Genomic DNA, 57,671 nt, shown 5'->3' with positions numbered 1-57,671 from the left:
GAAACGAACCTTTTGGAATTGTTCACCCAAAAGATCATTGTTGGAACTATGCCACCAGGCCGAACAGGTTCTGGGTATACTTGGTAAATCCCAAGGAAAGAAAAGGGAACAAATTGGTGATTTATCAATGGGTGATGAGGATTTTTGTCTGGCGGGAAAGGATCGTTTTCAAATCGCATGTGAAATCATTGGATGTGATTTTTCATCCATCACCCTGCGTCGCTTACTGGAGGTGAAAGAATTTGAAGAAAACAATCCCGATGTTTCCAAAACACTTGGTTTGATGGAAAAATTGGAACATGGAATTATAAAAATCCATCAGGCGTTCAATTACATGGAAATTTATAAAGAGGCAAAACGGGAACAGGGAGAAAACGCACTAACAGAAGCCCTACGGGTGGTAAATGGGGAAAATTATACAATCGTTAACGAAAGTTGTGAAAATTTGGGTGTTGTACCAAACGACAGCATCAATTGTGTTTTAACATCATGTCCATATTATCAAATGAGAACATACCCCGATGGAGTGCGTGATGTTGAACAAATACAGCATGGTCAGGAACAAACCGTGGATGAATATATTCAAAAGGAAGTTGAAATATATTCGGGGGTATACCCCAAATTAAAAGAAACCGGAAGTTTATTTATTGTCATTGGTGACAGTTTCGATGGCAAAGTGGACTGTGCTGTGGTGGAAAAACTGGTAGTGGGTATGCTGGACTATGGATGGTATTTGGTACAAAAAATTATTTGGAAGAAGAAAAATCCAAAACCCGTAGGTGAAAATATGAGAAGACTGTTACCAAATTATGAAACCATCCTATGGTTTTGCAAAAATCCTGACACATATTATTACAGGGAATTTAAAATGTGGAAAGAGGGAAATTATGAAATAAAACCAAGTAATGTAAATGACAGGGTGGTTCCAAAACATTCAAATAAGGTTTTTACCATTAAAAAACCATTGGAGAGGTTTCGTTCATTTTTAAATGAGCAGACAGTTGAAAATGAAATAACATCAAGTGGTTTTAACTGGAGCGAATTAAAGGAAATTAATCCCCATTATCGGCACAAAGCCCCATATAGTTACATTATTCCAATATTACCAATTTTAATGACGACAAAAATTGGAGACACGGTACTGGATATATTTAACGGAACAGGAACCACCTGTGCGGTGGCGTGTGCATTGGGACGGAAATCAATCGGTTATGACACCGACACCTCATCACATCAATTTGCCGCAAAAAGACTTAAAATGGTGGAAGAAAACCGGCCAACGACTGATGAAATCACGGAATTTGAAAACGATTACATGGAAGAAGCGGCGTAACTAATGTCCATTTGAAACAAACGGTATGGGTTTGTCTGGTGGATACCTCCAGACAACCCCAATCCGCCAACAAAATGAAATTATTAACTAAAATTCTATAAATTATGAGTTACAAAACAGAATTAAAACTTATTTACGGGTACACCCGTATGAAAAAGGATGAAGAAATGTACCAAGAACCCAAATTAAAACGAAAGAGAAAGAAACATTGTAAAGGAATCATTAAAATTATACCGCTGTATGATGAGGAATATGAAAATAATGCGGCATAATGATGGTGATAAATGATTTGTGAAAAGTGGATTTAATTGGTGAATGTAAAGACCGGGTCAGCAATATGTTGGTCCGGTCTTTTGTCGTATTAGAGGATATATTATGTCGAAAAATTGAATATGTTTTTTAAATTTACTCCAGGCACTGGCCCAGTTGTCAAACAAGATAATACAAAAATTTTTGGGCAATAAATATTTTTTTCCTAGACCATTGGGGATTATACCTTTTGCGAGATCCAGACCAGATCTTTCCGGATCTGGACCAAAATATGTTTTTGGGCAAAAAAAAATTTATCCCTCAATGTCGGGCTCAAATCAAAAGAGGATAAAATTTGGAATTTATATCATCAAATACAATGGCAAAACACACTAGAAATCAATAATAAGTAAATATTTCAATAAATTTGTTCAAAATGAAACATAAATGAGGTCAACAATAAAACTCATCTGGCCATTCATGTAATCGGTAAATAACAATGGACAATTTTCGGTAAATAAGAATGGACAGGGGCGATGATTTTGCCAGTCCATGCCGTAACAATAGGATTGGCGTAATTTATTTCAACAGGAATGATGGAGAGATTTTTTTAATCGGGAAAGTCCGGTTAGCGAGTACTGGAAATATAGCTAATTCCAAACAAGTATTAATTTTTATTGTATCTTTTAAAATAAGCGTCAATTTCTGGTCTTAATTCAATACCAACTCTTTCAAAAATATTTAACAATTGATCATAGGTTCCTTTTCCCCCAAGAAAATCCCAAAACTCCTGGGCAACTTTTAATTCATTTTGCAAATCTAACATACCACGCATCGTCCATCGATTATACGGTTGAGGTTCATAAGGATTATAAGGAATTGCAATAAATGATTGAACATTTGCAGTCGGATAATCTGCAAGATAAGCTGCAATCCACTCTAAAAGAGTTCGCTTAAATTCTTTAAATCCACCAGCATTAGGCTTAGCTGTTTTAATATCAAAAAAATATACAGTGTCATCATGTCCAACAACTTTAATATCGACTTTTGTTAATTTCACCTCTCTCAAATCTCCAAGTTGACATACTGCGCGTATCATTTTAATTTCAGCGGGTTTATTTGGATTAGTTGTGGCAGTTGTTAAATTGTCCATAATACCCTGAATGACATTGTGTGCTGAAGAACTAATACGAGTACCGGCGACTTGTTGAGATAATGCTGAGTGATAATTTGCTATTGCTATTGCTTTAGCCACAGGTTCAAAAATACTCGTTCCAAAGTTTGTATTTAAAGAATGTATAAAGGAGAACAAAGCCATACGGTCTTTCCCCAATAACCTGGTATGAAATGGCATAGAAGCTGGCTCAGGATTATAGCTTTGAAATTTATTTCTCAAACTATTTCGCAAAACAGCTTCAATATTTTGAACTTGAGTCGCTGTCAAACCCATTATTTATTTTTTAAGTGAAAGATTATTTCAGAATAGGCACCTTTATCTTTTTCAGTCCGATTTAATACTGGACGCTTGAATTGATTGATGATTTTCATTCCAGCATTTTCTGCTATAGTGGGATACATATTGTACTTATCATTTGCAACTAAAAAAATATTAAAATCTGTATCAAGAAAATTTTTACAGTTTTTCAAAACCGAGGAAATACCGTTGATATAACTTTCTTTAGCTTCTTTACCCTTACCCTTATAAAGAGGACCAATTTCAAGTTCATCTTTACGCTCAAAACCAAATAAATCATATGCATAAGCGTGTTGCTCATGATAATCAATCAATCCAACATAAGGAGGCGATGAAAAAATACCTTTAATTTTCTTCCTTTCAGCTAAATCTGCAAAAGCAAAATTTATATTTCTTAGTTCGGAAAATATATCAATTGTTCTGCTATCACCAGTGAGACAAAACTGAAAGGTATCGGTTCTTAATTTCTTAAATTGAACTAAGCGCTTTATGGTATCAGTTGTATAGGATTCCCACCATTTTAAAATTGAATAGAGAGGCTTACAAATTTTTCCATGCTTAGAACAATAATAAGTTGAATAAACTGGTTCGATTAAGGTTGCCAGGTCAGCATGTGTTGTCGCCCTGCAACTTCTGATTGTACGGCTCAATATTACACTGATTATCTTCTTTGTTTCTGGATTCGTAATTTTTTTGATTTTATCAAAAACAAAATGAATTTCTTCTCTTATATGTTGGGAATACCATTTATCAAGGAAGGTATCATCCGTATCTTGCTGTAATTTAATCTTATATTGCTCAACTAGATTGTTAAAAATTGGAAGAAATTCTTTTTCCTTTTCTGCTCCGTACAGATCCTCATCAATTTCACCCTGATGTAAACGATATTTGTATTCAGGAACCGGGAAAAATTTATTATTAAAATCATAAAGAGCTTGTAATAGCTTTTCTTCAAATTCAAGGGTATGAGAGTAGCCCAGAAATTCCTTTAATGCTTTTGTAATTCGATTTATTTCTATTTGAACATCAATTAAATCGTATTTAATGATTTTACAGTTTGCTATCAAAGCATTAAACGCTGAAATATCAATACCAATACAGTGCATACCGAGTTCATTGGCTTGAACCATTGTAGTTCCACTGCCGCAAAAAGGGTCTAAAATAAGATCCCCCTTATTAAAATATGTTTCGGTTTTAAACATATCAGTATGTTCATCAAGAAAATATTCAACAAGTTGAGGGATAAATTTACCTTTATATGGATGTAAGCGATGGACATGTTTTGTTGTTTCGGCTTCAGTATATTGGTCAAATGACAATGCCCAATTTAAGTCATTACCAAGCTGATCTTGCCAATTAGTCTGACGATAACCGTTATAAGATTCATAATACTGCTGTAATTCTTTTTTTGAAACACGAGTTGTATTATTATCACCAGCTTTTTTAATTCTACCATATTGGATAAGGTAGGAAATATTTGATGGGGTTACTTTCTTACCTAAAAAAGACGTTGCCCAATCACTTGCTTCTTTTATAGTTAATAGATCATCCTTTTCGTTCATATTCACAGACATCTGTATTTTAAGGTGATAAATAATCTACTACAAAGGTAGCAGTTATTTAATCTGAAAAAGGTAGAGTTTAGTTGAACAGTGAAGTTCGGTGAATCAAAGAAGAAAGTTGATGGCATCAGGAAGAACCATTAGATGCTTCTTAAATCAGCAGGAATAAACGGATTAACCAATAAAACCCCTATGACAAAAGAGGAAAAACAACTTTGGCATGAAATCGAATTATGGTTTCAGCGGGAGGAGTTCCGGAAGAAGCTGAAAGAAATTAGCCAGAGGATAAAAGATACGCCATCCCCGCCGCCATACAAATGATTAGATGAATGGCGGAAAATAATCCCGCTTAAATCCGCCATTTGTAATACTTTTCCCATTTCGGTGATATTTATATGCATGTGGATTTGCATATCCTTATTTCGGAATTACAATTCTAGCAATTATTGAAAGTGAAGATGAAAACAGGATATCCAATACAATAAACAAATAAATAAATGAAGCAATATGATATATAAACAAAAACGATGGTTTTCTCCAGATGATGAGATCGAAACATATCTTCTAAAAGATATAGAATATGAAGTTGATGATAAAGAAGATGAATTCATCAAATATTATATGGAATGCATGAATTGGAAAATAAAAGAACAAACACGCCTTGAGATCATAGTTGACGAAGCCTCTTTCGTGTGGTTTATTTTACATATAATCAGGATTTATGAGGAATTCAAAGAAATGAAAGCTGGCAAGAATGAGTAAGGTATAGCTCGATTATCTTGCCTGTCTTAAAATTCTATTCGGTATAAGTCTGATGGATAAATCCCGCCGTAATCCATATGTTTGATTGATCCGCCTAAAAAAAATGAGCCAAGAGCCCCGTCTGTATTACTTTTTTCAATTCCGGTGATATTTATGGATATGAAAACAAAAAATTATACAAATCATCTTCGTGTCCGTCTTACGGAAACGCAATTTAAAAGTCTCATCAACAAAGTTATTGAAGAAGAAAAAACAAAGTCCCGACTTGTTCGAGACATAATAAATGATTATACAAAACAGGAAAATGAAAAAAAATAAACAACCACCAATAAATGAAAATATGTATGACGATTTCTTTACGGATGGCACATTTGAGGTGGACCTGGACCAGAAATATGCGAAATTTTTGGCCTATTACATTTTCCACACAGGGCTACTGGCTAATGCGGAAAAGATATTGAAACCGAATGAATTTCATATTTCGTTTGTTTGGCATATCATGCAAATTGCGAAACTCTACGATAGCTGGCAGAAGGAAAATAATGGCGAAATTGAATGAGGTTTCTTAAATATTTTATGAGCATCTGAATTTTATCGTTTTCCTGTTGCAATAACCGCCGGATTTATTCAACCAATCATTACTATATTCCAATATGCGAAGCTTGGATGCATTTCTTAGAATGAATGATGGCGAAATTGAATTAGGTTCATAAAATATTTTATGAGCGTCTGAATTTTATCGTTTTTTTGTTGCAGGAACCGCTGGCTAAATGTCATCCAACTTATACTTTAGTAGTTAGTATAAGTTCCTGTTTTTCTGCATCATCACATTTTCAACGCTTTACAGGTAACCCCAAAAATTTCTTCATTTTTAACTTATATTTTTACTAGAAAATGCAGCAAAATCAAAGTTTTCGCCGTAGCATTGCCGCCCATTTTTAAAACCATAATCTATGTCATTACTGGGTTCAAGAACTACTACAACCGCAATGGATTGGGAAGATTTCCGCTCATTAATATCAAAACTCGAGCGGGATGGAGAATACAAATTTTGCCTGCTCATTACCATTGGGGTATTTACAGGCCTGCGGATAAGTGATCTTCTTCAACTTCGCTACAGCCAGTTCGAAAATACCGATATCCTGACCATACAAGAGAAGAAGACCAAAAAGACCCGCCGTATTAAGATCAATCAGGATCTGCGAACCATTTTTGAGCGGATAAAAATCAAAATGGATGTAACCGACAACAGCCAATACATATTCATCAACAAATACGGCACAAAACCCATCGATAAATCCTACGTGAATGTCAAGCTGAAGGAAATCATTAAACGATATGGGATCGCAGTTGAAGGAAATATCAGCAGCCATTTATTTAGAAAAACATTGGGTAATCGTGTTTTACGGATGAACAATTTTTCAAATGAAGCAGTAATACTGCTGATGGAGTTGTTTTCGCACAGCTCGCCCGCCATCACCAGAAAATATCTTGGTATTCGTGAGCGGGAAATTTTGGATGTGTATGATAGCTTGAGGTTATAGCTAGATTAATCAGTAACCTTTTGATTAACAGCTAAAACGTTTATTTTTTATGATATTTGGTTTTTTCATTTTTATTCGATATATTTTACATAAATAACTTTTAATATGAAAACAGATTTAGTATTTAAGTATTTAAAATGGAGAGCACAGATTGAAGGTGTTCCTTTTGAGCTTGGTCAAAAAGATTTTTTTGAACCTTACTTTAAGCGAGGTGTTAGAAAATTTTTTGGTGTTTTGTTGGACGATAATGGTTTCCCAATTAATGATGAACAAGAACCAAAAGATTATCCTGGATTATTAACAGATTTCATTACTGCCAATAGTAAATAGAAAATGGAAATAATCTAACATTCTTCAAAGCAGGTTCGTCTGATCAATTTTTGTCTCAACCGGTTTGGACAACTGGTTCAAGATCCATTTTATGATAACCATTGATATCGAAACAATAGATGACGCCGCAGACATTGAACGATTTTTTACGCTATTACATCAAGCTGGAATTTTATTTTACCCGAACAAATCTTTTTATGATTATTACGAATGGGGCAATGATGGAGAAATGTTACCATTGTTTTGCGACTACGAAGCTATGCGTCTTGATAGGTTGATGAATTGTTGTTTGTACATGCATGATGAAAAAATTGTTGATATATGGCGGATTGCAGAGAAAACACAATCAAGAATTTTTGGTGATCTTAAACGCAGGAATTGATTTTAAAATGCATGATGAAACACTAAAATTTCATTTTTCGAACCGATGGAACTTCGGTTCATTTAATCTCAAGTTCGGTAAATCACATTTTATGACCTCAGAAAAAGTTAACTTTACATGACCCAAATAAAGAACAATATGAAATCACATAGAGGCCTTCAGGTCAAAAACCAATATGGCGAAACAAGAACCATATTGAATATAGTTGGGAATTCGGTTTTGACATATGAAGAGCCCAACAACTTTTACCACATCACCAAATTGTTCAAGGATGGCCAGTCATTGGCCACATTTTTAAACACCAATCGATGACGACATCAACACATCCGCGCTGGATAGCGGTAATTTGTAGACGCAAAACCAATACCTATAAACGAAATTATCTAATCTTTCGGTTTTCAAATTTGAAACAGGCAAAGGATTTTATTTTGGAGTATGGTTATTCGGACAGAGTTGTAAAAATTTATAAAGAACCATAATAGTATGACATTTCATCGCAGTATAGAATTAACAGGTAAAAAAGTAAAATTGATAAAAATGGTGGATCCATATACAGACTTGAAGGCTGGGGATATGGGCGTTATTGATTTTGTGGATGACGAGAACCAGATTCACGTCAAATGGGATAATGGTTCGAAACTAGCGCTTATACCAGGAGTAGATGAATATGAAATTGAGGGTTGATTCAGTTTAATGAACACCCTCCGCTCGATACTTCCGCTTAAATAATATTAATACTTAATAAACTTTCCAATTTGCATCTTATCATTCCCAAAAACTTTCACCATATAAATTCCGCCTGGCAGATCGACTGTGTTAAAACGCTCATTAGTATCAGTTATTTGACGAGAGAAAAGTTCTGCCCCTTCCAAATTCATAACTGTTAATTTACTTCCAATCATTTCTTTCGATATTTCTATATTTATTTCGTCTGTAACTGGATTTGGGAAAATTAAAATATAAGATGAATTATTTAAATCATTAATTCCGGTACCGCCATATCGAAATTTTGCAACAAATATATCTTTTTCTTCGGCATTTGCATTAGTCAAAGTAGTATTGCCTAGGGTCATTGTAGAGCTTTCAAAATAGCCTGTTACGAAAACATCCCCAATGGAATTTAATCCAACAGAAAGACCTTTATCTGGTAAATAACCTTCAGCACTTTTAGCCCAAAGGACATTACCTCCGGCATCGCATTTAACAAGAAAAATATCAGCGTAACCACTAAATTCGCGTGTATTAGCCAAAGTGACAGGGTTAAATGCGATTGAATCGGTCTCAAAATATCCAGTAAAATAAACATTCCCTGAAGCATCAACTACTAATGATAACGCTTCTGCTCGGTCTCCATGATCACCATAGGATTCACCGACATCTTTTGCCCAAATAACATTTCCATGGGAATTGTACTTAGCAAGAAATATCTTTGGTAAAAAATATCTTGTATAACCCACATAATATTCAGGGCAGGTTAAAGTAATTGTGTCAAAGATCATGGTAGGGCCAAGCATATACCCAGTAATATAAACATTCCCTGAAGCATCAGTATCTAAAGAACTTGCATTACGAGTACACCTTCCTCCAGGACTACTCGCCCATAGAACATTACCATTGGGATCGTATTTAACAAGAAAAATATTAGCATGCTCAAGCCCAATTGAATTAATCAAAGTAGTAGAGCCAAATGTAATTGAATCACTCTCAAAATACCCTGTTACATAAACATTTCCTAAATTATCAACTGATGCAGATAATGCCTCAACATCAACCTCATAATATTCCTCTTGTGGCCTTGTTGTGCTTTTTGCCCAAAGAACGTTCCCATCACAATCGTATTTGGCAAGATACATGTCAAAACTCTTCCAATTACCAATTTGTAAAGTGATAGTGTCAAAAATAATTTGGATATTAAAGGAACCTGCAACATAGGCATTCCCTAAAGCATCAATTACAACAGAAAGACCACGATCCCCCCTTGATCCAACATTTCCACCGGGGTTTTTTGCCCAAAGGACATTCCCATTGGCGCCGTATTTAACAAGAAACATATTGCATTGGGCGCCATAAGATGACAGTTTAATGTTATCGACCCAAATTTCAGAACACTGAAAAAAACCTGTAACATAAACATTTCCTGACGCATCAACAGCAACAGACTTTGCCTCGATATGTCCTTGATTATTAATTGCCATACCAATTGTTTTTGCCCACAACACAACTCCATTGGGATCGTATTTTACAATAAACGCAGTTGAATGACTGTTCCATATAGTAAAGGATCCAAATGTGATGACTGTGCTACAAAATATGCCCGCCGTAATAATATTTCCTGAGCCATCAATCGTTATAGCATTTGCCACATCACCTGATCCTCCACCATGACTTATTGCCCATTGCCATTCTGGAGGTTGAGGGTATACAATCTTGCTTAAAAAGCAAAACGAACTCATTAATATCAAAAGATAAATTGTTTTTTTCATATAGATATTGAAAAATGTAAAACTTCACCTTCGGTTATTCATTTGAAGCGAAAAGATACATGTATAAAATTAATCTTTTAAGCATCGGACAGATATATTTGCCGAATTATTGCTTTCATGCATAGAAACATATTCTTTGTCATAATAGAGATATACAGTCAGACTAAAATTAACCCACATGGTTTTAGTTGACCAAAATCGCGTACTTCCCCCTAAACCAACGAAGTCACCATTTTCATAACCACTTGCAAGAGCAGTAAATCCACTTTCATTTGTTGCTCCTATATTAGGTTCTATCCAATGTGCATTCCCGCTTTCTTTCATCTTACCACCGGCAATATTTTCACCTCCAAGGAAGTTAATAAGGGTTTCCCATTCAATATCTGATGGCAAATGCCATCCAGGAGGGCAAGCTGTTTTTGATGTTTCGCGTCCATAAAGAACCCCGTATACTGTATAATTTGTAGTTGCCATTGCTTCATTAACGTTATTTCCCTCATAGCCATAGACAAAATATTTGCCGTTTAACTCAGGTAAATAGGCTAAATTCTCTGTCATCCATGTTTGAGTACCAATGGCCCTGAAACTATAGATTCTTCCACAATAATCAAAAGTTCCATCTGCTGTAATAAATTGCAGCTGATCACCATAAGATATTCCATAACTATTTTCAGCATAAGCACGATAATAATAACTTGTGCTTTTATTCAGACCAGTTAATTTGCTAGTAAAAATACCTACCCCATTACCATCAATAGTTTTTTCATCAGCAATTGTCGGATTTGGTTCTGTCGACCAACATAAACCACGGATTATAATATTTGCACCACCATCGATCAATACATTACCTCCTGAAGAAGCAGATATGTCTCTTACAGAAGATACTATCGTTGTTGTTAAGACAGGTAAGCCTGGCTTAGTTTTAAGATTAACTTCATTTCCATAACTTGTTCTTATACTATCCACAGCATATGCTCTGACATAATAAGATGTATTTGGTTGCAATCCAATAATATTACTAATAAATGACCCTAGTCCAGACCCATTATTAGTTGTACTGTCAGAAATAGTAGGATTATTAAGGGTAGACCAACTTACTCCTTTCCTTATTATTGCTATTCCACCATTATCCTTTATTTCACCTCCACAGATAGCTGAATTGCTAGTTATATCAGTAGGTATTGAAGTTTCAACTGTAGGAGGATTAGGAGGGATATAAGAAAATTGACCTTCGGAATCGAATTTGAATTCCCCTTTTACCCAAACAGTAGTACCATATTTAGCTGTGAATTTTCCTTCAATTCTTCCGGGGTAATTATATTTTGTAAAGGTAAGCTGCACATAGGTCGCTTCCTGCTCATAATCTGGATCATAAGTATCACGAATGAAATTCAATTCAATATCACTCTGTGTGCTTTTGTAAAATGTTCCGACATTTATTGAATGGTCAGGTTTACTAAATTCTAATTCATAATCATATGTCCAATCAACGGCGGATAAAATCCAGATATATTTGGAATGTTTTGAGCTATAATAAAACTGATAATCAAAATATTGATCTAATGATGATTCGGGATCAAGATAATATATAAGAGTGTTATCCGGATTTCCCTCAAGTTGAAGAATTAAATAATTATTTTTGGATATATCTTCGTTTTCTTTACTGCAAGCGGAGATTAGAACAATTAAAAGAAAAAAGCTTCGAAGTGCTTTCATCATCATGGAATTCAAGAATTACTACTTGTTTAATTCTATTCGATAGCCCACAGAAATTGAAAATACTCTATTTTTTGAAGAAGAATTACCTTCAAACCAATCATCTTCTTCAGCTTTCCTTTGGTCAAATGGTAAGGTGTTAATTAATCCCAAATTGTAGTTAAATAAAACTTGTATTTTGCGCATTTCGCCACCTAATCCAAAAATCAATCCCATATCTGGTCGTTCAAAGTCATCATCTTCAGTCGAGCCCCATAATATATCATCTGTTTCTCCATCCCACTTATATTTACCCGTCAATCCGAATCCAATATACGGACCCAGTAGAGCAAATATTTTATAATCGTTTATCTCATATTCAGCTTTAAGTAATACTGGTATATCTAGATAGTATAGCACTATCTTATCTTCTGCTTTGGTTCCCTTGGAATTAAAATTCAAACCAACTTGGATAGATAATAATATATCTTTTTTTAGGAGTTCTACAGGAAATTCAAAATTTGATCCAATGTTAAATCCAGCAATTGATCTAGTAAATCCTCCTAAATTTAGGCCATATGAAATCATTCTTAGGTCTGAGATGTTTAAACCTCCTTTAATAATAACACTCGGATACATTGTTCGATTTTGTGGCAAAGTGTCAAATCGCTGATTCGTCGTTTGCAATGCTTGATTTGGTGGCTCGGTTTCAAATTCCTCTATAGTTCCATCTATATAAACTATACGAGATATTTCTGATTTATAAATATTTCTAATAGGCCCATCTAATTGATCAAAAGATCTATACTTGATATTATTTTCTTCTATCTCAATAATTTTAGCTTTTATATCTGAACCATCCTTTTTATATATGGTATCTTGAGATAAACAGTTTAAGGCCTGAATTGTGATGCAAATAATAAAGATTACTTTTTTCATAATCGGGTATATTAATAATTCCCTAAAATTAAGAAAACATTCCCGAACGGAATATGATATGATGATAATATCATTCCAAATGGGGGGACTTATTTTATGAAGGGGGTGGTTTTGGGGATGAGATCGAGGATTAATACGGCTAAAAGCCATTTAAACAAAATTCCTCACATTACTGTAGTGGTCTAAAAAAACTGGACAGAAAATTAATACCTTTAAATTTTTTGTCCTATGAAAACATCAAGAAGAACATTTAGCCCCGACTTCAAAGCCAAAGTGGCGATTGAAGCAATCAGAGAGATGAAGACCATTTCGGAACTGGCACAAATTTACCAGGTTCATCCCAATCTGATCAGTCTTTGGAAGAAAGAATTTCTGTCGAAAGCCGGAAAGGTATTCGACAGCGGCAAGGATGAGACCGAGCAAATCAAGAAGCTTAAAAAGGAGAACGATGAGCTGGTACACCAGATCGGGCAATTGACAGTGGATATTGCCTGGTTAAAAAAAAAGGTTCTATGATTCCGTTGGATATGCGCAAGGCATTGATAGACAGAGATGAAGGAGCCAGGAGCATTTGCGATCAATGCGAGTTGTTAGGCGTTGCCCGCAGTACACTTTACTACACTCCATCCACAGCTGACGAAAAAGATCTTCGGATGATGGAAGAGCTGGACCGGCTGTATCTGGAGGATCCGACCCGGGGAACACGCAGGATGACCAAAGAGCTCAGGAAAAAAGGATATAAAGTCGGTCGGTGTCATGTGCGCAGATTGATGCAGATCATGCGGCTGAAAACGGTTTACTGTCGTCCACGCACCACGGTCATTGATCCGGCAAAGTATAAATATCCTTATTTGCTGCGTAATCTGGAGATTGTACGGCCCAACCAGGTATGGTCCCTGGACATAACCTATGTCCCGATGCGCAGGGGATTCATGTACCTGATGGCGATCATGGATGTATACAGCCGGTATATTGTTGGCTGGAGCTTATCCAACACCATGGAGGCAGAATGGGTTGTAAATACCTTAAAAGTCGCTGTCGGTGCCTATGGCAAGCCATTGATCATCAACTCAGACCAGGGAAGCCAGTTCACTTCGGATGAATATGTGGATTATGTCAAAAGCCTTGAGACAGTAAAAATCTCTATGGATGGAAAGGGACGAGCCACCGATAATGCACACATAGAGCGATTCTTCCGGACCATCAAGTACGAAAAGATTTACCTGGAGCATCCGGAAACAGGACATGATCTTCATCAGGTTTGTGCCCGGTTTATTCACTATTACAATGAGAGAAGAGGGCATTCCGCCATCGGGGATAACCCACCAATACTCGTTTACAGAAAGGCGGCGTAAGTTATCAACAAAATAAGCGAGTTATGAGTCTCCCCCCCGGCCCCCCCTCTTTTAACATACACACTGATAATTATTTAAAATATTGTCCAGGGAGATTAGACCATCACATTACCGCCGCAATTATTGAGGCTCAACAAATTTTTCCACTTTCCATTTATATATCGCTTTTGCCATTTCTGTGTAGATTTTATAATCTCGCTCAGTATTATGGGAAGCGAACCACCTTTTAAATTCTTTATATACCAAGTTGATAACATCATCCTCATTTTTGGCATCGCCGAGTTGAACAATAATAGTTGACACCTCCAAATTATATTCGTTTGTAATATAAAGTTCAGGGATGTACAAGCCTATAGGATCATACTGATTCAGGATCGCCATAAGCTCTTGAAATAGATTTCCATATATATCTTGAATCAAATAGTAATCTTCTTTTTCTAAATCATCATTATTATTCAATTTATTTAAAATTCTCTGCCGCCAATCATTGGGTGTAACTTCCTTCGATTTCTGTTCTTTATTTTGTGCCATAGTGTATGGTATAATTTCTCTGGAAAATTTATAATTCAAACTTGGGGATCAAATAATTGAAAACAGGATAATAATCTCTGTGTATGACGCCCCTATTTTTCAGCTGGCAAAATATAACCTCTCCCAATTATATCTCGCAATTGGATGTCTCTCCGCCACGACGCCATATTCTTTCACTACATTCTCATATAGCGTTTGAATTGGTTCGTTTATGTGTCCGCCAACAATTTCCGCAAACACTCGGTTTAATTCATCCATTTCTTCATCCGTGACATTCTCGAAGCCCCAATATTCCGCTTCTTGAACCTCGCTAATGAAAAATCCAGTGTAAAATCCTTTCAAATTGTTACGCCTGATAAATTTATCGGCGTCACAAAAAATATAAATACTTTCAGGCTTGCGGGATAGAACGTCAACCATTGTATCATCCACAATGTGAGTGAACCATTGTATTGATCCTGGATCCGGCAAAAATCTATCGTTGGCGCATAAGCCATTTGGTGACCCGTGGCCACAACAAATAATCCGGTCATGCTGTAACATTAAATCCCAAAGATGTTTTCGTGTTATTCCTCCATCAATCACATTTTTGTTGGTAATGTCTTTATAAATGTCCCGCAAAAATCTGGTTGAATAATCTTTGGGATGAATGCATAATGTTTTCATAAACTGCAAAGAGCTGGTATTAGTTTAAGATCCAAAACGGAATGGGCTCCTTAAAATCAAGAACCCGCCATTCATATATTTCTTTGGCTAGTGATTCGTATCTTCTTTTTTCTCCTGCCGCGCTGGAGAACCATCGGGTGAATTCACGATAGATAAGTTCCAATGTTGCTGCCTCACTATTAACACTATGAATGGAAAGAATAATGGTCGCCACTTCGGGATCATATTCATCCACGGGAGCTCCCAAACCAATCATGCAAATGGGATCGAAAACATTGAGGATATCCCTTAGCTCATCAAAGAGATGGCCGTATTTCTGTTTTATAACACCAATATCAAGTCCGGTAACCGGATCTTCATTGATACGATCCAAAATCAGTTTGTGTAAGCAAGAAATCCTGATCAAGCGATGACTTCTTCTGCGGTTGTTGTACATTTAAATTATCCTATCGGGAAAAAAGGGGCGCAAATGTAAGCTAATTGGCCATAAGTCCGGCTCATATATCGCTGGTTTTGCGCAGATTATATGAAATAATTTATGACACTCTTAAAAGGAGGGACATTATATTTAAAAACAATTTGGGCAGGCTCAGATGTTGCTGCTGGTGGCACAGGTGGCGGGAGGATATTCTTGGGGCCTGGTTATTTGAAATGTTTTTGGGCTGGAAAATAATAAGCGTGTTCCAATAATATTAAAGGAGGTTTTCAGATTTTGGATAACCGCACAAAAAAGAAAAAGTCAAACGAAAATGAGAACAATAGTGGTGGTCTATTTGCTCCGGAAATCACATGGTCATTTTCCACCGAATTTAGGTGGTCACTATCACCGGATTTTACAATTTTACAAGGATTCATTGGGATATTACTATTGTTTATGAAATAAGTCGCCTGTCTTTTGGATAATTATGCTTAATATTCTATATTGCTTAAATTTTTCCAATTACAGCTAAAATACTACAGCTCTATCTTTCTTTAGTACTTGCTAAATAAATTCCGTGTTTAAACATTTTAAAAATGAAACAGTTTTATTCAATTCTGGCGACCTTATTACTATTATTCAGCATCTCTTTCCTTAAAGCGCAAACGCCAACTATTGTAAGTACAGGACTTGAACCCACATTTCCCGAGGTTTATCCCGGTGAGAGCTTCATTGCTAAATACCAGATATTAAATCCCACGGGCCAGGACATTTCGGGATATTTAATATTTCATTCAAGAGAACCAGGGGGGTGGGAAGAACCACTTCTGGATGGCAATGGCAATGCCGCTACAGCTGTCGTTATAACACCTGGAACAAACTGGTACACAAGGTCATGTGTCGTTAATGCAAACGATCCCCCAGGTCTATGGGGTGGCGTTTATTTTATCTCACCTACAACAGGATGGGGTGATAACTGGGATTTCATAAGACTTTTTGATATTTATCAAGTTCTAGCCGGAGATCCTTATGAGCCCAACAATTCATTTTCAGAAGCTACTGATATGGATCGTGAATTTGATATCAGTGCCTATATAAATCCTTTAGGCGATGAGGATTATTTTAAAATACCACTCAGCGAGGCCGGACTTTTAACAATCGATTTAACCAGTCTGCCTGATAATTATGACCTATATTTTTACGATCCAGACCAGGTCCTAATAGAATCTTCGACAAATGAGGGGACTACTTCTGAACAAATTCAGTTCTCTGATATTCAAATGAGTGGATACTATTATATCCAAATTGTTGGAGTTAATAATGCATATGACGCAACAGACCCCTATCAGCTAACGACGACCTGGGAAACCGAAACAGATGACGATCCTTATGAACCTAATAACACTTCTTCAACTGCCTATTCCATGCCTTTGGAATTTAGCATTGATGATGCTTATATTAATCCAGTGGGTGACGAAGATTGGTTTAAGGTACCAATATCAGGTCCAGGTACTTATACAATAGACCTTACTAGTTTACCAGCCAATTATAATTTATATTTTTTTGACCCAAATCTTCTGCTTCTTGCTTCCTCAACTGCCGGTGGTACTAATTCCGAACAAATTGTTTTTTCAAATTTTACAATGATTGGTTATTATTATATCAAAGTTGCTGGAAATTGGTATGGGGATAATTTTAATGCATCGGATTCTTATGAGTTAAGTACTTCAATTAAATACAAAGTGTCCGGGTATGCCAAATCCAGTTTAACAACATTTGACCGTATACCAGCCTATATTCGCGTTGATGGGGAGTATACGGGCGTACAAACGGATGAAAATGGGTATTATGAAGTTGATGTCTCGACTGGATTGCATACAATCTCAATGCATAATAATTCCTGGGAATGGGTAGAAGATTCTTTTGATTTATGGATAGACGGTAATATTACTCAGGATTTTTATGGACAATGTACAGGAATCCCATATTATGTGCTGAATCTACCATATTTTTTTATTCCTGGTGAGCCAATTTATATTGAGATACATTTTTACAACTATGCTGAATGGGCAAGTCACGCACATACAAATTTAGATATTTCATTTCCTGACATACCCTTCTATGAATCAAATCTTGATATAGAGATCGAAATGGCAGACAATTGTGATCCACAAATCTATATACCTGGGATGGAGATTTGTTATTTTGATATTGATAATGGAACTCAAGACTGTAATTTTCCAGCAGTATATCCCTTAGTTAGTGCATATAATGAATGGTTTGGAGTTACATCATGGAGGTATCGTGTAAAGGTAATTGCTCCAGATGAACCATTTTTTACGATTTTTTTTAAATGTAATATTGGAGATAAGCATGTTCCGAACGACGAAGATGATGATTGGACTATCGGACAACAGGGCTTGTGGGAAAGAGAGAAAGTCCTGTTTAGGGCACCCCAAAATTCAATTACCGGTCGTGCCATATCTAGTTTAAACTTAGGTGACGGTATTCCTGGAGCTACAGTAACCATAGACGGTGATCCTGAACTAAGCTGCATAACAGATCAAAATGGTAATTACTCTACACCAGAAGTATATTGGGGTAACCATACAATTACAATAACGCATGATAGCTATGAATGGGTGCAATCTTCATTTAACATATCTATGTACGCTAATAATTTTACACAAAACTTTTATGGTACGTGCAAAGCTGTACCTCAAATTACCTATAATATTCCATCTTCTTTTATGCCAGGCCAGCCTTTCACAATGCAAGTGACTTTAAAGAATATTGGTGAAAGTGTATCAGACGTTTCTGCATATCTTGATGTTTCATTTCCCGATTTAACAAATGGTAGTTCCAACGTCATCCTTACCAGTTACAGCGGATTTGATGAAGAACCTGCAATGTACACCGCAGGCACAAATATTTGTAAAATGGATATGTCGACAGGTGCATGGGATTGTGCTTATCCGGCAGATTACCTTTTAGTCAGCGGATTCAGAACTGACCCATTTTCAGCCAATCAGTCAATAACTTACACATTACAGGTTACTCCCCCTGATGTGGATGAATTTACTATCCATATTAAAGGGAATATTGGGGATAGGCGAAATCCGGACAGTGGCACAACAGGACAGCAGGGATTGTGGGAAAAGGAAATAGCAATTCAACTTGGATGGGGTCAACCTACTGAAATAATAAATGTTGATTTATTCGGTAATCATTATGTTATTAAAAGATACCTTCAGGAGCAATTGACATTAATATATGAAAAAATTGAAAATAATGAGGTGCTTATTGATGATATTAGCCTAGCTGAAAGTATTATTTTATATCATCTTTTCTTGAATAAATATCTGACGTATCATAATATTGATACTTATAAAAATAAAATTGAAGGGGATTATGAACATTATAAATCTTTTAAGAAAAGCATGGGTTTTAGATTGGCTAGGGTTCGAGTTGGTAATGCAGCATTAGCTGCATCAGAAATTGTACTCAAAACATCTATAGGGATTCCTCCAAATCCTTTTGATCTGACTATTTTAACGAATTACATTGTCAATAATTTCAAACCTGAATATGATATATATGACCAAAATAACCTGCGGCATTTATATGAGGCCTATTGGTATTTTTCAGCGAATGATGATAAAGAGATGTTGGCAAACATGGCATTCGACAATGATCTGAATGATGCGAATAATTTTATGGATTTTATTGTCAAAGAAGGTAATTATATGAAAGACGGTTTGAATTTAGTGGATATTTTGGACGATATTGATCCTTTAGATTGGGCTTCTTTCAATTATGGTAGAACACAGTTAAATTTAGCATTAGGTGATATATTGGTAGGTGTCCAAATAGAAGTGGCTAAAATACTCATTCAAAACTTTGTTTTTCCGGATGTTGGACGAGAATCCTTGATCTTAACTCAATCTTCTGGATGGCACGCAGGAGCTATAACTATGATTTGCTCATGGCTTCTAGAAGATCTAGCTTCGTTAAAAGAATATATTTCAGGTGAGGTTAGTGATTCAAAATCTATTACTGCTTTAATCAATAAAATACTAAAAGAAGATGTTATCATTAGACAACCTCTAAAATGGGAGCTCTGGCAATCTTATGCTTTTCATCTTAATAATATAAAATTTAATGCGCCTAACACATATGAATGGCTCGTTGCAAATCCATTACAAATGGATTGGTGGCTTGGCACAGGTGACGATATGCTTCAGGAATGTCAAACCCAAGCGCAAATTGAGCTTAATCAATACAGAATTGAGGATTACAAAAATTTGCAAATAGAATATGGCCTGATGTTAGAATCGTGGAAGCAAACATTGAATATTCTAAATTCTGAAAGAAACAATGCACTAGAAGTTGATATCATTCAAAGCGACATAGTTCAGGTTCATTATGGAGAAAATAATGATTTTATTTTAGTTTTCAAGAATAAGGGAAGCCATATACTTGAATCTATAACAATCGCAATTCAAGAGAATGAAATCCTTGAAGTAGAAGGAGCGTCTATTATTAATGATATTTTACCAGGGTCCAGCGAATCATACACGTTGAACATAACAGGTCCTGATTTGGTGAATGATGATCAACTATTACTTGAATCAAATATTATTTTACTTATAACTTGGCAGGAACAAAATGAATTTCTTACAAGTAGTTTTACAATTCCGTGTCGATTAATGTCACCCTATTATGAAATTACAGCTTCTTCATTCAAGGATGTTTATTATAATGGGGACGTGGTGGATTTAGAAATTGAAGTTAATACCGATCAATATCTGTATTTACATCCAATTCTTAAAGCCAAAGGAGATTATATTGCTGAAATCGAACCTTTTGAAGTAAATTCGAATAATGAAATAAATTGGACAATACCTGAAACCGCTCCAAAAGGCATATACGATCTTGAATTTGATGGTTATGTTGATTCTCAGAACAAAGTACTAGATAACAAGATCATTACGGATGTTTTTGTAGTATACCCTCCAATTGTTGGTGATTTATCCAATTTTAATGTAAATTCAGTTTCGATTATATCATCGGCCAATGACTATGAAATTGCCGAAAGACTTCGACTGGCCATTCCAGAATCACAAATTTTATATGCTGACGGATTAATAGAGGCTGATCTTCATCCTGCAATGCAAAACAATAATTTAATTTTGGTGGGTGGTGATCAGGTCAATCTATTAGTTGATAAACTGGTTACCTTGGGGAAAATACCATCAGATCTATGGATCAATCCTGGAGATGCTCATGTAATTGTCCTTGATGATCCATTTTTCCCACAAGCTCCATCGGGTAACAAAGTCATTGTGGTTGCTGGTTATGATTTAGAAGATACTTACATTTCAGGACTTAAATTAATTGATGCTTTAGAAAATCCTACTCAGATCGTTTCTACTCCATTCTTTGATCATTCAGCCCCTTTTATTTTTAATGAACCCATTAATGTTAATTTATCATGCGAAACTCCTGATGCTATCATTCATTATACTACAGATGGTACTGAACCTAATGAAGATTCTCCGGTGGGAAGCTCGGTAGAAATCACAACAAGTACGCTCCTTAAAGCTAAAGCCTTTAAGCCAGATTGGGAACCTAGTATTCTGAAAGAGGGAACCTACATATTATCCTTGTCGAACCACACCATTGATGGTCAGGTAATTGATCAGAATCAGGAAGGAATGCCAGATATTAGCCTTGAATTAACTGGTTATAATGATCTTATTACCCAAACAGATGTAAATGGTTATTTCCAATTTGTCAATGTTCCCGCCGGTGGCACTTATTCAATATCTCCTTCTGATACTAATTTATGTTTTATTCCCGAAATTATAACCATTAGTGATCTGGCAGATGATACAACTATCAATTTTCAATTAAATAGCAAGCCTGATCTTCTCTGGGAAGGATTAGCTGGATATTTAAACGATGGTGTTGATCCGAATACTGGATTCATAAATTCAACTTTTAACTTCAGGATCAAATATATTGATACGGATGATCATGAGCCTCTTGAAGGCTATCCACGTCTGATAATTAGAAAAGATAGTGCGTTCGTTGGAGGGAATCCGTTTGTAATGTTATCTGCCGATACAAATGATCCGTCAGCCGGTAGAATTTATTATAAGGAGATGGCGATTACAGAAGCTGGCAATTATACTTACTATTTTCAAGCGGTAGATGAGTTCAATGCCACAGCTGAAGGTATTGGTACTGTTGAAATTTCAGGACCAACTGTTATTATTGTTCCCAAGGAGATTTCCATTCTTGAACCAACCCAAAATGACTATTGGGCTCTGGAATGTCAGTATGAAATAAAGTGGAACGATAATTTTAATGATAGTGTCACTATTGATTTATATAAGGGAGGAATATTTAATAATAGAATTAAATATTCTGCCAATAGTGATGGAAATTACCTCTGGAATGTTCCTGATTATCAGGTTGCAGGGGATGATTATACCATAAAAATTTCTTGTTCATCCGATGAAGACGTATATGATTTTAGTGATGTATTTTCTATTGGTTGGCCTCCCCTTTCACCTTCTGATTTGATTGCAATACCAGAAAATAATCAAGTATCACTTGAATATCAAGGGCCAGATATCCCGATTAACAATGATGGATTACATTTTGAGTTTTTATTGAATAAATATACTTATCTACCTGGAGAAAACATTTACATCACAGTATACTTCAATAATAATACAGATCAGGATTTTGAGACAGAATTTAGCAGCTCTTGTATCTGGCCGACCTATATCATTCCGGATTATTATAACTCTGCTGATGAAGTTTTTTGTCTTCCAATTATAATTCCATATACTGTACACGCACATACCTCAATAGCTTGGGATTTCGTTCATACTCCCCAAGATTGTTACTTGCCACCTGGGATATACACAATTCAATGTAGCTGGGAGCCTGGCTTTTTCTCAACTAAATCATTTGTAGTAGCTGCAAATGAAGATGAATTATCCTATTCTTTAACTACTAATAAAATACACTACCTGCCAGGAGAACCAATCAATCTGAATCTTAATGTGACAAACCCAAGCGAACAAGACACAGTTTCATTCTTCCTATGCCCATATTATTCTATCTTAAATTATTACACACCGTCATTTATTCAATGCCCTAATTTAAATGAACTACCAGTACCTTCTGATTCTATAGTTAATCTTTGGAATTATACGCATACTTCCGAGGAATTCTTTCTTCCACCTGGACTTTACACACTAAGTGCAACAGAACCTCAAAGCTCTAAATTTATTACCGTCCAACATTTGACAGGATATAATATTTACAGAGATGGCATCAAGATTAACGACAATCCTGTTCTGAATACTCAATACCTGGATAATGAAGTAATAAATGGAACAACTTACACCTATTACGTAACTGCCCTATATGGCAATAAAGAGTCTCCCCCTTCAAATCAAATTACAATAACTCCATTGGCAAGTTATTTTCCCGGTGATGCTAACTGTGATGGGACGGTGAATGTACTTGATATTGTAACTATAATTAATTACATCATGGGGCAGATTCCTTCACCTTTCTGTTTTGAAGCAGCAGATGTCAATAATGATCAAGCTATCAACGTACTGGACATCGTTCAGACGATTAATATCATAATGTCTCCCTGAAATTTCGTAATTATTTTAACGGTATAATTTCCTGAAAAATTAGGACAGTGATTTTAGATTCCATTTACTAAAACCGACGGCCATTAAAACACAATAATATCAAGACGAGCAGTAGCCGGATGATCCAGTAACTGGATCTCTTCTATGTTCTGAAACAGACTGTTATTAAGTTGGAAAATGGTGATGCGTGTTCCAATAATATTAAATGAAGTTTTTACGGAGTAGAACACTTGCCTAATAACTTCAAAAATGACACTTTTCCTTAAATCCTGGCGCGTTCCTGGCGCACAATAAAAAACACCTACGCGTTTTATCGTGTAAGTGTTTGATTTTCAGGTCTCCCCGGTAGGATTCGAACCTACGACCCGATGATTAAGAGTCATCTGCTCTGCCAGCTGAGCTACGGAGAGAAAACGGGCGCAAAGATAAAAATAATAATTGAAAGGAGAGAGGAAAAAGGAGAAAGGAGAGAGGAGAAATAGATAACATTGATTGGCGGGAGCTTGATTTTAGGTAAAAGCAGCGCTAATCAGGGCAGATATGCTATATTTGTGAGAAGATATCATAGTATGGCCCATCGGAAGATAAAAGATAAATCGGCATTGCACGTCCAAAAGGGGATTGAACAACCCCCCCGGGTCAGTGATTCGGCGGTCAGCAAGTTCAAGGAAATCTCTCAAACCAAGCTGGATGTGGAGGACTATGTGGCAGGGATCCGGGCCAGGAACCGTGTCATACTGGGTAAGGCCATTACCCTGGTCGAAAGCTCGCTTCACAGCCACCAGCTCATGGCCCAGCAAGTCATCAACGGCTGCCTGCCATACACAGGTAAGTCGGTACGTGTTGGCATCACCGGCGTTCCGGGAGCCGGTAAAAGTACGTTCATCGAGGCGCTGGGCAAATACCTTACCGGACAGGGCCGCAAACTGGCCATCCTGGCCATCGATCCCAGCAGCCAGCGGTCAAAGGGCAGCATCCTTGGCGATAAGACCCGCATGGAACAGCTCTCGGTGGATCCCAACGCCTTCATCCGCCCTTCTCCCTCGGGAGGATCGCTGGGAGGTGTGGCACGCAAAACCCGCGAAACGATCATCCTGTGCGAAGCCGCAGGTTACGATACCATCTTCGTGGAAACCGTCGGCGTGGGCCAGTCGGAAACGGCAGTCCACTCGATGGCCGACTTCTTCCTGCTGCTGATGATCCCCGGTGCAGGCGACGAACTCCAGGGAATAAAACGGGGGATCATTGAAATGGCTGATGCCATCATCATCAATAAAGCCGACGGTGATAACCTGGCCCGTGCAAAACTGGCTGCCTCCGAATATAAAAATGCGCTCCACCTGTTCCCACCCTCCGGCTCCGGATGGGTGCCGCGCGTGGAATTGTGCTCTGCCCTGAACAATACGGGCATCAGCGCCGCCTGGGATATGATCACCGAATATGTAAAATTTACGAAAAACAGCGGCTTTTTTGAAAATAAACGCACCGATCAGCTGCGGTTGACATTGTACAACACCCTGACCGATCAGCTCAACGATGGCTTTTATAACAATGCGGCGGTAAAAGAAAAATTACAGGCGATCGAAGATCAGATCGTAAATTCCGGGATCAATGTCTATGACGCCGCTCAGCAACTGATCAGCCTTTATTTTCTGTCGGTCAGGGAGTGAGACGGTAGAACCTCTTCCGGAGATAATCATACAATTCACTGGTCCTCAGGTGAATGGTGCTCGGACCTGTGCGGATATAGAACCGTTCCTCTCCGTTGTGCTCCAGGTAAGCAGGAATATCGGCCGGACTCACATCGATGCGTAGAAGTTCTTTCTGATCAACGCTGTCGGGATAACAGCTGATGAAGCTCATATGGTTCATGCTGATGCGGTCGGTCACCAGTCTGGTCAGGTGCAGCATCATCCGGTCGTCACTGGGAAACTGATCGGCTTCCAAGCCGATGACGTTCGCTTGGTCATCTATTCCCACCAGCAGGGTCCCGCCTTCGGTGTTGAGAAACGCGGCAAGCGTTTTCAGCACGGCGTGCTCGATCTCCTTGTCAAATTTTCCCGTATGAAGGTTCATACGAAGCGTGGATTTGAATTCCAGCCGTTCCCCTTCGCCCTGCATCAGCAGGTAGCGCGTAGTGGTCATCAGCGTCGACCGCAGGTAACCCACGACCTTGGCAGCCAGGGAGCGCTGGAGTTTCATGGCTACCGCAGGGCTCACCTTCGAGGGATCATACAGATCGCTGCCGTGCAAAACAACAAGCTCCACGTCCGTCAGTGCCCTGGCTGAACCGGTACGGATGCTCTCATCAATGAAAGCCACCTCCCCGAACGATTCACCCGGGCCATAGGTCCTGATCTGCCGCCCCGACAACTCAATCGTTACCTCTCCTTTCAGGATGAAATACAGGCTACCGCCGGGATCGTTCTCATAATAGATAGGCTGCCCGGCCCTGTAAGCCGCCTCGTGAAGCAGCGAAATCAAAATCCCGATGTCCTCAGACGACAGATGCTTCAAAACATCCATCTTTTTCATTGAACCGGAAAGATCGTTTGACATCTTGCAACAGGGTTTTCGTAATTGACAGGAAAATCAAGATATGTCATGTCTGCTTCTCATTTGCATCATCGTCCCCTGTGGTGGTGTCGGTTTCATTCTTCCTTTTAAGAAGGGAGAAAGCAACACTGATCCCCAGGATCAGGACTATGATGATCAGGGAATGGATGGTCTCAAAGCCGATCTCTTCCAGGGGATGGTGCAACAGCATTTTCAGTCCGATGAAGACCAGCAGGAAGGCAAGGCCATGTTTCAAATAGCGGAAGCGGGTCATGAAGTTCATCAGAAGAAAGAAGAGTGACCGCAAACCCAGAATGGCAAAAATATTCGAGAAAAAAACAATAAAGGGATCCTTTGTCACGGCAAAAATGGCGGGAACGGAATCAACTGCAAAGATCACATCCGTGAATTCGATGACCAGAAGCACCAGGAAAAGAGGGGTCAGGTAGAACACACCACCCTTCCTGATAAAGAACCGGTCGCCGACCTGCCGCGGATAGACCAGAAAATAACGCGAGGTGAAACGGACGACGGGATGATGATGGGGATCGATCTTTTCTTCCTTATTACGGTTGAGGAACATAAAGATACCGGTGACCACCAGAAAACCCCCAAAGATGTAAAGGATCCAGGCAAATCGCGCGATGAGGGCAGCACTCACAAAGATGAAGACGAACCGCATGATGATCGCTCCGAGAATTCCCCAGAAAAGTACCTTTTTGTAGTACTTTTTGTTCACCCCGAACGAAAGGAATACCATCAGCATCACAAAGACATTGTCGACCGACAGGGAATATTCAATCAGGTAACCGGTGATGTACTCCAGACCCATGTTGCTCCGGTACTTTGCCAGTGCCAGGGCAATGGTCATATCGTCCGTGATCTTGACGGGATGCTTGTATTTGGCAATGTGGGCTTTCAGAGCCTCCAGGTCAGTGATGTTCCTCAAGCCATGAATCAGATCACCGTAAAAAATCAGAAAAAGATAGAACAGGATGGCCAGGCTCACCCAGACAATGGTCCAGGTGAGGGCTTCCCTGAAGCTGATGACATGGGAGTGCCTCCCGATGACCTTCAGGTCAAGGAAAAGAATGCCCAGGATGAAGACCAGGAACAGGATAAAAAAGATGCTTTCTGCCGAGGGATGCATGCCAAATTCGATTGCCCGCAAAATTAACGAAAAAGGAAACAATCCATGATCGAAAAAGTTTGGTCAATTCCAGTGTATGATAAGATTTCGTACCTTTGCGATCCTTTTACCCTACCCCTGCACGAGGTTGTGTCAAAAGTCATTTTACACCACAAAGTCGTGAAGTCGCTAAGAATAAGAATATTGATTATGAGGACTTTGCGTCTTTGCATCTTTGCGGTTTTCATTATAATAATCCCTTTTGACACAACCTCACGGGGGAGGGGTACATTAAATTCAATATTGAAACATCCCTCCGGGGGAGGGGTCATCATCAAACATTATGGAACCACAATTCAGCCTGAGCCCGAATCCGCTGGTACAGTATCTTGACAAACCAGCTGAAGAATTCACCAAAGCCGATATCATCCGGTACATTGAAGAAAATGACATCGAACTGATCAATTTCAGATATGCCGGTGGTGACGGTCGTTTAAAAGAACTGAATTTCGTTGTCACGAGCCTCGAACAGCTCGACCAGATTCTCTCAATGGGTGAACGGGTGGATGGAAGCAGCCTGTTCAAACATATCCAGGCAGGATCGAGTGACCTATATGTCATACCCCGCTACCGTACAGCCTTTCTGAATCCTTTTTCGGAGATCCCGAGCCTGGAAATCCTGTGCTCCTTCTTCGACAAATACGGGAATCCCTGGGCTGATGCACCCCAGCATATTCTTCACAAAGCACATCAGACCCTTCAGGAACGAACCGGCTTTAAGCTCGAATCGCTGGGTGAGCTGGAATATTATGTGATCAGCGCGCAGGATGACCTGTTCGAAGCGGGTGATCAGAGGGGATATCACGAAGCAGAGCCCTTTTCCAAATTCAGTGATTTCAGGAAAGAAGCTATGCTGGCCATAGCCCAGTCGGGCGGGATCATGAAATACGGACACTCGGAAGTGGGGAATTTCACCATGGACGGCCTGATCTATGAACAGAATGAGATCGAGTTCAATCCGGTGCCGGTGGAAGATGCCGCCGATCAGATGGTGGTGGCCAAATGGATCCTGCGAACCCTGGCGCAAAAATACGGGTATACCGTCACCTTCGCCCCGAAGATCACCATCGGGAAAGCTGGCAGCGGACTCCATATCCACAACCGGCTCATGAAAGGAACCGGGAACGTGCTGGTCAAGGACGGACACCTGAGCGATATCGCCAAACGATTCATCGCGGGTATGCTTGACCTTTCCCCATCCCTGACTGCCTTCGGAAATACCAACCCCACGAGTTATTTCCGGCTTGTCCCCCACCAGGAAGCGCCGACCAACATTTGCTGGGGCGACCGGAACCGCTCGGTGCTGGTCAGGGTGCCGCTGGGGTGGCGCAACAATGTGAACATGGCCCGGATTGCCAATCCCCTGGAAAAAGATGAAGAGGTGAATTTTTCAGAAAAGCAGACCGTGGAATTCCGCTGCCCCGACGGATCCGCCGACATCTACCTGTTGATGGCCGGCCTTGCCGTGGCAGCAAGGCACGGACTTGAAATGCCCTCTGCCCTCGAGATGGCAGCAAAGACCTATGTGGATGTGGATATTTTCAAAACAGAAAACCATCACAGGGCCAAAGAACTGGAGCAGTTACCAGCATCCTGCTGGGATTCAGCCCAAGCCCTGGCCAGGCAGCGAACCATCTATGAACAGTACGGGGTGTTTTCCCCTACCCTGATCGACCGGGTGATGCTTCAGCTGAAAAGCTATGAAGACGAAAACATCAGGGAACAACTCTCCACCCACCAGGAAGATCTGATCAAACTGGTCGACCGGTTCTTCCACTGCGGATGATGAACTAAGTCTTTAGTTCATTGATTCAAAAAAAAGAGATCAAAAAGAACATTCAGGAATCATTCAGGATCGTCATCCTTTTGGGTGTCCTTATTGATATCCGCGTCTGTATCCTTTTTCTGGTCCTTATCCGATAGTCTGAACTGGATGGGCAGGGTCATCTGGACCTTGACGGGTACTCCCTCATTTTTACCGGGATCCCAGTCGGGCATCGCCATGATTACGCGAAGGGCTTCCTCATCACATCCGCTGCCTATCCCTTTCATGATTTTACCATTGGTTACCTTGCCTTTTTCATTGATCAGGAAGGAAATGTAAACGGTGCCCTGGATCCCCTGTTTTTTTGCCCCTGCGGGATAGGTGATATTCCCGGAGATATATTGAACCAGGGCATCCTGGCCTCCTTTAAATGCCGGGGGCTCATCAACCTTCGTGAAAACCGAGTCATCCTGCGTCAACGGAACGGAACCCGCTGGCCGAACAATGTCAGGACCCATAGAAGAAGCCTGAGATGCCAGCCAGCCAGCCATGGCACCCTCCGGTTGTTCCCAGCCCAGGGCCTGATCCAGGTAACCCCCTGATACATCGGAAAAAACAAGAAATAAAAAAGCCATGACCGGAAGGATGGCTACGATCTTCCACCGGGTGTGCGGAAGTGATTTCGACCTGTTCATCATGATAAACCTCCTTTTTAAAAGTGAATGATTAAAATGGTTCGTCACAGAGCCGGCAATAAAGCCGGTTCCAATTTGCAGCAAAACGTACTGGTAAGCCTGCTTATCGTCCGACTGCCTGATCACCGCTTCATCGGCGATGTATTCATGGATATGTTTCATGGATTTCCGGTACAACCAGATGAAAGGATTGAACCACTGAAGGATGGTCAGTATTTCAATCAGGAGAAGGTCAACGGAGTGCCATTGGCTGACATGTATCTTCTCGTGCATCAGCATCTCCGATGCCTCCTTTGAACGATAATGTTCCCGGGTAATGAAGACGTACCTGAAAAAGGAGAAAGGTGACCCGCTGCCTTCAGGCAGAAAAACGATCTTCATTCCATCGTGCCGGGCATACCCCTCCGACCGTATGATCAGCAATAGCCTGGCAATCCGGATCAAAAAGCCCGTAAGGGCAACGATAGCACCTGCTGAATACAGGACCATCAGGAATTTAAATGTCCCGCGATCATCGGGCAATGCATGTTCCGCCCATCGGGAGCCGACCGAAATCGTATCCACTATATAACTGTAACTTTCAGGCATACCCGCCAGGTCAAGGTTCAGGCTGAGCAGCGGAATGAAAAGGGATAGCAGGGCCGTGAGCAGCAGGTAAAAACGGTTCATGGCAAAATGGGTGTCCTTTTTCAGGAAGATGCTGTATACCGCATAAAATGACCCCATGCACAGCGATGCATTCACCATCAGATATAACCAGCTAGTGCTCATCACGTTTGCTTTTCTCGTTGATTCTATGTTCCAGTAACGATTTTATCTCCTCCAGTTCCGACATGCTCAACTGCTCTTCCCTGGCAAAGAAGGAAGCGAGGGAAGCGTATGAACTGCTGAAATAATCCCTGACAAACCCTTTCAAAAACCTCTGCATATATTCTTTCTGCGTGATCAGGGGATAATACTCATGCGACTTTCCAAAAACCCTGTGCCCTACGATCTTCTTCTTCTCCAGTATCCGCACAATAGTCGAAACCGTATTATAAGCCGGGCGAGGTTCCTCCATTTCATTTAGGATATCTTTGACATACCCTTTCCGTATCCTCCAGAGAATGCGCATGATCTGTTCTTCTGCCCTTGTCAGTTCTTTCATGAAAAGAAACGTTTTTAGCTTCTTTATATAAACTAATAATTTAGTTAATTCGTATGTAAAACTACAACTAAAATCTTAGTTATGCAACTTTTTTCCTCAAAAAATTTATCGCCTTACTAAATTAAAGGTTAATTTATTCAGCTTCATCATATTATGGTTTAGTTTTTAGAATCTGCCTGGATTTTTGTTTTTTGGATTTATAATTTTTTAAAAAAACAGGGTAACATTTTCATCTTTTCCGGATTAACCATTGACAACCCCTACCAAAGTGGTAAAGGGTGCCAGGGTGGAAACCGAAAAACCCCGAACAGAGTAGGTGTGATTTAATTGAATGGAGAGGGGATGAACTATGAAAAGATTGATCATTACATTTATGGGATTGTTCTTTTTGACAGGACCTTTGTTTGCCAGTTACAATGCTCTGGCGCCAGGCGATCCGTCGGGCAGCATGGGCAAAAAGGTCAAGATCACTTTCTGGATCGAATTTGGGAGAAAATCCCGGAATTGTGAAGGATTTGGCATCTGTGACTGGGGATTGACAATGACCTTGGATGAGGCAGTGCAAAAGATGACGGTAACAAAAACAGGCGGAGAGGGTTATTTTGATGATGATGGCAGATTCGTGATGGAGTTTTTTAGAAAGTACATGCTGGAGGAAACTGCCACTACCTATTTCAGAAATGAATTCATCGTCGGGGAGAACGCCAGCATCCCACAGGAGATCCTTCGTAAGCTGGATCATCCAGGTGACTATGTCATCAAAGCGGGAACCTATTCTGTAAGGCAAACCGCTGAGAGTATCGTCGTAACATTCTAATCCTATGATGATTCCTTGCAGCTGCCCGTTTCAGAATCAGGAAATCCCTGAAAAAACGGGCAGCTGTTTAACCTAAATCCTGCTGATATGAAAAAAATTTTAATTCTGTTTGCTGGTATCCTGCTGGTCATTAGCGTATCCTGTACACGCACATTGATGTTCTTTTCGGGAGGGCACATGCCCCGGTATGAAACCCCTGAGAGCATAACATCCTATGCGCTGAAAGCCGGTCTCAGAACCGATAATATTTACGTCTTCAGAGATACATCCGCATTTAAGGCCGCCATCCAGTCTATCGGCAAACTTCCTGACATTGATTTCTATGACCGTCACGGTTTTAAAATGAAGGTCAAAAATCCGGACGACTGTCATAAAACGGTTGACAAGATCATTGACTCCCTGAGCCTTCAACAACCGTACCCGCTGGATTCCACGAGCCGGTTATCGGATCTGACCTCGGAGCTATGCAATTTGGACGGCAGCCCGTGGAATATGGATCAATCCATCGCTGCCGATTTCACCGTGGCCATCTACTGGGCCACCTTTACTGGAAACACGAATAAAAAGAGCCCCCGGGTGTGGGAGGAGAAGCTATATGAGAAAGGGAAAACACTGGGGATAAGGATTCTCAAAGTAAACTTCGATTTCCAGGAATTCTGGGAATCAGACTGATCGTTCTGGTAATCCTGGGCAGCCACCTTCCGTCCTCCGGACTGTTGTGCCAGGTCGTACAGAAAGATTCCACCTGGAAAAAGCAGCAGGCCTGGAAAAAGGAGTGGCTGCTGAAATCGCTTCAGATCTCCGGCTCCAGCTCGGATCTCAACTGCCGGCTTTCATTCCTCACGCTTTCACAGCTTCCAGGCAAAAAAAATCATTTCCTGAACAGGATAACCGGCGATGAAGAACTTGAATATACCTACTTCTGGTCGAGAAAGGGATTTACGGTCACCCTGAAAATGATCAGCGAATTCGGATGCATTTATTTTCCGGACAGCCTCTTTTACAAACAAAAAGATATCCAGACCTTTCGGTATGATCTGTCATCAAGGGTTAAGAAAAACTGGCAAATCAGCCTGAATGCTTCTGCCAAAACTCCGGTCTATCCCATGGTTGCCTTCAGCCTCAAGGATTCTGCCAACCAGGTCACGCTTTTTACAGGCTCATTGCTGACACCCTTGAAAATGATCATCAGCGCGGGGATCAAGCTGACCATCCGGGAACTGGGCAGTGTTTACGCTGGCCTCAGCAGCCTAAAGGTGGTCTATGTCCTTGATCAACAAATCTTTACCATGCTGGGGGTGACCAGTTACAATGGGGTTGAACAGGGCAACAGATGGTATTATGAGTATGGATTGAGTTCCTCCTTCGACCTGGAGAAAAAGCTGACCCCGTATCTCCACTGGCAATGCCATCTTGAGGGTTTCCTGGCCAGGAACGAATCCCTTGACCTGTTGCTTAAAAACCTGTTTTCGATAAAAGCTGGCAAATCAATGAATGCAAACCTTCAGTCACGGATTGTGTATGACCGGGGCATGACTCCGGAGTTTCAGCTGGAAAACCAACTGAGCGTAGGATTTGTGATCCGGCTTTCCAGGTAGGCAGTCTACTCGTATTTTATCGCATCGACCGGATTTGAAACCGCGGCCCTGTAGGAATGAAAGCTGATGGTAATCAGGCCTATGGCGAAAGCAATGATACCTGCGATCAGAAAGGATGTCCATCTCATCCTGTCATGATAGATAAAGGTGGAATTGATCCAGGCGTCGAGTTGCCACCATGCAAACGGGATGGCCAGTACAAAAGCGATCAGGATCAGCCCTGAAAACTCCCTGATCTGAAGATTCAGGATCTGGCCGACAGAGGCTCCGTGCACCTTTCGCAGTCCAATCTCTTTCGTCCGCTGTTCGGCCATATAGGACGACAACCCGAGCAATCCCAGCAAGGCAACGAAAATGGTCAGGTAAGTAGCAATCCGAAACAACTTACCCAGTTTTTCCTCAGCAGTGTACATTTCATCCATGGTCTGGTCGAGGAAGGTATAATCAAACGGACGTCCGGCCCCGAACTCGTGCCATTTGGACTCAATAAAATCAAGCGTCTGACGGGTACGATCCCCGTTGATCTTCATGGTAAGATAATATCTTGGCTGATCCCTGAGCATCATCATCAGGGGTTCGACCTTGTTATGGAGCGACCGGAAGTGAAAGTCTTTCACAACACCTATTACCTTCAGTGACCTTCCCACGCTGTCAATAATTTTACCGGTGCTGTCGATATCAAATCCCCAGTGAATTTTCTTGCCCAGTGGATTGTCCCCCCATCCCATTTCCCTCACGCAGGTTTCATTGACCAGCATGGCCTCTTCCAGGTCGGTTCCGGATTCTTTGCTGAAGTTCCTTCCCTGCGCCAGTTCCATTCCATAAACATCCAGGTAACCTTCGTCAACCTGGGCAATGTTGATGGTATGTTCCACCATCCTGTCTTCTTTTTCCACCAGGACCACCTGGATCCACTGGATCCTTCCGGGTGTCCCTGTCGCATTGGTCACACCCAGGATATCGGGGGATGAAAGCAATTCCTCCCTGAGTGTATTGACCTTGTTCCTGAAGGCAGTATCCTGCATTTCTACAACCAACAGGTTATCCTTCTTAAAGCCCAGGTCTTTGTTCCGGACATACTTCAGCTGACCGGAAATGACGATGGAAGAAATGATCATCAGGGTCGCGATGAAGAATTGAAATACTACCAGGCCTTTCCGAAGCCTTCCCCTCTTTCGTCCCGAAGAGGTGACGGCACCTTTCAGGGCATTGACCGGCTGGAACGACGAGAGATAGAACGCAGGATAGCTGCCTGCCAGAATGCCTGTCAACAGGGCAATGCCGAGAAGAATGAGCAGGAGCTGCGGCTGCCTGAAGATATTGAAGCTGATCTGCTTTTCGGAAATCTGGTTGAAATCAGGTAAAAGAACGATCACGATCAAAACAGCGATGATCAGGGCAATAAAAGTCAACAGCAACGACTCGCCAAGAAAGTGACTGATGAGTTGTTGTTTGCCGGCGCCCACCACTTTGCGCATACCCACCTCCCTGGCCCTTTTCACCGACCTGGCTGTGGCCATGTTCATGTAATTGATGGAAGCGATCAGGATCATAAAAATCGCGACCACCGAAAAAATGTAGAGATAAGACCTGTTACCGGTCGGGAGGTCCGCATCCAATCCATTGGCAAAGTGAGTCTTCACCAGAGGGGTCGACAGGAAGGTACAACTTGCGTTGATCTGATCGCCGATCGGCCGCATGTATTTATCGTAAAAGGGACCAAACTTATCGTGGATGCTTTGAATACTGGCATTTTCATTCAGGAGCACATAAGTATATACGCCTATGTTCCAGAAATTCACAGGTTCCATGCTGTTGAACCGCTCAGCCCCGATCTCCTTTGCAATGGTTGCTGCTGAGATCAGGGCATCGTACCGAAGGTGTGAATTGAAAGGAAGATCCCGGATCACACCGGTTACTTTGTACGAACGACCGGACCCTGACGTCATAAACTCACCGATGGGATTGGCATCCCCGAAGTACTTCCTGGCAGTTTTTTCGGTCAGAACGATGGTTTGTGGCTCTGTTAGAGCCTTATAGGGACTTCCCTGGATAAATTCAATGGTAAAAACATCAAAAACAGTGGAATCCGTGAAGTAGAAATTGCTCTCGTAGTATTCCTTTTCCTTGTATCTCATCAGGGTATTGCCATCACTGGTAAACCGTACGAAAGTTTCCACTTCCGGAAACTCCAGTTTGAAGGCGGGTCCCATCGGTACCGGCACGATCGCAAAGCGGTCATTCTTGCCGGAGATCGTAAAGTCGGATTCAAGTCTGTAGATCAATTTATGCTTTTTGTTATGCTTGTCATAGGTTGACTCGTCCCTGACATACAGGTAGATGATGATAAATGCAGCCAGCCCGACTGACAATCCCAGGATGTTCAGGAGGGCGTGGAATTTATCCCTTTTGATGGAACGAAACGTGGTTTTAACAAAATTCCAGAGCATGAACTGATATTTTAGGAAGATCGTACTGAATAAAGAACCTGTTGCATTTTTATGTTACCGGATATTCTCCGTGATAAGCTGTCCATCAAAAAGCCTTATGATGCGCTGGCTGTATTCTGAATCGCGCTGTGAGTGTGTGACGATGATGACGGTTGTACCGTTTTTATTGAGTCCGTCGATCAGGTTCATCACTTCTTCCCCGTGCGAGGAGTCGAGGTTCCCGGTAGGTTCATCGGCCAGGATAAGTTTAGGATTGGCCACCACGGCCCTTGCCACAGCCACCCGCTGCTGCTGTCCCCCGGAAAGCTGCTGGGGAAAATGCTTCCTGCGATGGGTGATCTGCATCTTTTCAAGCACTTCCTCTACCCTCGCCTTTCGCTCCCTGGCATTGTAATTCAAGTATATCAAAGGTAATTCTACGTTCTCAAAGACCGTGAGCTCATCGATCAGGTTGAAGTTCTGGAAGATGAAACCAATATTTTCTTTCCTTAACTTGGCTCGTTGACGTTCCGTAAAATCTGCGACTTCCTGACCGGAAAAATAGTATCTCCCTTCCGTGAGATTATCAAGCAGGCCAAGAATGTTCAGCAGGGTGGATTTCCCGCAGCCCGACGGTCCCATGATGGCCACAAACTCACCCGTTTGAATTTCCAGACTGACGTTGCTCAATGCGATGGTCTCCACTTCATCGGTACGGAAGATCTTGGTCAGATTTTCAGTTTTAATCATTTTTTAAAGGATTTAATATGTGACGTTTTCATGGTAAAATGGTTACAAGCCTGACGGATCATTCATATTTCAACGTTTTCACCGGCTTTGTCCTGTACGTTGACAATGCTTTATAAACGCTCACCAGCGTGGCGATGAACAGGGCGAAAAGTCCTGCCAGAATAAAAACTTTCCAGTCCGGACGGATCTGCACTGTAAAATCATTCAGCCAGTTCCTTACAAGCAGATAAGTCAGGGGAAATGCGATCACCACTGAAACCAGGACCAGATAATTCAATTCACGGCTGAGCAATTGCACGATATGATAACGTGATGCACCCATGACCCGTCGTATGCCAATCTCTCGGGTCCTCTGATCAGCCACATAGGAGGCCATCCCATACAATCCCAGGATGGAAATGAAGATGACCAGCAGTGTGAAAATGGCAGACAGCTTGCTCACGATCAGCTCATCACGGTACAGGTTTTCAAGTTCATTTTCCAGGATGAGGAATCCGAACGGCCTGTCAGGTACAAATTCGTTCCATGCCTTTTCGGTGTGATTGATTGCTTCTGTTAACTTTCCCGGCTGGGAACGGACAACAATGTATTTCCGGTAATCAGGAATTCCATAAGCCATCTTGTCCAAACTCAGTACTAGGGGAGTGATCCCGGAATGCAGCGAAGATGCCTGAAAGTCCCTGAAGACGCCGATCACTTTTTCACGTCCCATATAGGTGCGGAATTTTTTTCCAAGCGCATCCTCATTGGATCCCCAGTTCAGGTATTTCACCATGGCCTCATTGATCATGATCCCTTCTTCCGCATCGGCAGGACTTCCCTCTGAGTAGGCACGTCCTGCCACCACCTGTATGTCAAAGGTTTCAATGAAATCCTCATCGATGATCAGGGCCGGATAGAACTGCCATTGATCCGGCGGGAAACCCTCCGGACGAAATTCATGGGTATTGTAATCAGTACCAATGATATAATCCGAACTGGTCACTGAAAATATATCAGGAGAGGAAAGCAGCCTGACTTTGAATTCATCATACTGCTGGTTGATGGGATTGAACACCACCGGCAGGTAAGCAATGTCTTTCTTCCTGAAACCAAGGTCAGATCCATTCAGGAGATCCAGCTGCCGGTACATGAAGATCGTCCAGATGATCAGTGTGATGGAAATGGTAAACTGCAGGATGATGAGTATTTTCCGGGCACTCACCCCAGCGTGGCCCCGTTCAGGATCACCCCGGAGCACCCTGGCCGGCTGAAACGATGAAAAGTACATGGCAGGGTAGATACCCGCGATGAAACCCGTCAAGACCGTCATCAGCAATAACAGTGAAAGCTTTTTCGGATCGAGAAAATAGTCGCTGGTCACATTTTTTCCGGTAAAATCATTGAAACCGGGCAGCAGAAATTCCACCATGGCCAATGCAATGATCAATCCGATGATACTGATCACGACTGATTCAGTAATAAATTGAAATACAAGTTGTTTTCTGTAAGAGCCCAACACCTTCCTGATGCCGATTTCCCTTGAACGTTTGGCGGCCATCGCAGTGGATAAGTTGACGTAATTGATGAAAGCGATGATCAGCAAAAATCCGGCGATCGCTCCCAGGATCCGGATGGAGATGATGTTGCCGTTGGACTCGATCTCATAATCCAGGTCCGACTTCAGGTGGATATCCGTCAGGGGCTGCAGGTACAGTGAAATGTGCGCCTTTTCCGCGTCATAGAAGTACTTGTTCACAAACTGCGGCAACAACGTCATAAACTCATCCTTATCCGTGTTTTCCTTCAGCAAAATGTAGGTCCAGAACGGATTCCATACCCACGTCTGAGGTTCTTTTCCTTCGTAAAACACAGTGGGCATCGAGATCAGCATATCATAGGTGAAATGGGACTGCGGAATGGGATCGCCAATGATCCCTTTCACGCTAATGGAGAACATGTTTTCAACTTTCAGCGATTTTCCCATGGGATCTTCTGATCCAAAATACCGTTTTGCCGTGGATTCGGTGATCACCACCGAACCAGGGGCGCTCAGGGCGGTTGCAGGATCACCCTGAACGAAGGGAATGTCGAAGACCTGAAACACGGTTGAATCAGCGAAAAAATATTTGTTTTCCCTGAATTGCTTGTCGCCGTATGCCATGAAATAGGGAGACAGCCAGTTATTGAAAAGCCTGACCACGGTTTCGATCCTGTCGGGATATTCAGCCAGAAGGTGAAAGGCCAGGGGGGCAGGCGAACTGGACGACTCTTCACCGATTCCCTGAAAATCATACTTGTTGATGACGCGGTAGATTCTCTCGGCATTCTTATGGTGTTTGTCGTAGGACGTCTCATCGATGATGTACAGCGAAATCAGAATGAAACTGGTCAGTCCGATGGCCAGGCCAAGGATATTGACTACCGTATACAGCCTGCGTTTGGCCATATTTCTGAACGCTGTTATGAGATAGTACCTGAACATCGGCACCGGATCGTATTTTTTATTTGAAAACAAGTTTTTCTTTATCACCGAAAGGTTCGTAGGAGGATACGATCACCTTTTCACCTTCCTTCAGCCCTTCAAGAACCTCATAAAAATACGTATTCTGGCTTCCCAGCCTGATGGGACGCCTGATGGCAAAATCACCGGAGGGGTCCACAACATAGATCCAGTTCCCACCCGTGGTCTGAAAGAATCCGCCCCGTTTAATGATGAAGGCCTCCGTGGGGCGACTGAATTCCAGCCGCAGCTGAATGGTCTGTCCCCTTTTGATGTTTTCAGGGTACTCGCCTGTAAATAACAAATCCACCGGAAAAGAGCCACCTGAAACACCGGTATAAATTTTATGCACGGCCAGCTGATATGTTTTGCCACTGAAATCCATCTCTGCTTCCTGCCCGGTGTATACTCTCGAAACGTATCGTTCATCAATGTTCGCCTGCAGTTTGAATCCGTCCTGAAGGTCAATCTGTCCGAGGTGTTCTCCCTGGGATTTGGTCTGACCGATCTCAACATTAAACGAAGAAAGTTTCCCGTCAACCGGTGCCTTTATGTATAGAAGTTCCAGGTTCTTATGCAGCAGGCCCATGTTGTCGTACATACGCCGGATCGACTGCTGGATCTGCTTTTCCTGGTCCACACTCGCCAGTGAGTCAAGGCGTTGCAACCTGAGGGAGATCAGTAACTGCTTCAGCGTGAAATCATAATTCCTTTGGGCATCTTCGTACTCCTTGGTGGAGATCAGGCTGTCGGAATAAAGGACTTCCGTCCGTTTGAAATCTTTGGTAGTCTGGTCGATTCGATACTGCAAATCGACGATCTCCTGTTGCCGGAAGATCTTGTTTCGTTCCAGGTCGATCTTGGAATTCTGGAGATTATTAATGGCTTCCACAATCCGGGTCTCAGTTTCCATGAAACTCAACTCCATGTTCGGATTGGACAGCTTGAGAATGGGATCTCCTTTTTTCAGCAACGCCCCGTCTTCCACGAAGACCTCCTCCACAACGCCACCCTGGACAGCATCAATGTAAACGGTGCTTTTGGGATAGACGATTCCGTCGACCGGAATGAATTCCTGAAACTTATCCCGCAGTACTGAAACGATGGATAGCTGACCGGGATCAACGTACATTCTGGAACGGGTATCCCGTATAAAAACAAGGTGGATGATCAGGTAAGCAAATGCCACACCTGCAAGGATTATAATGATCCTTGCAGGTGTCCACTTTTTTTTCTGTAAAGGTCTGTCCATCCGTAATTTCTTTTCAGATTATTCGTCAAATAGCGTGGAATTTTAACGAAATCTGTGCCATATGTCATAATAAACTGATTTTCTTTAACATAACAGCACTTAGGTATCATAGTGTACTTTTTGTTGTTCAATATCGTTCATTCGTTGTACATTTACGTACAATTTAGCTGCAAGCTGCAAGCTACAAGCTGCAGGCTTGAAGCTACAAACTAGTACCTTGTAACTTGCAGCTTGTAACAAAAGACAACCCCTCCCAACGAACAGAACCATGGATAAACTCGATGCAAGGATTCTCATTGTGGATGACGATGAGGATGTTTTACTGGCTGCAAAACTTTTTCTGAAGCAGCATTTCAACATTGTTCACACCGAAAAAAATCCGGAAAATCTGCCGGTGCTTCTGAAGAACGAAAGCTACGATGTGATCCTTCTGGATATGAATTTTTCGAGGGATGCCACCAGTGGCAAAGAAGGATTTTACTGGTTAAGCAAGATCATTGAGATCGATCCGATGGCGGTGGTCATTTTTATCACCGGATATGGTGATATTGAGCTTGCAGTTCAGGGGATCAAGGAAGGAGCGACCAATTTCATTCTCAAGCCGTGGGACAATAAAAAGCTGCTTGCCACCATCACGGCCAATCTGCAGGTCAGGCAATCCAAACAGGAGCTGGAAGATCTGCGGTCGCGCCAGAAAGTGCTCATTGCCAACCAGGACCAGGGATTTGGAACATTGATTGGCCAGTCGCCTTCCATGGAGAAAATGATGGCTGCCGTTGAAAAAGTTGCCCGAACAGATGCCAATGTTTTGCTGCTGGGTGAGAATGGAACGGGAAAGGAGCTGATAGCCCGTGCCATACACCGTGCCTCGGTGAGAAAAGATGAAGTGTTCATCAGTGTTGATCTGGGAGCGATCAGTGAAACGTTGTTTGAAAGCGAGCTGTTTGGATTTAAAAAAGGGGCGTTCACCGATGCCCGGGAAGACAGGGCCGGCCGGTTTGAAGCAGCAAACAAGGGTACCATCTTCCTCGATGAGATCGGTAACCTGTCGTTTGGCCTCCAATCAAAGCTCCTGAGTGTCATTCAGAACCGGAATGTCACCAGGATAGGCACCAATAAAGAAATCCCCATCGATGTCAGGCTACTGTGTGCCACCAACATGCCCCTTTACCAGATGGTCAATGAAGGTAAATTCAGGCAGGATTTACTTTACCGGATCAATACGGTCGAGATCATGATCCCTCCTTTACGTGAACGTGTCGAAGACATACCGTTGCTGGTGGATCACTTCCTGGAAATTTACTGCAAAAAGTACAAGATCCCTTTAAAGAAGCTGAATCCCGCGACACTAAAACGGCTGGAAAAGCATTTCTGGCCTGGTAACATCCGGGAGCTGCAGCATGCCGTTGAGCGGGCGGTCATCATGAGCGAATCCGGTACGCTCCAGCCGCAGGATTTCTTCATGTCGCAAGTGGATGATCCGGACGGTCAGGATACGATCATACCTTCCACCAATCTTGAAGAAACTGAAAAAATGCTGATCAGGAAGGTCGTCGACAAACACGGGGGCAATATCAGTAAAGCAGCCAAGGAGCTTGGACTGACAAGGGCTTCCCTTTATCGTAGAATCGAAAAACATGGTCTATAGAAATTTCCGCTTCCTGGTCATCCTCCGGGTGGCGTTATTGGTGGTTACCATAACCGTTCTGGCATTTTTACTCCAGGAAGCCCGGCATTTAATCACCTCCATTATCCTGTGCGGCGTGGTCCTGTTCCAGATCGCCGACCTGATCCGGTTTGTTGAACGAACAAACATTAAACTCACCCACTTTCTGGAAAGCATCCGCCATGCCGATTTCAGCACTTCATTCTCCGATCCGGGGATGGGAAAAAGTTTCCAGCAGCTGAACCAGGCGCTGAACGAGGTCATTAACAACTTTAAAAACACGCGGACTGAGAAGGAAGAACAATACCAGTACCTTCAAACCCTGCTGCAGCACGTCAGCATCGGTGTGATAGCATTTCGCAGGGACGGCAAGGTTGATATGATCAACAATGCATTGAAACGCCTGCTTGGGATCAATGATCTCAAACATCTTTCCGAGCTGAAGAAAGTGAAAGAAGACCTTCCGGAACACCTTCAATCCATGAAGTCGGATGATAAAACCCTGGTCAAGCTGTTCATCCATGACGAATTCCTTCAGGTATCCGTTTATGCAACGGAATTCCGTATGAGGGGGGAGGACTTCAAGCTGGTTTCCCTGCAAAACATCAGCTCGGAGCTCGAAGAAAAGGAGATTGAATCGTGGCAGCGCATGATCCGGGTGCTGACCCACGAGATCATGAACTCGATCACACCCATCTCTTCCCTGGCCGTCACGGTGAATGAGATGCTGTTTGACCTCACCGGCGATAAACCGGATCTGAAGCCGCTCGACCCTGAAGGCATCGGCGAGGTCATCTCTGCCCTGAAGACCATCGAGGGCCGAAGCCAGGGGCTGCTCAATTTTGTCGAGATCTACCGCAACCTGACCCGCGTACCCAAGCCCAACTTCAGGTATTTTCCAGTCAGAGAGCTCTTCGACAGGAACCTGCTGTTGCTCAAACCCAAACTTGACCAGCTCAACATACGCTGTTCATGTGTGGTCACTCCGGAAAACCTGATGCTGACGGCCGATCCCGATCTGGTGGACCAGGTGATCATCAATCTGGTACTGAATGCCATTGACGCCGTGAAAAACAAGGAGAACCCCCAGATTACAGCCCGTGCCCTGACCAGCAGCAGCGGAAGGGTGATCATTGAACTGATCGATAATGGTTATGGCATCAAGCCGGATATCATTGACAAGATCTTCATGCCATTCTTCACATCCAAAAGAGACGGGTCAGGGATCGGGCTAAGCCTGTCGCGGCAGATCATGCGTCTGCACAAAGGGATGATCTCGGTGAAGTCGCTGCCGGGAGAAGGAACGACATTTACACTGACGTTTTGATGAAGGATGAAAAATGAAAAGTATCAGATGAAGAATATTTTTCACCAGAGATCTTTCATTCTTCATCCTTTATTTTTAATTATTACAAACATGATGAACAAAATCATTTATCTTTTAATCTTTTTCGCTGTACTTTCTGCACCTGGCTGCAGGAAAAAGCAAAAGCCTGCCCCTCCGCCGCCACCTGCGATGGAGGAAAAGGTTGTTGTACCGGAATTCAATGCTGACTCGGCCTATCATTTTGTTAAAAAGCAAGTGGATTTTGGCCCCAGGGTTCCCAACACGGAGGCGCACCGGAAGTGTGCCCGGTACCTGGCAGATCATCTGCGCCGGTTTACGCCGCATGTCATCGAGCAACAGGGAAAAGTGCGGGCTTATGACGGCACCATATTGAATTTCAATAACATCATCGGGTCGTTCAACCCCGATGTGAAAGCGAGGGTGCTGCTCTGTGCCCACTGGGATTCCCGTCCCTATGCTGATCATGATCCCGATCCCTCGCTGCGGAGGAAACCCATCGACGGGGCCAATGACGGCGCCAGCGGTGTGGGGGTGTTGATGGAAATAGCCCGGATGGTGAGCAAACAATCACCGCGCGTGGGGATCGACATCATCTTCTTTGATGTGGAAGACTACGGCCCGCCGGAGGATAGCCAGATCCAGAGTGGTAATGATTTCTGGGGAATGGGATCGCAATACTGGTCAAAGAATCCCCACATCCCTGGATATATGGCCCGGTTCGGAATCTTGCTGGACATGGTCGGAGCCCCTGATGCACGTTTCCCAATGGAAGTTTTCTCCAATTATTATGCACCGGATATTCTGCGCAAGGTCTGGAGCAAAGCGCACCAGATCGGTTACACGGATTATTTTCCGATGGAGGAAGGGAGCATGATCAATGATGACCACTACTACATCAATACCATCCGGCGCATACCGACCATTGATATCATCCACCTCGATCCGGGTTCTGCGAACGGAAGCTTTTTTGATTACTGGCACACCACCGGCGACACCTTTGATAAGATCGATCCCTTCACATTAAAGGTTGTCGGGCGAACCGTGGCGGAGGTGATCTATGCGGAGAATTAGACAAATTCCAAATTCCAAACCTGCTTCCCGCTTCCTGCATCTCAGGTCTGAAGACCTGGGAATCCGAAGACCTGCAGACCGTCAGAGCAACTCACTCGCCAGGTTTGCCAGCTCCGAACGTTCACCCTTTTCGAGGCGAATATGCGCATAGATCGGATGATTCTTGATCTTGTCGATCAGATAGGAAAGTCCGTTGCTTTGCGAATCAAGATAGGGCGTATCGATCTGGTAAATATCCCCTGTAAAGACGATTTTGGTATTTTCACCTGCGCGGGTGATGATGGTCTTCACCTCGTGCGGGGTGAGGTTCTGGGCCTCATCCACGATGAAATAGACGTTCGATATGCTCCGCCCGCGGATATAGGCCAGGGGCGTGATCACCAGTTTTTCATTCTGAATGCAGTCGGTGATCGTTTTGAATTCCTTGTCCTTTTCACTGTACTGGTTCTGGATGAACTTCAGGTTATCGAACAGCGGCTCCATATAGGGATTCAGTTTCGATTTGATGTCGCCCGGAAGATAACCGATGTCCTTGTTGCTCAGAGGGACGATGGGCCGTGACAGAAAGACCTGCTTGAAGTTCCTCCTTTGTTCCAGTGCTCCGGCCAGGGCCAGCAACGTTTTGCCCGTACCGGCCACTCCCTGGAGCGTAACCAGCTTGATCTCCGGATTCAATACGGCGTGAAGTGCGAACACCTGTTCGGCATTCCGGGGCGTAATCTTGTAAGCCGACCGTTTTTCGACACGTTCAACCCGCTGGGTAAGCGGATTGAAATATCCTAATGCCGACGTGACGGTATTCTTCAGAATGAAATAATGGTTGGGGATCGGATCTTTGATTTTCAGGTCTCTGGGTGTACAGTATCCCTTCTGGTAAAGCGAGTCGATGACTTTTTTGGAAAGGTTCTCGATCAGTGTCTTGCCGGTATACAGTTCCTCGACGTTCTTGATCTTACCGGTTTCAAAATCCTCGGCCTGCAGATCGAGGGATTTGGCCTTCAGCCGCAGGTTGATGTCCTTGGTGACCAGAATGACTTTACGGTCAGGATAGTCCCTGGTCATGACCAGGGCGGCATTGAGTATCCGGTGGTCGGGTTTGTTGTCGCCAAAAACCTCCCGGGCATCCAGCTGGCTGGATTCATTCATCACGACCTTGACACTTCCGCTGTTGGGTGTCCCGAGGGGTATCCATTCGCGAAGCGTGGAATATTCGGAAAGTTTATCCATGATCCGGATGAATTCCCGTGCTTCAAAGTTGATGATCTCGTTGCCCTTCTTGAAATTATCCAGCTCCTCCAAAACCGTAATGGGAATGGCTACATCGTTGTCTTGAAAACTGTGGATTGCATTGTGGTTGTAAAGGATCACGGAGGTATCGAGCACGAAGATCTTTTTCGGTCCTGATGTTTTTCGCGGCATGATATCAATTTTAATTCACAACTGACTTCCAGCAAAAATAGGGATATAGTCTTTGAAGAAAACGGGAGGTCATTCCCGAATATCAACAGGAGGGTGTTGATACCGGTAATTCGGCACAAGATCAAATCTAATTTTGATATTTGCTCTTTGCTCTTTGAAATTCCCGGGCAGGGTGCCTTTGCGTTTGCCACGAATCACTACTTTTGCAGTGAAACGATCCATCCTATGCCCTCCCAAAAAAAACTTTTTCTCCTCGACGCCATGGCCCTGATCTACAGAGCCTATTTTGCTTTCAGTAAAAATCCCCGGATGACCTCATATGGGATGAACACCTCCGCGATCTTCGGATTTGCCAACAGTCTTTACGATGTTCTGAAAAATGAAAAACCCACCCACATCGCTGTGGCCTTCGACAGCTTCGCCCCCACCCTGCGCCACGCTGAATTTGAGGAATACAAGGCAAACCGCGAAAAAATGCCGGAAGACATCGCCCGTTCCCTTCCTTATATCCGGCGGCTTTTGCAGGCCTTTCACATTCCCATCCTGGAAAAAGAAGGATATGAAGCCGATGATATCATTGGCACCCTGGCAAAAAAAGCGGAGGACAGGGATTTTCTCACCTTTATGATGACACCTGACAAAGATTTCGGACAGCTGGTCTCCGACAGGACACTCATCTACAAACCCGCCAGAATGGGAAATTCAGCTGAAATTCTCGGCAAGGATGAAATCAAAAACAAATACGAAATTGACGATCCTTCCCAGGTGATCGATATCCTGGGTCTCTGGGGGGATGTGTCTGACAATATCCCGGGGGTGCCGGGAATCGGGGAGGTGATTGCCAAAAAGCTGATCGGACAGTACGGCACCCTGGAAAATGTGCTTGAACATTCCGGTGAGCTGAAAGGAAAGATAAAGGAGAATGTTGAAACCTACCGGGAACAGGCGCTGCAGTCGAAACAGCTGGCCACGATCCTGCTGGATGCGCCTGTCGAACTCGATGAGGAGGAGCTGATGGTCACTGCACCGGACCTGGAAGAACTGAAGAAGCTCTTTGAAGAAATCGAATTCCGCACCTTCGCCCAGCGAATCTTTACAGATTACTCCCTTGAAAAACCTGAACAGTACCTTCAACAGGAGATCGTTCAGCCTGATCTGTTCACTTCAGCCGGACAGGAGATTCCGGAGCCGACGGCAACCGGTACCCTGAAGAACATTCATTCGGTGGAGCACAGGTACCATCTCGCAGATACCCCTGAACAACGGAACGAGCTGATCGGTATCCTCAGAGAATACGACCGGTTCTGCTTCGACACGGAGACAACCGGGCTGGACCCCAACGATTCACAGCTTGTCGGACTGTCGTTTGCGGTCAGGCCCCGGGAAGCGTGGTATGTTCCCCTGCCGCCGGTATGGGAGGATGCCTTTGCCATTCTCCAGGAGTTCAAATCCCTGATGGAGGATCCGGACATTGAGAAGATCGGTCAGAATATGAAATTTGACATTGCCATGCTAAAATGGTATGGCGTGGAGGTGAAGGGTAAAATGTTCGACACCATGCTGGCCCACTACCTTCTTCAGCCGGACATGCGCCATAACATGGATCTGCTTGCCGAAACGTATCTGAATTACTCTCCGGTTCCCATCGAAGCCCTCATCGGGAAGAAGGGGAAGAACCAGCTGAGCATGCTGGAGGTCGACACGGAGGTCGTTAAGGAATATGCCGCAGAGGACGCGGATGTGACACTTCAGCTCAAAAAAGTTTTCGAGCCCCTCCTTCAGAACGCTGGCACCCGGAAGCTGTTTGATGAAGTGGAGATGCCCCTGGTGCCTGTCCTGGCATCCATGGAAGCCGAAGGAGTCAGGGTGGACATACAGATCCTCAACGAGTACTCAGGACAGCTGGAGCTGGAGATACGGGAACTGGAAAAGATCATTTATGAACAGGCAGGTGGTGAGTTCAACATTGCTTCACCAAAACAGCTGGGTGAGATCCTGTTCGAAAAGCTCCGGATCATCAATAATCCCAAACTTACCCAGACCAAACAGTATTCGACTGGTGAAGATGTTCTGCTCAAACTGATCAATAAGCATCCGATCATTCAGAATATTCTGGATTACAGAAGCCTCACCAAGCTTAAGTCCACGTATGTGGATACCCTTCCCGGGCTGGTCAATCCCCGGACCGGCAGGATTCACACCACCTACAACCAGGCGGTGGCTGCCACGGGCAGGTTGAGCTCCAACAATCCGAACATGCAGAACATACCGATCCGGACGGAGAGAGGTCGCGAGATACGGAAGGCCTTTGTGCCCAGGAACAAAGATCATGTACTTCTATCGGTCGACTATTCTCAGATCGAACTACGGATCATCGCTGCAATGAGCGGGGATGAAGGAATGATCGAGGCGTTTCGGACAGGGCAGGATATTCACGCAGCCACTGCAGCAAAGGTCTATGGGGTGGACCTTGAACTTGTTTCGAAAGAAATGAGGCGAAACGCCAAAACCGTTAATTTTGGGATCATCTATGGAATCTCCGCTTTCGGGCTGGCCGAACGCCTGGGAATTCCTCGGAGGGAAGCTGCAGCCATCATTGACCAGTATTTCCTTCAATATCCGGGCATCAGGGACTATATGGACAAAACCATTGCCTTTGCGCGGGAAAACGGGTACGTGGAAACGATCATGAAGCGCCGCAGGTACATCCGGGATATCACCTCCGCAAATGCGGTCGTGAGGGGGTTTGCCGAGCGAAACGCGATCAATGCACCCATTCAGGGCTCCGCAGCAGATATGATCAAGATTGCCATGATCAACATTTATAACGAGATGCAAAAAATGACGCTGAAATCCAGGATGATCCTCCAGGTGCACGACGAGCTCGTGTTTGATGTGCATCGAAGTGAAATCGATCGGATCAGGCCTCTTGTGGAAGAAAAAATGAAATCAGCCCTGCCTATGCAGGTTCCGGTCGAAGTGGAAATGAATTTCGGGGAGAACTGGCTGGACGCGCACTGATTCAGTCAGCAGTCAGCAGTCAGCGGTCAGCAGTAGGCAATAGGCGAATAACAATTTGACAATTTAACAATTAATAAAGTGGTCTTATGAACAGCCTTCAAAATGACCAACGCATCGTCATGACGCTGGATGCTGGCGGAACAAACCTGGTATTCAATGCTGTACAGGGTGGGCAGGAAGTCCTGCAGCCCTTTGTTTTACCTGCCCGCCACGACACCCTGGAGAAAATGCTGACTACGATCGTGGATGGCTTCCGTGAAATAAAAATACAATTGAAAGACAAACCTGTTGCTATCAGCTTTGCATTTCCGGGGCCTGCAGAATACGAGCAGGGGATCATCGGGGATCTGGAGAATTTACCGGTCTTCCGCGGAGGCGTAGCGCTGGGGCCTGCCCTGGAAGAAAAGTTTGGCATACCGGTATACATCAACAACGACGGCGACCTGTTCACCTACGGGGAAGCCCTGGCGGGTTTGTTACCGGAAATCAATGAACTGCTCGAAAATAGGGGTAGCCCCAAACGATACCGGAACCTGTTCGGCGCCACCTTCGGGACAGGATTTGGCGGAGGGATCGTTTTAAAAGGTGAACTGTTCACGGGGGATAATTCGGCTCAGGCAGAAGTCAACCGCATGAGGAACAGGCTGTATTCAAATTACAGTGTGGAAGAGAGCACCAGCATACGCGGAGTACAACGGGTGTATGCCAGGGAATCCGGAGATCATTCTGCCATCTCTCCCAAGGATATCTACGAGATCGGAATGGGGCTCAGACCTGGTCATAAGGCAGCTGCCATCAAGGCATTTGAGGAGCTTGCCATCGTTGCAGGTGATACATTTGCCAACGCCATCACCCTGGTGGATGGACTTGTGGTGCTGGGCGGAGGACTGTCGCGTGCCTATCCGTTGTTCCTTCCCCGCCTGGTGGAAGAGATGAATGCTTCGTTTGAGACCGCAAAAGGGTCGGCATTGCCCCGGATGGAAATTCTGGCTTATAACCTGGAGGATCCGAAAGAACTGGAACTCTTCCTGACCGGCGATGCCCGCGAGATCCAGGTGCCGTTTTCAACGAAAACCCTGAAATACGACCCCCTGAAAAGGATCGGTGTCGGATTCCGCCGGCTGGGGACAAGCCGTGCCGTTTCGATCGGCGCCTATGCTTTCGCGCTGAACAGGCTTGGAAGTGATCATCCTAAGGCAGGTCACCCTGTAATATAATTGTTTTTTCCGGTCACAAAACAGGGATATTTATCCTGTATAATGTATTAATCCATAATTTTGCACCCACAAAGCGCGAAGCATTCAACATAATTAAAGGATTTGACCCCTGGCAAACCCTGGGGAATTTACCCATTTACCCCTTCCCCGTGCAGGGGTAGGGTACACTAAAAAACCTAAAACGATGGACAGAAAAAAGATACATTTGATCACGATGTCAGGTAAAGTTATCATGGGCCTTTCCCTTATGTTTTTGATAAGCATAGGATCATTTGCTCAAAGGTACAGTTATACGGACAGCTGGGGAGAGCAGGGATTTACACTGGTAGAGGAAACCCCGGCAGGCGTTGTCATTAGGTTCAGTATCCAGGATTTTTCAATGACTGATCACCTCATCAACGGCGAGGAGATGAAGGCGATACAGTTGCCCGGGGCCCTGCTTCAAAACAATGAAGGGGCTCCCAACCTTCCCGGCAGAGGTAAATACATTGCCCTGCCCCAGGGTGCCACCGCAAAGATTGCCCGCCTGGAAACCAGGACTGTCCGCTTTCAGGACCTGAATATCGCTCCCGCACCCCGGCTGCCGCTGGTCACTGACCTGCCCCCCCTCCACTTTGAAAAGGATAATGATATTTACAGTAAAAATGAATTTTATCCGGTGCAGCCGGTTCTCTTGTCCCCGCTGCAAAAAGTCAGGGGCGTTGATGCCGTCATCCTCGGGATCACTCCTTTTCAATACAATCCCGTTACCCGGGAACTCATCGTTATCCGTGACATCACCGTTGAAGTCACGTTCGAAGGCGGAAACGGACAATTTGGTGAGGACCGTTACCGCAGCCGCACGTGGGATCCCATTCTGCGGGATCTTTTCATCAACCAGGAATCCCTTCCTGTAATCGATTATGAAAGCCGCCTGAACGATTCACGTGACTATAACTGGGAATATGTCATCATCACACCCGATAATCCAGCTTACATAAACTGGGCCGATTCTCTCCGAAAGTGGAGAAATGCCCAGGGAATCCGTACAGGGGTGGTCACACTCGGCCAGATCGGCGGGAACTCAGCCTCTTCCATCGAAAACTACATCAATGATGCCTATAACAACTGGCCAATACCGCCTTCTGCCTTCCTGCTGCTGGGTGATTACGGTACTTCAGGCGATAAATGCATCGTATCACCGATCTATGATGGGTACTGCATTTCCGACAACCTCTATGCTGATGTGAACGGGGATCATATGCCGGATGTTGCCCTGGCCAGGATAACGGCCAACAGTCTTGAGCAGCTGAATACGATGATCGGCAAGATGATGGATTATGAGCTGTCGCCACCCACCGATCCGGATTTCTACGACCACCCCGTTTCTGCCGGAGGCTGGCAGAGCGACCGTTGGTTCATCCTGTGTGCGGATGTCTGCCTGGGATTCTGGCAGTACGGACTGGGTAAAGAACCCGTCAGAGAATATGCCGGCTATGGATCAGGAGCTCCCTCCTCCTGGTCATCCAACCCCAATACAGGAATGGTGGTCGATTATTTCGGGCCCAACGGATTGGGCTACATCCCACAGGTCCCCTCCCATCTGACCGATTGGGGAGGAAGTGCAACCCGTATCAACACCGATCTCAATGCAGGTGCCTTCGCCATCGTTCACCGGGATCACGGCACTGAAAGTGGCTGGGATTCACCCAGTTATTTAACTTCCAATTTGAGTGGGCTGGTTGATAATCCTCTTTCCTTTGTTTTCTCGCTGAATTGTCTGACCGGTAAATTCAACCTGGGTGGTGACTGCTTCGCGGAAGGATTCCACAAGCATGCATCCGGTGCACTGGGGATCATAGCCGCAACGGAAGTGTCCTATTCGTTCGTCAACGATGCCTATGCCTGGGGATTATGGGACCACATGTGGCCCCAGTTCGACCCGGGATATGGCCTGCCGGCAACCAATTCTCACTGGATCCAACCCTGCTTTGCCAACGCATCCGCGAAATACTACCTTCAGGCTTCCAACTGGCCCTACAATCCTCAGGATAAACCTGTTACTTATTATCTGTTCCATCATCACGGGGATGCCTATATGTATGTTTACAGCGAGGTACCCCAGAACCTTATGGTCAATCACCAGGAGGAACTGGCGCCTGGTGCCACTACTTTTACGATCACTGCCACGCCGGGAGCACTCGTGGGCCTTTCCGTCAACGGGAATTACCTGTCCAGTTCCATCGCAACTGGTTCAGCACAGAACCTGAACATCGCTCCCCAGCCGCAGGGCTCAATCGTGAAGGTTGTGGTCACCAAACAGAATTACCAGCGGTATGATGCGAACATCCCGGTGGTAGGCCCTCCCACCCAGGCAACTTCCCCCATTCCGGGCAACCACGCACTAAAGGTGGCACCGTTTACCAGCCTGCACTGGAGCCCGGGACAACTGGCCGGCGTTGACTACTTTAAGATCTATCTTGGAACCGACAATCCTCCCGGTAATCTGCTGAACGGACTGATGGTCACCGATACATTCCTTGTACTGCCAGCTCCCCTTGCGTTTGAGACACTCTATAACTGGCGGGTGGACTCCTATAATGTTTACGGGGATACCCAGGGCACCCTGTGGGATTTTACGGTTGAGCCGCCACCGGACGAAAATTTTGAAACAGGCGACTTTTCATCGTTCGACTGGTATTTTGAAGGAAATGCCAACTGGCAGACCACCACGGCCCAATCCCGTCACGGATCCTATTCCGCACGGCCGGGTACTGTTTCCGCCGGACAGTCGTCGTCACTCCTTGTTGAAAATCAATCAGAATCCGTTTTCCCGGTACCTGTCTCCTTCTGGGTGAAAACTTCCACAGTGGAAGGCGCCAATACACTTCAGTTCCTTATTGACGGCGAGCTCAAAGGGGAATGGAGCGGCGAAACCGACTGGGTTAAAGGTCAATTCACCTTTGTTGCCGGGTTGCACACGTTTGAATGGAAATACAACAAGACCCAGGCCGAGGGGTCGGACCAGGATGTTGTTTGGCTGGATTACATCAAGTTTCCTCCGGGATCGCTGCCCCTCAGTGTGAATGCCGGAGAGAATGTGATCCAGTGTGCGGGGAACGACCAGCAACTGAACGGGACTGCCACGAATTACACCAGCCTTTTATGGACAACGTCAGGAGACGGGTCTTTTAATGATCCTTCCATCCTGGATGCCCTTTACACACCCGGACAGGGCGATCTGCAATCCGGTATGGTTACCCTTACCCTGACAGCCTTCAGGAATGAAAACAGCACCAGCGATGACCTGGTGCTCACCCTTCAACCTGCACCGGCAGTATCGGCGGGCGAACCTGAGACCATCTGCGTGAATGAAGTTTTTGAATGCTCGACCTCTTCAGCGGACAATTACCAAACCCTTCTCTGGACCACCTCCGGCGATGGGATCTTTGATGATCCCACCCTGCTGAATCCAACCTACATACCCGGTCCTAACGACACTGCCGCCGGACAGGCCGAACTTCTGCTGACCGCCACCGGAAATGAACCCTGCGGCGAGATTTCCGGAGGACTGCTCCTAACCATCAACCCTCTGCCGGAGATACCCGTAACTCCTGTAGGCCCTGCCGAAGTGGATATCTATTACAATCCTGTGACCGTCTTCTCAACAGAAGGAGCACCCAACGCCCAGTATTATTCATGGAATATAGAGCCCTCAGAAGCGGGAAATTTCGACAGTGATAATTCAAACTGTGTCATCAACTGGAATCCGGAATTCCAGGGAGATGTTTCCATTGCGGTCAAAGGAATCAATGAATGTGGTGAGGGATCCTACTCTGACCTACTGGAAGTGGTGGTTTACAATACCGTCGGCATTGGCGATCAGGATCACCCGGGATTGAAGGTAAATATTGTCCCAAATCCCAGCAATGGAGAATTTGTCATCCAGTTCTATGCCGAAAAAGCATTGACCCTGGATGTTCTGCTCACGTCACCCACCGGAGAGATCATCTTCTCGGAACATAATCTTCATGTCAGCGGTCCGGTGAATAAAACATACGACCTCAGCAAACAGGAGGAAGGTGTGTATTTCATCCAGATCAGGAACAATGAACTGCTTGAGACCAGAAAGATCATCATTTTACGATAGTACATTTATTGGGAATTACTCATAGAATACACCGAACTAATTCAATCCGCATTATGAAAAGAATCCTGGTACTTTTTTCCGCAATGGTTTCCATCTTCATTGCAAAGGCAGGGGAATGGACGCCTGTTGGTTCCGATTCCCCCAGGGCTGCATCCATCGAACTGGTATCCTCTACCGTGGAAGTATCCACTGTCAGACTGACACTGGAAGGTTTCTTTCAGCAGGAAGTAAAGACTCCCGCAGGGTCCGCCGTGATCATCCGTTCCGGTGAGGGAACCCCGATCCTTGAGGCCGGATCGCCCGACCTGGAAAAACTCACCGTATCGTTGATCATCCCCGACAGGGCCCTCATGCAACTTGAAGTAGTATCCGCAAATTACAGGGAATTCACGGATGTGGAAGTGGCGCCTTCCAAAGGCAATTTCACGCGCGATATTGATCCCTCGACAGTACCCTACACATACGGAACAGCTTATTCGATGGATCAATTCTTCCCCGGACAACTGGCCGACCTGGGAGATCCGTATATCCTCAGGGATTACAGGGGTCAGACCATCCGGATCTTTCCGTTCCAGTACAATCCGGTGACGAAGATCCTGCGTGTCTACACGGATATGACCGTGACGATCCGCCAGATCAGTGAAAAGGGTATCAATCCCCTCCATCGCAGGGGTGAAATGACAACCGTAGACTTTGATTTCAACAAACTCTATCAGCGTCATTTTCTCAATGCAAAACAAACGCGATACACACCCGTGGAAGAAGAAGGCAACATGCTGATCATCTGTTACGGGGATTTCCTGGATGAAATGGAACCGTTCATCGAATGGAAAAAACTGATGGGAAGACCGGTTGAAATGGTGGATGTGGCCCAGATGGGAAATTCAGCAGCCATAAAATCCTACGTGGCTGAATACTACAATGCGAACGGGCTCACTTATCTTTTACTGGTTGGTGATGGCCCGCAGATTCCACCCAGCTTTTCCTCGGGCGATTCAGACAACGATTATAGCTATATTGTAGGTGCAGATCATTATCCCGACATTTTTGTCGGCCGCTTTTCCGCTGAAAACGGCGAACAGGTGGCCACCCAGGTCACCCGAACCATTTCCTATGAAAAAAATCCAAACGATGATCCGGACTGGTACACAAGAAACCTTGGGATTGGCTCGGGCCAGGGACCCGGTGACGACAACGAAATGGATTACCAGCATATCCGTAACATGCAGACCGACCTGATGAACTACACTTATGACTATAATGCCGAATTATTCGATGGCAGCCAGGGAGGCAACGATGCTCCCGGCAACCCCAATCCTTCAATGGTAGCCGCTGAAGTCAACACCGGCACCAGCATTATCCTGTACTGCGGTCATGGCAGCGCCAGTTCCTGGGGTACCTCCGGTTTTTCAAGCAGTGACATCAACAGCCTGCTGACCAATGCCGGGATGTTGCCCTTTATCTGGTCAGTTGCCTGTGTCAATGGTGACTTCAAAAACAACACCTGTTTTGCAGAAGCGTGGCTAAGGGCCACCCACGAGGGGCAACCCAAAGGTGCCATTGCCACACTGATGTCAACGATCAATCAGTCGTGGAACCCGCCCATGGAGGGCGAGGATGAAATGGTTGACATCCTGGTGGAAAGTTATACCGATAATATTAAACGAACCTTCGGCGGGCTGTCGATGAATGGCTGCATGAAAATGAATGATTCCTACGGCTCAGGCGGGTTTGAGATGACCGATACGTGGACCGTCTTCGGTGATCCATCGGTTGTGGTACGTACGGCTCCTCCTGCCAATCTGACCGCCAACTACCAGAATCCCCTTCCGATGGGATCCACGCAGCTCTTTGTGAGCACCAATGCCAGCGAAGGACTCGTCTGCCTGTCGCTCAACGGAGAGATCATCGCCACGGCCTACCTATCCGCCGGAGGATCCGCCACCCTTACCTTCCCGCCCATCAACAATCTTCAGACCCGGCAACTCACCGTGACGGCGTACAACATGAAGCCCTTCCTCGGCAACCTGCAGATTTCAGGCGCTCCGGTGCCGCCATCCACTCCGTTTCCTTCCAATGGATTCCCGTTGGCCATGCCGTTCACCGACCTGAGGTGGAGCCCGGGTCCCGGAGGTATTCCGGACTATTACAAAGTCTACTTCGGAACCAATAACCCACCCACCAACATCGTCAACGGAACCACGGTGAATGATACCCTGTTCATCCTCCCTGAAGAACTTGATTTTGAAACACACTATTACTGGCAGGTCAAATCCTTCAATGAATATGGAGATGCCACCAGTGATGTCTGGAACTTTACCGTCGCCTCACCCCCGGACGAGGATTTTGAATCGGGAAGCTTTTTTGGATCGGACTGGTATTTTGCTGATGATGTGCACTGGATCATTGATGATGATTTTGCCCGCCACGGGAATTTTGCTGCCAAATCGGGTACGGTCGACGCAGGTATGACCTCCTCCCTGCTGATCAATCATCAGTCTGAATCCCTTTTCAACGTCAAACTATCCTTTTATTACAAAGTATCCTCACTGGAAGGGCAAAATGTTCTCCAGTTCCTGATGGATGGAACCCTTATGGGTGAATGGAGCGGAGAGATCGACTGGAAGGAGGCCGTCTATAATCTGACTCCGGGATTGCACACGTTCGAGTGGAAATACATCAAAACTGCATTGGCCGGACCGGAAGAAGATCATGCCTGGATCGACTATATTGAGTTCCCGGCCGAAACCCTTCCGATCATCGTGCATGCCGGTGAAGATGGCCAGGTCTGTGAGGCCGGTGAATATCCGCTGGGAGGTTCAGCCTTGAATTATACCTCCATCCTCTGGACAACCTCCGGTGATGGCCTGTTTGACGATCCTGCCCTGCTCAATGCCACCTACACCCCCGGGAATGCCGACCTTGAATCCGGACAGGCAATCCTGACACTAACAGCGTACCGGGACAATCTCAGCAACAGTGATGATTTGGTTCTCCTTGTCCACCACGCGCCCTGGGTGTTTGCCGGTGAAACGGGCCAGACCTGCGAGGGGTCAGCCTACGGATGTGCAGGCGCTGAAGAAGCATACAGCGCTTCCCTCATTTGGAGCACCTCCGGTGACGGCACCTTTGACGATCCCACCATCCTTCATCCGGTTTATACTCCTGGTTTGAACGATATCGCCTCTGGATCAGCTATCCTCACACTGGTTGCAACCGGCATGGGACCGTGTACAGAAACATCCCATTCCATGCCGCTGACCATCCAGGCGTTGCCCGGAACGCCACCAGTGCCCGATGGACCAACCTACGTCGACATCTACTATACACCCACCAGTTCATTTACCACTTCAGGTTCAGATAACGCGCTTACATATACCTGGAGTATTGACCCTGCGAATGCAGGCAGCTCCGACAGCGAAGGAATGCTGTGCGTCGTCAGCTGGAATCCGGATTTTCTGGGAACAGCCACCCTGCGGGTGAAAGGAATGAGTGACTGCGGGGAAAGCGCCTATTCGGAAGGACTCGATGTTCTGGTAGGTAATACGGTGGGTTTCAGTGAGCCCGAAGATGGTCAAACGATCATCATTCGTCCCAATCCCAGCAATGGTGTATTTACAATGGAAATCGAACAACTCCCCGGTGAAAATATCAGCATCCGCATCCTGGACTCGGCCGGCAATGCCGTCGTCCAGGAATCTGATTTACCGGC

Annotated in this window: 40 protein-coding genes and 1 tRNA gene (2 of these 41 cut by a window edge); 22 read left to right on the top strand and 19 right to left on the bottom strand. The window is 43.9% G+C overall.

Translation table 11 applies throughout. The annotated features are described in order from the left end of the window. Positions 1–1,333, top strand: the 3' portion of a protein-coding gene (locus tag PKI34_01205) for a DNA modification methylase (GenBank protein ID HNS16422.1). Its footprint begins 368 nt before the window's first position; the window shows 1,333 of its 1,701 coding nt (coding positions 369–1,701); its start codon lies off the left edge, out of view; it ends in the stop codon at positions 1,331–1,333. A 916-nt stretch (positions 1,334–2,249) separates the two neighbouring features. Here the strand turns inward: PKI34_01205 and PKI34_01200 are convergent. The 3 genes from PKI34_01200 to PKI34_01190 all read right to left on the bottom strand — a co-directional run bounded on the left by PKI34_01200 (position 2,250) and on the right by PKI34_01190 (position 4,998). Beyond that, a complete protein-coding gene (locus PKI34_01200; GenBank protein ID HNS16421.1) occupies positions 2,250–3,032 on the bottom strand; it encodes a TdeIII family type II restriction endonuclease in 783 nt (260 codons plus the stop codon). Next, complete coding sequence (locus tag PKI34_01195) at positions 3,032–4,618, bottom strand: DNA methyltransferase (protein HNS16420.1); 1,587 nt, start codon at positions 4,616–4,618, stop codon at positions 3,032–3,034. Before PKI34_01195 ends, PKI34_01200 begins: the two co-directional genes overlap by 1 nt. A 239-nt stretch (positions 4,619–4,857) precedes the next feature. Next, positions 4,858–4,998: a hypothetical protein gene (locus PKI34_01190; GenBank protein ID HNS16419.1), complete on the bottom strand. Its 141-nt coding sequence runs from the start codon at positions 4,996–4,998 to the stop codon at positions 4,858–4,860. A 127-nt stretch (positions 4,999–5,125) separates the two neighbouring features. On the opposite strand from PKI34_01190, the gene PKI34_01185 reads away from it, so the two are divergent. From PKI34_01185 to PKI34_01160, 6 genes are all read left to right on the top strand, one after another. Beyond that, positions 5,126–5,380, top strand: coding sequence for a hypothetical protein (locus PKI34_01185; protein HNS16418.1), 255 nt, complete (start codon positions 5,126–5,128; stop codon positions 5,378–5,380). A 304-nt stretch (positions 5,381–5,684) separates the two neighbouring features. Then, positions 5,685–5,939: a hypothetical protein gene (locus tag PKI34_01180; protein ID HNS16417.1), complete on the top strand. Its 255-nt coding sequence runs from the start codon at positions 5,685–5,687 to the stop codon at positions 5,937–5,939. 394 nt (positions 5,940–6,333) lie between these two features. Continuing rightward, the gene (locus PKI34_01175; GenBank protein ID HNS16416.1) at positions 6,334–6,924 is read left to right on the top strand and encodes a tyrosine-type recombinase/integrase; all 591 of its coding nucleotides are present in this window, start codon (positions 6,334–6,336) and stop codon (positions 6,922–6,924) included. A 105-nt stretch (positions 6,925–7,029) separates the two neighbouring features. After that, entirely contained in the window at positions 7,030–7,254 is a 225-nt protein-coding gene (locus PKI34_01170) for a hypothetical protein (protein HNS16415.1), read from the top strand. Between the two features lie 91 nt (positions 7,255–7,345). Beyond that, positions 7,346–7,636, top strand: coding sequence for a hypothetical protein (locus PKI34_01165; GenBank protein ID HNS16414.1), 291 nt, complete (start codon positions 7,346–7,348; stop codon positions 7,634–7,636). Between the two features lie 483 nt (positions 7,637–8,119). Further along, a complete protein-coding gene (locus PKI34_01160) occupies positions 8,120–8,320 on the top strand; it encodes a DUF4314 domain-containing protein (GenBank protein ID HNS16413.1) in 201 nt (66 codons plus the stop codon). Between the two features lie 47 nt (positions 8,321–8,367). Here the strand turns inward: PKI34_01160 and PKI34_01155 are convergent, their stop codons facing one another. From PKI34_01155 to PKI34_01145, 3 genes are all read right to left on the bottom strand, one after another. Further along, the gene (locus tag PKI34_01155) at positions 8,368–10,119 is read right to left on the bottom strand and encodes a T9SS type A sorting domain-containing protein (protein HNS16412.1); all 1,752 of its coding nucleotides are present in this window, start codon (positions 10,117–10,119) and stop codon (positions 8,368–8,370) included. A gap of 69 nt (positions 10,120–10,188) precedes the next feature. Further along, positions 10,189–11,835 (bottom strand): fibrobacter succinogenes major paralogous domain-containing protein, encoded by a 1,647-nt coding sequence (locus PKI34_01150; GenBank protein ID HNS16411.1) that lies wholly within the window; start codon positions 11,833–11,835, stop codon positions 10,189–10,191. A gap of 21 nt (positions 11,836–11,856) precedes the next feature. Beyond that, the gene (locus PKI34_01145; GenBank protein ID HNS16410.1) at positions 11,857–12,753 is read right to left on the bottom strand and encodes a porin family protein; all 897 of its coding nucleotides are present in this window, start codon (positions 12,751–12,753) and stop codon (positions 11,857–11,859) included. 228 nt (positions 12,754–12,981) lie between these two features. Here PKI34_01145 and PKI34_01140 point away from each other — a divergent pair, with 228 nt between their 5' ends. Next, positions 12,982–13,269, top strand: coding sequence for a transposase (locus PKI34_01140; GenBank protein HNS16409.1), 288 nt, complete (start codon positions 12,982–12,984; stop codon positions 13,267–13,269). Next, entirely contained in the window at positions 13,266–14,108 is an 843-nt protein-coding gene (locus tag PKI34_01135; GenBank protein ID HNS16408.1) for an IS3 family transposase, read from the top strand. The genes PKI34_01140 and PKI34_01135 overlap by 4 nt, the downstream gene beginning before the upstream one ends. A gap of 120 nt (positions 14,109–14,228) precedes the next feature. On the opposite strand, the gene PKI34_01130 is transcribed toward PKI34_01135, so the two are convergent. The 3 genes from PKI34_01130 to PKI34_01120 form a co-directional block, all read right to left on the bottom strand. Continuing rightward, a complete protein-coding gene (locus tag PKI34_01130) occupies positions 14,229–14,639 on the bottom strand; it encodes a hypothetical protein (protein ID HNS16407.1) in 411 nt (136 codons plus the stop codon). Between the two features lie 99 nt (positions 14,640–14,738). Beyond that, complete coding sequence (locus PKI34_01125) at positions 14,739–15,305, bottom strand: hypothetical protein (protein HNS16406.1); 567 nt, start codon at positions 15,303–15,305, stop codon at positions 14,739–14,741. Positions 15,306–15,324: 19 nt separating this feature from the next. Next, positions 15,325–15,678, bottom strand: a complete 354-nt coding sequence (locus PKI34_01120; GenBank protein ID HNS16405.1) for a hypothetical protein — start codon at positions 15,676–15,678, stop codon at positions 15,325–15,327. A 641-nt stretch (positions 15,679–16,319) separates the two neighbouring features. On the opposite strand from PKI34_01120, the gene PKI34_01115 reads away from it, so the two are divergent. Next, a complete protein-coding gene (locus PKI34_01115) occupies positions 16,320–23,408 on the top strand; it encodes a chitobiase/beta-hexosaminidase C-terminal domain-containing protein (GenBank protein HNS16404.1) in 7,089 nt (2,362 codons plus the stop codon). 337 nt (positions 23,409–23,745) lie between these two features. On the opposite strand, the gene PKI34_01110 is transcribed toward PKI34_01115, so the two are convergent. Then, positions 23,746–23,818: transfer RNA gene (locus PKI34_01110), tRNA-Lys, on the bottom strand. Between the two features lie 159 nt (positions 23,819–23,977). On the opposite strand from PKI34_01110, the gene meaB reads away from it, so the two are divergent. Then, complete coding sequence (gene meaB / locus PKI34_01105) at positions 23,978–25,078, top strand: methylmalonyl Co-A mutase-associated GTPase MeaB (GenBank protein HNS16403.1); 1,101 nt, start codon at positions 23,978–23,980, stop codon at positions 25,076–25,078. On the opposite strand, the gene PKI34_01100 is transcribed toward meaB, so the two are convergent. Continuing rightward, positions 25,068–25,967, bottom strand: coding sequence for a putative DNA binding domain-containing protein (locus PKI34_01100; GenBank protein ID HNS16402.1), 900 nt, complete (start codon positions 25,965–25,967; stop codon positions 25,068–25,070). The genes meaB and PKI34_01100 overlap by 11 nt on opposite strands. Positions 25,968–26,010: 43 nt before the next feature. Continuing rightward, positions 26,011–27,114, bottom strand: coding sequence for a TerC/Alx family metal homeostasis membrane protein (locus tag PKI34_01095; protein ID HNS16401.1), 1,104 nt, complete (start codon positions 27,112–27,114; stop codon positions 26,011–26,013). A gap of 322 nt (positions 27,115–27,436) precedes the next feature. Between PKI34_01095 and PKI34_01090 the strand changes: the two genes are divergently transcribed. After that, entirely contained in the window at positions 27,437–28,939 is a 1,503-nt protein-coding gene (locus PKI34_01090; GenBank protein ID HNS16400.1) for a glutamine synthetase family protein, read from the top strand. 59 nt (positions 28,940–28,998) lie between these two features. Here PKI34_01090 and PKI34_01085 read toward each other — a convergent pair whose 3' ends face one another. Beyond that, positions 28,999–30,384 (bottom strand): M56 family metallopeptidase, encoded by a 1,386-nt coding sequence (locus PKI34_01085; protein HNS16399.1) that lies wholly within the window; start codon positions 30,382–30,384, stop codon positions 28,999–29,001. After that, positions 30,374–30,760: a BlaI/MecI/CopY family transcriptional regulator gene (locus PKI34_01080; GenBank protein HNS16398.1), complete on the bottom strand. Its 387-nt coding sequence runs from the start codon at positions 30,758–30,760 to the stop codon at positions 30,374–30,376. Before PKI34_01080 ends, PKI34_01085 begins: the two co-directional genes overlap by 11 nt. A gap of 349 nt (positions 30,761–31,109) precedes the next feature. On the opposite strand from PKI34_01080, the gene PKI34_01075 reads away from it, so the two are divergent. From PKI34_01075 to PKI34_01065, 3 genes are all read left to right on the top strand, one after another. Continuing rightward, positions 31,110–31,577 carry a hypothetical protein gene (locus PKI34_01075; protein HNS16397.1) on the top strand — a complete coding sequence of 156 codons (468 nt, stop codon included), beginning with the start codon at positions 31,110–31,112 and terminating at the stop codon, positions 31,575–31,577. 87 nt (positions 31,578–31,664) lie between these two features. Then, positions 31,665–32,249 (top strand): hypothetical protein, encoded by a 585-nt coding sequence (locus tag PKI34_01070; protein HNS16396.1) that lies wholly within the window; start codon positions 31,665–31,667, stop codon positions 32,247–32,249. Between the two features lie 44 nt (positions 32,250–32,293). Beyond that, positions 32,294–33,175, top strand: coding sequence for a hypothetical protein (locus PKI34_01065; protein ID HNS16395.1), 882 nt, complete (start codon positions 32,294–32,296; stop codon positions 33,173–33,175). A gap of 5 nt (positions 33,176–33,180) precedes the next feature. Here the strand turns inward: PKI34_01065 and PKI34_01060 are convergent, their stop codons facing one another. The 4 genes from PKI34_01060 to PKI34_01045 are packed head-to-tail and all read right to left on the bottom strand — an operon-like array spanning position 33,181 to position 40,088. Further along, a complete protein-coding gene (locus tag PKI34_01060; GenBank protein ID HNS16394.1) occupies positions 33,181–35,625 on the bottom strand; it encodes an ABC transporter permease in 2,445 nt (814 codons plus the stop codon). 54 nt (positions 35,626–35,679) lie between these two features. Continuing rightward, a complete protein-coding gene (locus PKI34_01055) occupies positions 35,680–36,354 on the bottom strand; it encodes an ABC transporter ATP-binding protein (GenBank protein HNS16393.1) in 675 nt (224 codons plus the stop codon). Positions 36,355–36,412: 58 nt separating this feature from the next. Next, positions 36,413–38,818, bottom strand: coding sequence for an ABC transporter permease (locus tag PKI34_01050; GenBank protein HNS16392.1), 2,406 nt, complete (start codon positions 38,816–38,818; stop codon positions 36,413–36,415). A 19-nt stretch (positions 38,819–38,837) separates the two neighbouring features. Further along, positions 38,838–40,088: an HlyD family efflux transporter periplasmic adaptor subunit gene (locus PKI34_01045; GenBank protein ID HNS16391.1), complete on the bottom strand. Its 1,251-nt coding sequence runs from the start codon at positions 40,086–40,088 to the stop codon at positions 38,838–38,840. Positions 40,089–40,356: 268 nt separating this feature from the next. Here PKI34_01045 and PKI34_01040 point away from each other — a divergent pair, with 268 nt between their 5' ends. The 3 genes from PKI34_01040 (at position 40,357) to PKI34_01030 (ending at position 44,173) form a co-directional block, all read left to right on the top strand. Further along, positions 40,357–41,736, top strand: coding sequence for a sigma-54 dependent transcriptional regulator (locus PKI34_01040; protein ID HNS16390.1), 1,380 nt, complete (start codon positions 40,357–40,359; stop codon positions 41,734–41,736). After that, positions 41,726–43,081 carry an ATP-binding protein gene (locus PKI34_01035; GenBank protein ID HNS16389.1) on the top strand — a complete coding sequence of 452 codons (1,356 nt, stop codon included), beginning with the start codon at positions 41,726–41,728 and terminating at the stop codon, positions 43,079–43,081. The genes PKI34_01040 and PKI34_01035 overlap by 11 nt, the downstream gene beginning before the upstream one ends. A gap of 90 nt (positions 43,082–43,171) precedes the next feature. Continuing rightward, entirely contained in the window at positions 43,172–44,173 is a 1,002-nt protein-coding gene (locus tag PKI34_01030) for a M28 family peptidase (protein HNS16388.1), read from the top strand. 81 nt (positions 44,174–44,254) lie between these two features. Here the strand turns inward: PKI34_01030 and PKI34_01025 are convergent, their stop codons facing one another. After that, a complete protein-coding gene (locus PKI34_01025; GenBank protein HNS16387.1) occupies positions 44,255–45,592 on the bottom strand; it encodes a PhoH family protein in 1,338 nt (445 codons plus the stop codon). A gap of 225 nt (positions 45,593–45,817) precedes the next feature. Here PKI34_01025 and polA point away from each other — a divergent pair, with 225 nt between their 5' ends. From polA to PKI34_01005, 4 genes are all read left to right on the top strand, one after another. Next, the gene (polA, locus tag PKI34_01020; protein HNS16386.1) at positions 45,818–48,613 is read left to right on the top strand and encodes a DNA polymerase I; all 2,796 of its coding nucleotides are present in this window, start codon (positions 45,818–45,820) and stop codon (positions 48,611–48,613) included. A gap of 86 nt (positions 48,614–48,699) precedes the next feature. Then, a complete protein-coding gene (locus PKI34_01015; GenBank protein HNS16385.1) occupies positions 48,700–49,830 on the top strand; it encodes an ROK family protein in 1,131 nt (376 codons plus the stop codon). 214 nt (positions 49,831–50,044) lie between these two features. Next, entirely contained in the window at positions 50,045–53,959 is a 3,915-nt protein-coding gene (locus PKI34_01010; GenBank protein HNS16384.1) for a C25 family cysteine peptidase, read from the top strand. Between the two features lie 53 nt (positions 53,960–54,012). Next, positions 54,013–57,671, top strand: the 5' portion of a protein-coding gene (locus tag PKI34_01005) for a C25 family cysteine peptidase (GenBank protein HNS16383.1). 106 nt of this gene lie beyond the right edge of the window; the window shows 3,659 of its 3,765 coding nt (coding positions 1–3,659); its start codon is at positions 54,013–54,015; its stop codon lies off the right edge, out of view.

The sequence above is a fragment of the Bacteroidales bacterium genome, from assembly GCA_035342335.1.
In the GTDB taxonomy this organism is placed as follows: Bacteria; Bacteroidota; Bacteroidia; order Bacteroidales; family JAGONC01; genus JAGONC01.
Note: the sequence above shows the minus strand (reverse complement) of the source record. Positions and strands in the feature narration are given on the sequence as shown.

Excerpts from the sequence above, each read along its gene's own strand:
- PKI34_01190 (HNS16419.1), bottom strand. The coding sequence starts at position 4,998 with ATGGGAAAAGTATTACAAATGGCGGATTTAAGCGGGATTATTTTCCGC.
- PKI34_01195 (HNS16420.1), bottom strand. The coding sequence starts at position 4,618 with ATGAACGAAAAGGATGATCTATTAACTATAAAAGAAGCAAGTGATTGG.
- PKI34_01200 (HNS16421.1), bottom strand. The coding sequence starts at position 3,032 with ATGGGTTTGACAGCGACTCAAGTTCAAAATATTGAAGCTGTTTTGCGA.
- PKI34_01030 (HNS16388.1), top strand. The coding sequence starts at position 43,172 with ATGATGAACAAAATCATTTATCTTTTAATCTTTTTCGCTGTACTTTCT.
- PKI34_01135 (HNS16408.1), top strand. The coding sequence starts at position 13,266 with ATGATTCCGTTGGATATGCGCAAGGCATTGATAGACAGAGATGAAGGA.
- PKI34_01115 (HNS16404.1), top strand. The coding sequence starts at position 16,320 with ATGAAACAGTTTTATTCAATTCTGGCGACCTTATTACTATTATTCAGC.
- PKI34_01050 (HNS16392.1), bottom strand. The coding sequence starts at position 38,818 with ATGTTCAGGTACTATCTCATAACAGCGTTCAGAAATATGGCCAAACGC.
- PKI34_01145 (HNS16410.1), bottom strand. The coding sequence starts at position 12,753 with ATGAAAAAAGTAATCTTTATTATTTGCATCACAATTCAGGCCTTAAAC.
- PKI34_01045 (HNS16391.1), bottom strand. The coding sequence starts at position 40,088 with ATGGACAGACCTTTACAGAAAAAAAAGTGGACACCTGCAAGGATCATT.
- PKI34_01070 (HNS16396.1), top strand. The coding sequence starts at position 31,665 with ATGAAAAAAATTTTAATTCTGTTTGCTGGTATCCTGCTGGTCATTAGC.
- PKI34_01055 (HNS16393.1), bottom strand. The coding sequence starts at position 36,354 with ATGATTAAAACTGAAAATCTGACCAAGATCTTCCGTACCGATGAAGTG.
- PKI34_01125 (HNS16406.1), bottom strand. The coding sequence starts at position 15,305 with ATGAAAACATTATGCATTCATCCCAAAGATTATTCAACCAGATTTTTG.
- PKI34_01095 (HNS16401.1), bottom strand. The coding sequence starts at position 27,114 with ATGCATCCCTCGGCAGAAAGCATCTTTTTTATCCTGTTCCTGGTCTTC.
- PKI34_01025 (HNS16387.1), bottom strand. The coding sequence starts at position 45,592 with ATGCCGCGAAAAACATCAGGACCGAAAAAGATCTTCGTGCTCGATACC.
- PKI34_01090 (HNS16400.1), top strand. The coding sequence starts at position 27,437 with ATGGAACCACAATTCAGCCTGAGCCCGAATCCGCTGGTACAGTATCTT.
- PKI34_01040 (HNS16390.1), top strand. The coding sequence starts at position 40,357 with ATGGATAAACTCGATGCAAGGATTCTCATTGTGGATGACGATGAGGAT.
- PKI34_01155 (HNS16412.1), bottom strand. The coding sequence starts at position 10,119 with ATGAAAAAAACAATTTATCTTTTGATATTAATGAGTTCGTTTTGCTTT.
- PKI34_01185 (HNS16418.1), top strand. The coding sequence starts at position 5,126 with ATGATATATAAACAAAAACGATGGTTTTCTCCAGATGATGAGATCGAA.
- PKI34_01060 (HNS16394.1), bottom strand. The coding sequence starts at position 35,625 with ATGCTCTGGAATTTTGTTAAAACCACGTTTCGTTCCATCAAAAGGGAT.
- PKI34_01175 (HNS16416.1), top strand. The coding sequence starts at position 6,334 with ATGTCATTACTGGGTTCAAGAACTACTACAACCGCAATGGATTGGGAA.
- PKI34_01035 (HNS16389.1), top strand. The coding sequence starts at position 41,726 with ATGGTCTATAGAAATTTCCGCTTCCTGGTCATCCTCCGGGTGGCGTTA.
- PKI34_01160 (HNS16413.1), top strand. The coding sequence starts at position 8,120 with ATGACATTTCATCGCAGTATAGAATTAACAGGTAAAAAAGTAAAATTG.
- PKI34_01015 (HNS16385.1), top strand. The coding sequence starts at position 48,700 with ATGAACAGCCTTCAAAATGACCAACGCATCGTCATGACGCTGGATGCT.
- PKI34_01130 (HNS16407.1), bottom strand. The coding sequence starts at position 14,639 with ATGGCACAAAATAAAGAACAGAAATCGAAGGAAGTTACACCCAATGAT.
- polA (HNS16386.1), top strand. The coding sequence starts at position 45,818 with ATGCCCTCCCAAAAAAAACTTTTTCTCCTCGACGCCATGGCCCTGATC.
- PKI34_01180 (HNS16417.1), top strand. The coding sequence starts at position 5,685 with ATGAAAAAAAATAAACAACCACCAATAAATGAAAATATGTATGACGAT.
- PKI34_01140 (HNS16409.1), top strand. The coding sequence starts at position 12,982 with ATGAAAACATCAAGAAGAACATTTAGCCCCGACTTCAAAGCCAAAGTG.
- PKI34_01165 (HNS16414.1), top strand. The coding sequence starts at position 7,346 with ATGATAACCATTGATATCGAAACAATAGATGACGCCGCAGACATTGAA.
- meaB (HNS16403.1), top strand. The coding sequence starts at position 23,978 with ATGGCCCATCGGAAGATAAAAGATAAATCGGCATTGCACGTCCAAAAG.
- PKI34_01085 (HNS16399.1), bottom strand. The coding sequence starts at position 30,384 with ATGAGCACTAGCTGGTTATATCTGATGGTGAATGCATCGCTGTGCATG.
- PKI34_01150 (HNS16411.1), bottom strand. The coding sequence starts at position 11,835 with ATGAAAGCACTTCGAAGCTTTTTTCTTTTAATTGTTCTAATCTCCGCT.
- PKI34_01075 (HNS16397.1), top strand. The coding sequence starts at position 31,110 with ATGAAAAGATTGATCATTACATTTATGGGATTGTTCTTTTTGACAGGA.
- PKI34_01170 (HNS16415.1), top strand. The coding sequence starts at position 7,030 with ATGAAAACAGATTTAGTATTTAAGTATTTAAAATGGAGAGCACAGATT.
- PKI34_01080 (HNS16398.1), bottom strand. The coding sequence starts at position 30,760 with ATGAAAGAACTGACAAGGGCAGAAGAACAGATCATGCGCATTCTCTGG.
- PKI34_01100 (HNS16402.1), bottom strand. The coding sequence starts at position 25,967 with ATGTCAAACGATCTTTCCGGTTCAATGAAAAAGATGGATGTTTTGAAG.
- PKI34_01010 (HNS16384.1), top strand. The coding sequence starts at position 50,045 with ATGTCAGGTAAAGTTATCATGGGCCTTTCCCTTATGTTTTTGATAAGC.